This window comes from Chloroflexota bacterium (genome assembly GCA_011322445.1).
In the GTDB taxonomy this organism is placed as follows: domain Bacteria; phylum Chloroflexota; class Anaerolineae; order Anaerolineales; family DRMV01; genus DRMV01.
The window spans coordinates 1-48665 of record DRMV01000052.1; the positions used below are offsets into that span (position 1 = coordinate 1).

Here is a 48665-nt window from a genome sequence, read left to right on the forward strand (position 1 = left end):
ACCCACAGGTGGAAGATAAGAAGATGGTTATCTAAGTAGCAAGTCTCCCCCCGCCGCATCCCCCTTACCATCAATAGCAAAGTGCCGCTGAACCAAGCCGCCTCGGGCCGCACGCCGCAGCCGGGACCGACAAGGCCCGATGGCTCTTTCGACCCCCATCGCGGCCGCGGGCTGTGGGGCAACAAGCACGGCCCCGTGACGCCCACGCCTGCCGACGAAGCATTCGATGCTGAGGTGGGGGATGGACAAGCGGAGTTCGACATTGCCCAAATTTTGGTCGACCAGGAAAACGCAACCCAACGGCAACGTTTGGGGATGCTCAACTGGGGCCTGGCACACCCCTTAGGCAATGTGCCTCCAAAGAAATCTCACGTCAACACCCTTCTCAAGGGAAACGAAATTCGTTGGTCTCGCGACTATTCGCCCGAAGAATGGGCTCGTTTCCACCAACACCAGACCGGCAACGACGACTGCAACGCCTTTGCCTTGGCAATGGCCCATAATCTGGTCTACGCCGATGACCCTACCAAGCCCTACTTTACAGGCGATGAAGTGCAAAAGCGCTTAGAACGGCATTTGGGGCTTGTGCCTTCCTCACCGCGCACATTGTTGCGTTGGCAAATGAAATATGGGCGTCTGCTGCCCTTTGGGCCTGTGCTGGCCCCAAACAAAGTGCCTCGTTTGGGCATACCAACATGGCAGTTTGACAACGCCATAAAGCAGATCTTGCCAGATGCCCATGTCGAGCACTACCAAGGGGCTAAAACAAGTGACCTGAAACAAGCCATCAGCCAGGGCAAGGTTGTGATCGTGGCCGTGGGGTGGGAGAGTAATGGGAAAATCATAACTGAGACCACCCGGGCTGTGAAAGAGAGGATTGCCTACAAACTACATCTACGAACAGAAGAGCCGAAAAGTCCTTTCCCTGCAATAGGGCATTATATGGTGGCGGTGGGTTATGATGCAAAAAATGTGTATCTCCTGAACCCTGTTCTTGTCCCTGATGCCGTTCAACCTATGAATTGGAATAACTTCTTACAGCACTGGAGCCAAGGGAATTTCGCCATCGAACCCAACAGTATGTGGACGATAGACAAGGAGAAATAATTCATGATACGGCAACGGCTCCTTTTGTCTTTGTCCATTCTCCTGGTTGTGATTGGCTGCAGTCTGCCTATTGGCATCGATGTATCCGGTCCCCATCTGTCCCCTATTCCAAAACGAGATATCGTGTTTCAAGTTTACACTTCTTGGAAAGATGAGCGCTCAGGGGAACTGGGCTTTGTCAACCAGGACGGCTCCGGGAAAACAATAATTTCTCCCGCTCGAGAAGGGTACTACAAAGGGTATATTGTACGTGCCCCCTTCTTTATAAATGGGATCTTTGGTTTTTTGGTCAATAATGTTCCTTATGTAAGGTATGGAGGGCTTTTAACTATGTTCTATCAAGGGGAAGTTTTGCCTTGCAATTTCACCTTGGCCTGGCAACCCACTCCAGTGGGAAACAATGGCCTTTTTATGGGGAAGTACCTCTGGGACAAAGATGGAGGCGTTGTGCTTTTTCGACCACTTGAGTCAGGATGCCCTTCGCAAAATCTCTGGAGCGCGGAAGAGATTCAAGAAATGAAAGTCATTCACATTACTGGTTTCCATACTCGCGAGGCTCTCTTGCTTACGGGACGACAAGCCTACGTTTGGGATATAAGCGAACGCCGTTTTCAACACTTGGCTTGGTTGCCCAAAGGATGCGTTGGAGAGTTGAGCCCCGATGACCGACGTTTGGCTTGTCTCATCAAAAAGCCCTCTGAGAGTACATTTACTACGAATATACTTGTCCAAGTATGGGATATGGAAAACCACCAGATGCAACGTTATCATTTTATCCCAGCCGCGTTAATTCCAAATTACACTTATCCAATAAGCGTCTCTTGGTCACCAAACAGCGATGCCTTGGTTTATCATCGTTGTATCAAACCCAATATGGAAAACCCCCTCGCTTGTGAAGAAAAAGGCTACGATAATCTTGGTATCTACATTTGGGACTTGGAGACAAACGAAGAGCGCTTGGTAACGACGGGCGGCGTATTCCCTTACTGGATTAACTGGGGAAGTTCTCCCTAAGAGAAAGGCTGGCCGGCTAAACGTTTCTTTCACGAGCAACTACCCAAGGTGCACGATGTGCCCACCGCGCCCGCGCCGCTGAATGGCGGTGCGGTGGTTGTGGACAACACAGAACAACGCACCACCTCGCCACAGCCGAAGAAGCCGACGACGGTCGCTGGGAAGTTCTTACCCTCGCCCCCAACGGCCAGTGGTCCAAAGATACCGGCGTGCTGACCAACGGCCTCCACACGCTCACCCGGGGCAGTACCCCATCGCCATCACCGTATGGGATTCGTGGGGGCGCTCGTCGGGTGTGCGCGGCGTGATCATCGTCTCTACTCCACCCACAGCCACCCCCACACCCACCCCCACGGCTACGCCTTTGCCCACGGCTACACCCCTTGGGGGGCCGGTGGTGGTGCCCGACCTGCCCACCCCAACCCCCACGTCGCCGCCGGCGACCCCCTCGGCCACGGCCACCCCTCTGCCGCCGCTGCCGCTGAGCGGGCCGGTGATGATCCCCACGTCCATGCCCACCGCTACGCCTACGCCCTTCACCATCCTCAGCGGCCCGCCGCAAGCGCCCGCGCCGCTGAATGGCGGTGCGGTGGTTGTGGACGACACAGAACAACGCACCACCTCACCGGCAGAGGCCCCCAATTGGGCACCTGCCCCTGTGGGGGGCGCGGCTGCCTTTCTGGCAGCCTGGGCGGCGTATGCCCGGCGCAAACGGCTGCAACATGCGATAGAAGAAGCCCGTGAACGCGCCGCACGGGCGGCCTGGCTGGCCGCCCAGCGGATGAAAGCCGCCGCGCTGATGGCCGCAGTGGCGCGCGGCTTGGCAAAGCAGAGGCAAGGCAAGAGCGAAGATGAAACCCCGCCCCGCCACCGCCGCCTCCCCCTCACCATCGACGGCGAAGCGCCCTTAGACCAAGCCGCCTCGGGCCGCACGCCCCAGCCGGGGCCGCCCAGACCCGATGGCTCTTACACCCCGCATGGACTGCGAGACGGCTATGCTCACTCGCAATCCGTTGACCTCGCCGCGTGGAAACAGGCCGACTATGGGCAGATGGCCTTCCACGCTTGTGCTTTTCCCTCTAATCCTGCGCAAGCCACAACATGGTTGCTCTACCGTATGAACCACAACTGCGAATCTGTAGTGACGCAACTCAAGGTCTCCAACGCTTTGGCGTCAGACTTAGCCAAAATGTCGTATCTTGGCCTTGGGCCATTGGCAGCATCTCTCGCGGTTAACCTCTTTGAAGGGAATCTTCTCCGGTGGTTTCAGTTGGTAAAAGGTGGGGCGCCTTTGGATTTCAAAGGCCCTGAGTTGGAAGTGTGGAAATGGAAAGACAACCCGGACCGCCACATCCTTTACATAGCCAATGTCCCTCTCCGTTGGGATGACTTGGCCAATCTCTATTATGGCTACGCTGGACGCAAAGGGGGATTCCCTCGGCTGGTCTTGGAGGCAGGAGCAGGGTTATACAATGGATGGCAATACTACCAAAGACACAAAACATGGCCTTGGTTCTGGTGGAGAACTTGGTTCGATGACCCAAGGGACAATAGGGCTATACGGGCAGGTATGGATGTGTATGAGATGGCTCAAGAAAACGGCACCCCCGTTGATGTACTTATGCTTCAAAAAATCCTGCAGGGTTATTCCCTTCAGTACAACCCAAAAGAGGAGTCAAAATGAATAAATGGCCAAATTACTTATGGGTGAAGCTAAGCTATATGCCCTACGGATTGATACTTGGAGGGCTATTGGTCGCTTTGGCTGCTCTATGGATAGTAGGTACTTGGCGCGTAGGGTATTTTTTGAATAAACGCTCAGAATGGTGCTGTACGTGGGTGCTGGGTATAGGGGGATGGTTAGTATTGACGGCTGGGATATACTTTTTGTTTATTATAATAGATGGCGCTTTCCCTTACCCCCCTTCTCCCAAGCGTCCGGCGTTCACTTGCGACAACTTGGTACTGTCTCAAGAGGAAATACAACGGTTCCTCCCTAATTGGGATATCGTGTTTGGCTTTACTAGCACCGAGCATAATAGGGATTACTACGGCACAATCTGGCAGTGTTCACGTTTCTTCGCTAAGGATCAGGACAAAGTCGACTCTCTGGAACAAATTGAGGCCTTGCGGCGTGTAAAGCCTGTGATTGTGGTGACAATATATCGCTTTAGCGATATTTTTGGCCCTCGAGTGCCTTGGTTAGCGCTAAAAAGCCCCGCTGACGAAGCACCGGAGTTGGAGCGTTCTTTTCATTCCACTTATGCTCGTGTATGGCGACTAAGAAAGATTGAATCGGACTATGTCTTTGAGGCAGTTTACGATGAATTTTATCTTTTTATCGACTTTGAAACTCCCTTACATAGTAGTCCTTCAAGTCAACCCTTCACTTTGAAAGATATTTTGGATTTTGCACAGCGAGAAGATAGGAAAATTGGCGAATTTGTAGAACTGGATTTTTGATAGTATCCAGCTGTTTCTGTAAAAAGGGCAAAAGACGGCGCCTCCCGCGAGCGGGTCTGGCGCTGGGGTGCCCTCGCCCACGCCCACGGCGACGGCGGCGCCGCACACGGGCAGCAACGCCCCGCCGCAGGCACCGGAAGCCCCGCGGCGGCCCTTGGGGCACCTGCCCCTGTGGGGCGGGGCGGCAGCGGCGTTTCTGGCAGCCTGGGCGGCCAGCCGACGCAAAGTGCAACCACGTCATATTGTGATTGCAGCCCTCACGGGAGGTCTTGTGGGGGCTTTGATAGGCGCGTTGGAGGGCGAGGCCTCAGAACTCTTTCGGGTTGCCGAGCACCCCCCCTCGTCGCTTTGCTGCGCCCTCGCAGGAGCTTGATGATCCCTATGTCGTGCCTTTTGTAGATGCCCGCGGTCGGTATGGCTTCCAGCCGGTTTGGGTCTGTCCCGATGATTATGACCCTGCCTGCGCGGCCAATGATGTAGCCTTGGCCGAATTCCTAATTGGCACAGGATCGCACAAGCAGGAATACGGCGTTGTGTTCTCCGATGCGCCTGCACGGCCCTTTACATGGCAGGAAAAGGTGGTATTGATGACGGGCACCATTGATGTGGGCGAATACCTGGAAGGGATCACAGGCGTGGATGGAGCCAAAGCCTTTCGAAGGCTTTATGGCGTATCGGCCGAGAACCCGCTGATTTATCACAAATGCAAACTTCCGCGAAAAGGAGACAACAAGAAAGAAGTGGATCCCTTCTGCCGCTTCGGTCAAGAAAGCATCACCACAGGCATGATTACCCAAAATTCGCATCGCATCGGCATTGCTACCATGTGGCCGAGTTGGGAAGGGTCGGATTGGTTTCTCTTCACGCGAAACAATCTTGTGCATGAATTGGGCCATGCCTTGGACTGGCGCTTGGACGATCCGCATGATCCCAAGGCCACAGGGCGCGACCTGTTGGACAAATGGGTTGGGCGGCAGAACAAACACCGTTCAACACCCCTGCAAAGAGGGAGAGCCCTCTTGTGAGCAGCGGTGGCCTTATGGACGTAGGAGATGTCTGCTTTCCGGAAAACTCTATCCCTACTGCGGTTTTGCCGCTGTGGGGCCGGAGAGCCCCACTAAGCCAACCAGGCGGTACTGGCTTGCCTGGCAGCAGCATCCTGCGCCTACACCCGGAGAACTGTTCGCCGATATGTTCCTCAACGACGTGTATCAGGCCTGGCCGGATCCAAATGAAAACGAAATATCATGGCAGCGATCACAATTTATGAAACAAACAATTCATCCCCTTATTCGAAAAAGTATAGGACATCCAAGCCGTCCTGTTCCGGAAACCCACAAAAGAGAAAGCAGAGAGTTTCCTGTCTTACGATGCAAGCAGGAGGTGGTGCCAAAATGAGGAAACAAACATTTTTGCGGTTTAGCGTTGTGGTCATACTGTTTTTGAGTTTGAGCGCATGCCAGGGGTCAACTCCCCGAGGAACAATGCCTATCCCAACGTCCCAGCCCACGTTCACAGTCACACCCATGCCAAAGCCCACGGCCACCTTGGGCCCCTGGCCCACACGGCGGCCCATAGCCACCTCGACGCCCATACCGCTCTTCCCATTGGAGTACGAGCATGTTCCTGTGACGCCGCTGTCGCCGGAAGCGGTGGCCCGTCGAGCCCGAGACCTGGCCTGTGAGCCGCCCTGTTGGTTCGGCCTGGAACCCGGTGTGAGCACCTTGCAAGACTTGCGGGATTTGTGGGAATCGTGGAGTAAGATCCGTTGGGGTTGGAATGAACAAAAAGAAGCTATTACCGGTCACTTCATCAATCCAGCTTTCTACATGGCTTTTGAAGCTAACCGCCAAGGTCGGTTGGTATTTATGAGAATTGAACCTTTTGGGTTGCCGGAGTATTCTCCTTCAGTTTATTTTCGGGACCTGGGCCAGCCACCTTGGACGGCTCTGTCGGCGGTGTGGAGTTATCCGAGCGAGGGCGAGCAATGGGCACCAAAGGACAGCTTTATTTCGGTTTCCCTATACTTGGGTTATCCCGAAAAATTCGTCGCCGCAGATTTATATATAGGGGATACGCCGGATTTAGGCCTAGAATTACCTCCCCGTTTGCAAGCGTGTATTCCCCACCCCAGGCCCTACATCACTTTCTTCGCTTTTCCAAAGGAAAACTTCACCGCTGCGTGGATTTGGCAATACCAAGATGAAGCAGATCCTCCAGCACGTTTTCTGACTTCCAGAGAAGAAATCTGGCAGCAGATTCTGGAGGAAAAGGACCCTTTTTGTATAACACTGGAATTTGAGGAATGAACCCGACAAAGCAAGGTGTGAATTTTTTTCTGGTCAGCCCTGGCCCAACAAGAGCGCGCTGAAAGGGGGCAGCCGTCCGAGGCCGAAGCAGGCGAAGGTGCAGGGTTGGTGTAAGTTGAGGCGGCCCGGCTGGCCGCCCAGCGCGCCCGCGCGGCCGCGCTCATCGCCGCGGTGGCGCTTGACCAGGCCCGCCGGCGGCTCACCCACCCCGCCCCGGCCGAAGAAACCGACGACGAAGCACCACCCCTGCCGCGCGAAACCGCCCTGCTCGTTGACGGCGAAGTGCCCTTAGACCAAGCCGCCTCGGGCCGCACGCCGCAGCCGGGGCCGCCCAGGCCCGATGGCTCTTGCACCCCGCATGGGTTGCGGGATGGGTATGCCCACTCGCAACCGGTGGACATCGCCTTGTGGAAACAAGCCGATTATGGGCAGATGGGTCACGCACGGGAAGTAACGGAGCAATGGCAAGGGGCTAAGGAAGCCAGTGAGGTTTTTGGTGCAGAAAGAACATTCGCGTTGCCCCAAGAAAAGCATTGAAGCAATTCATTAAACGTGAAAGTGCGCACAACAGTAGAGCACTATATATGGAAGCATTTTTCCCCAAAAATTCCTCACTGTCCTCTAGACGTCCAGGAATAGGCAGAGGTCTTGGAGTACTCTTTACGGCACTCCTCACAAAAGTTGCTGTTTCCCATGCCTGTATTCAAAGCCTACTTACAATGTGCTGAATGGCGTGGGCACAGTATTGGTAGCAACGGGAATTGGCGGGGAAGCCGGGGCAGTCCTTTTGGGTATAAATGGAGCATTACAACTTGCCCAAGTAGCTCGCCTTGTTAAAAAGAAAAAATCTGTGGATCGGGGATGTTTTCGTTACTTATTGTTGGTTAACTTTTTAGATGTGATACCGGGGTTAGGAGTCTTATCAGGATTGTTCAATGCCATTCACTCATGCATTGGGGTATGGGCGTTTCGGTACGTACATAAACTGTGTGAATATCCGTGAAAGGTGTACAACGATGTTGCTGACCCTAATAACCGTGTGCCATTTGATAAAATGTGCTCGAGACACAGAGCGGTCCACACGCATAGTCAAGGTGTCTTTTTGGTTAATGGCAGAAGTGTTAATGTTTTCGTGGATAGGTACCGTTGTATTTATTCTCTCTTTGAGAGAATGCCTTTTCCTAACATCTTCGTTACAATGGTGGGGGGGAATCACGATATTGGCGAGTATGGGACAATGGGGGTTGTACGTTTTAGAGAGGTTTTATCGGAGATTCTTAGAAAGAAAGGGAAAGAAGCAATGAAGAACTGGCAAGTTTTTCTCGTGGGTGAGGCAGCCATTGACGCTTTGATAGGGTGGTATTTTCTTCTCTGGCGTCGTGGTCGGGGATTGTGTTTTTGGCCCATGTTAGCAAGTTTTGGGTTGGTAGGTTGGGGAGTTTTCCTGTTGGCCGCCTTTTTGACCCATCCGAGGTGTATATTAAGCTGGAAATTGTGGCTCACTACGGGAGGGGTTGCCTGGTTTTCCGGGCCCACACTGGTGCTTTGGTGGCTTTACGGGGCGCATCGCTGGCGCTCAGGAGGTCTCATCGCCCAGATTTTTCAAAAAATTTTTGGAAATTGTGGACGACTTTGAGATATGCTTCTTGTCATTACGGATTGTTTTTGCATGTTTGTCTCGGTGGCGGTGGGTGTGGCGGTCGCGACCGTGGTAGCCGGGGTGGTAGCAGTGTTCGCTTCCACATTTCCTTTTCTTGCATTGCCCACGGTTGCTATTGGCCTCACTACGTTGGTGGGTATAGGAATGAGGGCACTCATAGAAGCCACTGGCTTTCCGGGATGGGCTAAAGCTCAGCTCAATCGATTGTTTTCAGGATATTGAGGAGGTAGGTGATGCGCAGACCCTCTTATGTGTCTTGGCCTCTTTGGAAAACCTTGTCCCTGGGGTTGTTTGTGGGTGGCTCAATTAGTTTGATGAGTTGGTTATTCAAATTCCTTTGGGAAGCCGGGCGCTATGCGGGCTTCAATAGCACTCCCCCACATTCCCTCCTTTTACTGTGTGGGATTTGCTCGCAGGGAGTGGGTTCTTGGTGTATCCTTTGTGGAATCGCTTCGCTTGGCAACTCAAGCGAAAAAATGCAGGCTTCTACCGCTGGTTTGGAGATCTATTAGGCGGTGTCTACCTTTTCATGGGGGGCACAGGGGGAGTGCTTTTTGGAATGTATGCAGCCCGACAAAGAGAATATAAATTGGCGCTGTCGGTAATGGGCATTCTGGCTTTGGTGGTGATGATGACCGTTCTGTTAGTAGCCGAGCAGATCTGGCACTATGTCCCTGGGCGAAAGGAGCGGTTGGATGGATTTGGTTGGTATTATTGGAGCATGGATAGGCATGTGGTTGCGGCGCAGGCGGCATTGGGAACAAGAGACCAAGGGGGTCAGAATGGGCTGGTTTCGCAAGACGGCAAAAGATTACCTGGAAGAAGGCACCCAGCACTCCATGCGCGGGGAGTATGGGCGCGCCATCAAGGCTCTGAGCAAAGCGCTGGAAGTCGATCCCCAAAACGCGGTGGCTTACATGCATCGCGGGATTGCATTTCTGAATAGCGGCCAGGCGGAAAAGGCCCTTCAGGATTTTGGGGCAAGCCTGCGTTTGGAGCAGAATGCGCTATGTTACTACAATGCTCATGGTAGTGCCAGCTTTCCAATCCTTTCGAGGTAGCCCTGCCAGATGAGCGGGAGCGTGATGACGCTCCACGCCGGCGACGGTGTCTCTCGCAAAGTCAGCAAACGCCCGCTGACCGGCATCCGATGGGCAGGCTTTTGACAACCGCAGCCAGCGTTTTTATGGTAAGATGGGTTACAGACATGGCCTCTTCTTCTGGGTAAGGTTGAGCAATTCCACTTTACCACAAGTTGAGGCCATGTCCACTTATTGAGCCAACCAAAAAATGGTTAGTACCTTCGCAGTGCAGCACTCTCGCTTTCCCCCGCGGGTGCTTTGACAAAACTTCAGTTTGCCTTGCCAGGTCATTGTGGCCAAAGTCGACCAAACTTGTCGCCGCCGAAAGGGCTGTTTCAGCCTTGGCGTTTCTCCTTTTGGCGTTTATGTCCGCGCCCCTTCCTGGGCTGCGTTCAGCCTCAAACTTGCCTGCAAAAACAATCTCGGTTTGCATCTCAGTGGGGCAACTGCCTCACCGACGCTGAACTATCGTGGGGCTCCAGATCGTACCTTTCTTCCTGACGATTTTTGAGGGGCTCAATATTTGAGTGTTCCCCTTTGAACTTGCCTTGGAGGTGTTGTCGTGAACTGGTGGCGAGACAAAATGTTCCCGCGTTTTGCGCTGTACGGCTTTTTGAAGAATCTCCGCTTTTTCGATCCCTTTCTCATTTTGTTTTTGCGTGATGCGGGGCTGAGTTTTACCCTCATTGGCACGCTCTATGCGATCCGTGATACGGCTACCTATTTGCTGGAAGTGCCAACCGGCGTGTTTGCCGATGCCATTGGCCGCCGGAAGGCCATGCTGATGGCCTTTGGCGGCTATTTGGTGGCGTTTGGCGCTTTCTATGTTGGGCACGATTTTTGGTGGTTTGCCCTGGCGATGGTGCTGTTTGCTGTCGGTGAAGCCTTCCGCTCGGGCACGCATAAGGCTTTGATTCTCGAATACCTCAAGCAGAATAATTTGACGCATTTGAAAGTGGCCTACTACGGCCGGACGCGCTCGGCTTCTCAGTTTGGTTCGGCGATCAATGCTTTGATTGCTGCGGCGTTGGCGTTTTACACCGGCAGCTATCGCATTATGTTCCTCGCGGCGGCGGTGCCGTATGTGCTGGATTTCATCAATCTGGCCACTTATCCCCCTGAGCTGGATGGCGAACTCTCGCGGGTGGAATGGCACGCTATGGGCGATCAGGCGAAGCAGACGCTGGCGGCTTTCAAAAGCATGTTTACCGACCGCAGTGCTTGGAAGGCCATTCTCAACAGTGCGAGTTTCATGGCGTTGTTCAAGGCCAGCAAAGACTACCTGCAGCCCATTTTGGAGCAATGGGCACTGGCGTTGCCCATTTTCCTGGCCTACACGGGCAAACAGCGCAGCGCGGTGGTCATTGGTGTGGTGTACTTTTTGATTTACCAGAGCACCAGTTATGCTGCGCGCCATGCTGATCGCTTCAGCCAGCGGTTTCGTGATCTGGAACGGGCAATTAATCTCTCGTTCCTCGGCGGCGTGGGCTTGCTTTTCTTCGCCGGGTTGATGACCTGGGTCGGTTGGGATGTGGTGGCGGTGATTTCCTTCCTGGGTTTTTACATTTTGCACAACCTGCGCCGCCCGATGAATGTGGCTTACATCAGCGATCAAATCGAAAGCCGGGTGATGGCTTCCGGCCTTTCGGTCGAGTCGGTCGTCCGCACGATTTTGGCTTCTGGCATGGCACTGTTGCTGGGCTGGTGGGCCGATATGTTCGGTGTGGGGCTGGCTTTGGCTTTGCTGGCGCTGACGCTGGCTGTGGCATTCCCCTTTGTGCAGGTGAGCGCTGAGAAGAAAGCCCCTGCTGATTAGCCGTTGCGCCGGGCTTGCGCTGTGTTTTTAGCGCAAGCCCGGCTTTCCCTCGCATCTTACCGCGAAACGCTGACCTTGAGCACTTTGCCGTGGGGGTCCATTGCGACGCGCATGAAATGCCGGTGCGTCATGCCGCCGACGGCAATGCGTTTGCTGACGACGGCTACTTTGCAGGCCACGCGCTTGTTCCCGCGCTGGCCTTTGGCGGCGGTTTCCACCGTTTCTTCGGCCAGCAGCATGTCGATGCCTTCGTGCCCCGGCAGGTAAGCCTCGACCATTGCTTTGATGCGTTTGCTCATGCGGGGCGGCAAGGTCTCGGAGACGGTGGCGCGCTCTTCGGCCAGCGGCGCTTTGAGCGGCTCTTTGGGGCGTAGAACGCCTTTGCCCCACAGGCGTTGCCTTCCAAAGGGGTGATAGAGGGGGTCACCGTAGAGCACGAAAGAGATCAGGGTTTTTTGGTCTTCACCATCCAGGAACCCAAAGCGTTGGTGCATTTGGCGGGCGTAAAGATATTTGGCTTGCCGCAGGGCTTCCCCGGCAGGAAGGCCGAGTTTGAGGCGTTGCCAGAAGAGCGCCCCCAGCAGGTCGGCAGCCGAAAGCGGGGTGGTCACTGCGCCGTAGGCCGTGACGGTAGACCCTACGAAGGCCTGGCTGCCCGCGTAGAGGAAGCGCAGGCACATGGCGTTGTTGGGGGTTTTGTCTTTCAGATAGGCGCCGTAGCAGGCTTCAGAAAAGACCACTCGCGGGGCGTGTTCCCTGGGTGGAAGGTCTTCAGGACGCAGCGCTACGGGGTAATCGGGGGCGCCGGGCAAAGCGCGCGTGGGGTCCCGTTGGCCGTACCAGGGGGCTGCGTCGGCCAGGCCGTGCAGGTTGAAGTAGGCCAGCGTGGTGCGCGGCAGCACGCCCAGGGCTTCGGTGTGCAGCGGCGGTGAGGCCAACAGGGTGCGCGGCGCGCCAATTTCTTTGAACACGGCACGGGCGGCTTTTTCCCACACTTCGGCGGTATAGCCCAGGCTGGCCAGGCGGTGGCGGCGCAGGAAGGGCAGGTGTGCGCGCAGAGCCTGCCACCAGCGCCGGTACCACGCTACGGCGCGCTGACGGTTGCGGTGCTCGGCGGTCATGCGGCGCAAAGCCCCCAACAACAGCGTGGCGTCGCCATCGGCGCTGCCCGGCAGCCGCCCTACCGGCCACGTGGGCGCGAGGTAGTTTTCGTCGATAGCGCCATAAGGGTTGTCGGAAGGTACAATATCGTCTTCGTCTTCCAGGGGGTTAGGCAGATGATGGAAGGGCACGACCTCCGGGCCTCCGACGATGAGTAGCGCGCCAATCATGCTGCCTTTTCGCCCCAGTGCCACGTCAAGCGAGGCCAGTTGCTTTTTTAGCGCCCAGGGGTCATCGGGGGTTACGGGTTTGATGCCGTGTTCGTGGGCCGAGGCGGCGTCATCGGCCAGGAGCACCGTGGCTTCCCAGTCGGGCGCGGTGCCGACGGCCTTAGCCAACGCGTGCATGTGGCGCAGGATGATTTTGGCGGTGTCTTGGCCGTAGTGCTTTTCCAGCCCGCTGCGGGTGCTGAAAATGACATACACGGGGAAGCGCCCTTCGGTGTGAACGAGGTGAGCCATTTTCAACCGGCGGGCAGCCTGGGAAAGCACACGCTCGGCAGCCCGGGCGCTGCGATGGGAAGCCGCGGGGGAAACTGTGCTCGCCGGGCGGGGCGTGCCGGTGCCGCGCGTGGTGCGTGCCGACCGGTTGGAGGGCTCAGCCGACGTAGCCGGCTGTGCCGGGGCAGGAGCCTTGCTGGGCGCAGGGCTGGCCTGGCGCGGTGCGGGCGCGGCGGCTTCCTGCGCGGGCTGCGGCTTCTCGGTAGCCTTGGTGGCAGTCGAAGCAGCCTGCGGCGCGCTGTGGGAACGGGAAGGCTTGCTCTCCGGCAGGCGATTGCGCCCCAGCGCCGAGGCGACGGCAGCAGGCAGAGGAATATCCAGCGGCGCGGCCAGGTTTTTGGGCCAGAGCGCCCAATAAGGGTGGTGTTCCCCCAGCAGGCGGCGCAGCACCTGCCCTGCCGGGTCGGCGGCTGCAACCGCGTGCAGCATGGCAACGCTTTCGGTTTCCTGGCCGCTTTCGGCCAATTGATGGGCCAAAATCAGCCGGAAGGCCAGCACGTCGGGCCAACGCTGGTGATAGGTGCGCGCCAGGTGCAGCGTGGCTGCCCAGTCGTTCTGTGCCCATACCAGCCGCAAGTGCGCTACGGCCAGCAAGGGAATATGCCCGTTGCCCGGTAGCGCAGGGAAAAGGGCCGCCTGGGCGGCTTCCAGGTCGTGTTGTTGCAAGGCGGTGTAAGCCTGTTGGAGGGCAATGCTCCACGCGGGCGGCGTGGCATTGGTAGGAGGATGCCCTAACGCGGCCAGCGCGCCGATAATTTCGGTGCGAGTTTCGGATGGCGCGGTGAGCGGCAAAGCCCGCAAACGCACCGCGTGGGCGGCGGCGTCTTCAGGGTCGGTCAGGGCTACCGCCGAAGCAAGTTGGAAAGCGCGCCCGCGGTCGCCTAACCCCAACAGGGCTTCGGCTTGCAGGCATTGCACTTCCAGGTCGTGGGGAATGGTGTGAAGGTAGCGGTCGGCGGCCTGGCGGACGAAATCCCAGGCGTGCACGTCGATGCCGGTGCGTAACAGGATGAGCCATTGTTGGCGTGGGAGAGGGTTGGGGAAGTCGCTCATAAAAGCCTCGGAGGGTGATGAATTGACGATTGACGATTAGCGTTTTGCGGCTTTAGCCATCCAGAATATTCTTAGGAAGGGATGAGGTTGATCACCGACACGGTTGCCAGCTGGCGGCGGATGCGGAAATCGCCGGGGGCGAGCTGGGCGGCTTTGCGGAACATGTCTTCCGCGTTTTCGTAGTCGCGGACGGCTTTGTAGATCATGCCGGCGTAGTAATAAGGGCGGCTGTCTTGTGGGTCGAGACGCTGGGCGGCCTCTAAGGTTTGCAGGGCAGCAGCGTATTCGCGGCGGTCGCTTTGCACTTGCGCCAGTTTGAGCAACGCTTCTATGTGCTTGGGCGCCAGCCGGACGGCTTCGCTGAAATGATAGAGTGCCTGGTCCAATTGCCCTGCCTCTTTGGCAAGGTTGCCCAACAGCATGTGCAGCCGGACGCGGCTTTCGGGGGGCAGGGTGTCCATGCCACGCAGGGCTTTGCGACCGGCTGCCCGGGCGGCATCCAACTGGCGGCTGGCAGCCAGGGCTTCGGCCAGCCCCAGCCACAGGGTGGGCACATTGGGGCGGGAAGCCAGCAGCCCGCGCCAGATTTCCACTGCTGCCTTGGGGCCGCCGATCTGGCGGTGCAGTTCGGCGCGCAGGATGTTGAGTTCCATATCGTCGGGCGCGTGCGGTAGCGTTTCTTCGAGAAGGCGCAGGGCTTCCTCGGCTTCGCCCAATGCCAGCAGGGCATTGACGGCGTAGCGCGTGGCTTCGGGGTCGAAGGGGTGGCTTTGCAGCCAGCGGCGGGCGTGCTGGAGGGCGATTTCGGGGGCTTGCTGAGCCAGCGCGATCTGAATGCGGAGCATCACCGGTTCGGCGGCGTGGCGCTCGGCGCGGGCGGCGGTTTCGGCGTGCTGGGCAGCCTCGTCCAGCCGACCCAGCCGGAAGAGCACCTGGGCCAGCAGTAAATGCGGCCGCGCGTGTTCGGGGTGGTGGCGCAAGGCCGTGGTCAGCGCGCTGTGGGCGGCTTCCAGGTCGCCACGTGCCATTTCGGCCTCGGCCAACGCCAGGTGGTGGGACAGGTGCTGCGGTTCCAGGCGGACGGCTTCTTGCAGGTGATGGAGGGCTTGTTCCTCGTGGCGCAGGTCGGTGTGGATGGCGGCAGCCAGGGCGTGCCAGCAGGGTTCATCGGGCGCGAGGCGCAGTGCGGCGGTGATGGCCTCTTCCGCAGTGGGCAGATCGCTCAGGCGGTTGGCAAGGCGGGCGACCAAAAAATGGGCTGCAGCCCATTGGGGGCGCTGGTCGCGCGCGTGTTGGGCGGCTTGCAGCGCGATTTGCAGGTCGCCGGTGGGCAGGCTTTCCAGCAGCAAGGCGTGGTGAAATTGCACCATCGGGTCGTTCTGGAAAGCCGGAAGCGCGTTTTGCATGGGCATGCCGCGGCGACGCAGGGCGTCTAACCCCGCGGCGAGGTCGCTGGGGGCGGGTGGCGTTTGCAAGAGCAGCACGTTCAATCGCCCCTGGAACGCGGCCATGCCGCGCGCATACCAGCGGTGCAGCGCCGGGTGTTGGTGGTAGCCTTCGGGGGTAGCCTCGGCACCCAACCGCTGGGCTGCGGTTTCGAGGGCGGTTTGCCATGCCTCTTGTGCCGTGGCGCCCAAGACCTGGGCGTCGGGCAGGGCGGCCACGGCCTCGACCGCCCGGCAGCGGTGGTAACTCTCGGCTTGCAGCGTGAGCAAGCGTGCTTTGCGCAGCGCGGCTGCCGGGCTGTGGGGGCAGGCCTCGGTGACATGGTCGGTGAAAAGGTGGGCAATGTGCCAGCGCCGCAGTTCGGCCGCGGCATCGGCAATGGCTGCCCAGGCCGTCAACGTTGCCGTGGGCGGCAGGGCTTCGCCGGTAGGGGCGGGAGCGTGCTCGACGGCAGCATCCAGCAAGTGTTGCCCTTCGGCGAGATCGACGCGCCGGGCTGTGAGGCGCGCCTGGAGCGCCAGCAGGTGCGGTGATTCGGGCGCGTATTCCAGCCCTTGGGCGATGGCTTCGGCTGCTGCCACTTCGGCCCCCTGATCTAAGGCGGCTTCGGCCTGCGCTGCCAGCCACTCGGCCAGGTGCTCGGCGGTGGCAACGGTGGGAGAGGCTTGTAACAGGTGCTGAGCGCGCTCGGCTTGTAACAGCACCCGGGCCAGCGCGAGGGCTTCCAGCCGCAGGGGCAGATCTTCGGGGTGCAGCACCAGGGCTTCTTCGGCGGCTTGCAGGGCTTTGGGCAGGTTGCCGATGGCGCGCCATAGCCCTACGGCGGCTTTCAGCAGCGAGAATGCCCGTGGATAGGCTTCCAGCGCGCGGCTCAGGGCCTGGGCTGCACGCTGAGGGCGCCCTTGGGCCAGATCATTTTGTACAATGGCGAGATGAAGCGCGATGCGGGCTTCTGTTTCGCCTTCGTCGGCTTCGGGGGCGTGCTGGCCTTCGGTTTGCTTAAGGGCGTGCAGCGCGGCCTGGGTGGCGGCTTCAAAGGCATCTTGATCTTGCAGCGCGCGCACGAGCGCCAGATGCCACTGGGCGGGAGCGTCTTTGTCGTGGGTGGCGCGTTGCAGGCAGCGCACCGCGGCTTCGGTTTGCCCCAGCGCCAGCAGTTGCGTGCCTGCTTCGGCACACCATGCTGGTGTGGTGTGGTCGAGGTCTTGCAAAAAGGGCTGAAGTGCGGATATGGCTTCCTGGGCTTGTCCCAGGGCATGGTGAATTTTCGCCAGTAGCAGGGCAATTTCGGGGTTATGAGGTTGGAGGGCAGTGTTGCTTTCGAGGACGTCGGCGGCGCGAGGGGCTTCCCCGAGGTCTAACAGCAGGCGAGCGTACCAGTGGGCGATTTCCGGGTCGTGGCGGCTGAGCCGCAGGGCGTCGGAACCGGCGTCGATAGCCTGATCGCGGAAATTCAGTTGGCGGTAGGCTTCGGCCTGCAGTTGCCGCAGGCGGGGGGTGGGGCCGTGTTGGAGGGCGTCTTCTATGGCCGCCAGGCCGATTTCTGCCCGCCGAAGCCGCAGCGCCGTTTCTGCCAACCCAATGGCGATAGCCCGTTGCCGATGGGGATGCTCGCCGGGCAGCGCCTGCAAGGCCTGGCGGTAGGCTTCCAGTGCTTCGTCAAGATTTTGTTGCTGGCGATGTGCCTGGGCGAGGGCTGTCAGGATGTCGGCGCGTAACAGCGCGTCTTCGGGTACGGTGGTTTCCTGGGGCAGGCGGCTAAGCGCGAGTTGCAAGGCGTGGGCAGCGCGCTCGGGGTCGGTTTGTGCGGCCAGGAGGGCCTGGGCGTAGAGGTAAAGGTCGTGCGGCGTGGCATCGGGCTGCTGCGAAAAGGGCGCCAGCAGGGCCGCGGCGGCGTGCGGGTCGTCGGCGGCCAGATGTGCCTGGGCCAGCAAGCGCGCGGTTTTGGGCGTGGGCGTGTCGCGGTGGTAGCGGTGCAACAGGTCGCGGGCCGCGGTGGGTTCACCAAGCGCCAGGTAGGTGGCGGCTAAGGTGGCGGCAATGTCGGCGCGTTGAGGGGCCAGATGATGGGCGGTTTCCAGGACGGTGCGGGCGTGGCCGGGGCGGTTTTGGGACAGCAGGTATTGCCCCAGGCGGTAATGAATTTCGGCGTCGTGAGGGAGGGCGTGGGTGGCCGTTTGGAGCACGTCCAGTACGGCGGCTTCTCCCTCGGTTTGGGCTACCACGTCAGCCAGCGCGAGGTAGGGACTGGCGTCGGTGGGGTGGTGAGCAATGGCCTCTTCCAGGTGGCGGCGGGCGGCCTCGAGATGGCCTTCTTGGGCCAGCACTTTCCCCACAATGGTCAGCGCCTGAGGGTGTTCGGGCGCGTGTTCCAGCACAGTTTCGGCAGCGCGACGGGCTTCTTCGGGCTGGTCGGCGCGCAGGGCGAGGCTGGCCAGCGCAAGGTGGTCTTCAGGGGTGGCTTCGGGGTCTTCGGCCAGCAGGCGGTGGTTTTGGAGGGCTTCGTGAAGCAGGCCGGCGGCTTCCTGTGCTTCGGCCAGGCGGCGAAGGCGGGCTGTGGTGGGGGCAAGCCGATGGGCGAGGAAGGCCGCTTCGGCGGCTTCGGCCGGGTGCTGCGCTTGAAGGGCGGTCTCGGCAGCAAGGTCGAGCGCCTGCACGTCGGCGGGATGGGCGGCAGCCAGGCGCAAGGCGGCCCGCGCGGCGGCCGCGGATTCTCCCAGAGCCGTTAAGGTTTCGGCCAGGGTGTGCAGCAGGTCGGCGGGCAGGTCGCTGAGGTGGGCCAGAGCCTCTAAGGCATAGGCGCGGGCGGTTTCGGGGTGACTGTTTTGCAGCAGGTGCGCGGCGGCGACCTGCAAGGCCGGGTGGTGCGGCGTTTCGGGAAGCAGCGCACGGGCTTCGTCGGTGTGGCGGGCACGGTGGCGTGCAAGGGCACGGCGCGCCAGCACCTCGGGGTGGGAAGGCAGGTGAGTTGCGGCCTGTTCCCACGCTGTGAGCGCTGTGGGTAAATCGCCCTGGGAGGCAGCCAGTTGAGCCTGATGGGTGGCTAACAGGCCGCTGAGGCGGCGCAGGTTTTCCCATGCGTCGGCGAGGGCGGCTTGTGCCTCGTCTGGCTGGCCTGTGGCGGCGGCGTGAAGGGCGCGCTGCCATCCGTCGTAAGGGGCTGGAAGGGGCTGAGTGGTGATTTGCGCGGCTACGGCGCGGGCCAGTGCGGGACGGCAGCGTTGGAGATCCCAGGCCGTGGACAGGCGGGGTTCGGGCGGGAGCCGCCGCAGGAATTCAGCCAGGCGCACGGCTTGAATTTCCGGTGGCGTAGGCTGGCACAGCAAGGCGTGCAGCGCCAGGGCAGGGCCGTGAGGCAAAGCAGCGATGGCTTCGAGCAACGCGGGGGCGTCGTCGGCCCACGAAAGCGCACAGGCCAGCGGCGTGCGCCAGGCCGTGGACGGGCCTTCCAGAAATTCGGCCAGGCCTTTCCAACTGCCATTATCCTTGCGGAAGGCCTGCAGCGTCAGCGCCAGGCGGGCGGCGTCGGCCAGGGTCCTCGGCGGCAGGGGAGGGTTTTCGGAGGGGGTGTTCTCTTGTTGGGGAGCGTGTTCCAGCGCCAACCGCGCCAGGGCGCCTGGATGCCAGGCGGTAGGCGTGGCTCCCAGGCTTTCCAACGCGTGTTCCCCCACGCCGCTGTGGAGCGCTTCCCACACTAAGGGGTCGTGCATCAAGGCGGCGACGACCCAGGGGAAGGCATCGGGCGGCAGTTGTTGTTGGAGGGTGAAAAGAAAGGGCTTGGTTGGCATGGGAAACCTCGCAGGATGCGGACGCGAAGCGGGTTAGTGAAGGGGCAAAATATACTGGTAAGGGAAGTACATCAGCGCCAGACCGAGCACGATGAGAAAGATGCCGACGCCAGCGGTGGTTTGCACCAGCCTGGTGAGGGCGCTCACCAGCGCCGAGGCGTTGCCGACCAGGCCAGAGGCATCTTCGACCAGGCCCTTTTGGGCCAGACGGGCAGTGTGCGCTGCCACGCGCTGAATGTCGCGGTTCATCGCGCGGGCAACGAGCACAAACACGCCCATCACGAAGGTGGCCATGCCGAGCAGGAACACCAGACCACCGAGCCACATGCGCAGATCTTGCGGTGTAAGAGAGGTGTGCATGACGAACTCCTTGAGATGGAATGACAGGCGCTCTCGAAGGTGCAAGAGGTGTGCCAGCGGCAGCGGCGGCCCCGCGCGTTGGAGGGGCTGCGGCGCTGAACCGCGGTATAATGAGACCCCCGCGGGCATGTGGCGGAATTGGCAGACGCGACAGACTTAGGATCTGTTGCCGCGAGGCGTGTGGGTTCGAGTCCCACCATGCCCATTGGAAGGCTGCTGGCCTTGCTGGTACGGCGCTGCTGGCGAGGAGGGCTGTGAGGTTGCAAAAACCGCCGCGAGCGCCCGGCCAGACAGGCAGGCGCTCGTTGGGCAATCAATGGAGGCAAAACCGGTGGCTGGGAAGGCCACCGGTGATATAATTGCGCCGCGTATCCCGGATTCTTTTTGTGAGGTAGAGCCTTGAAAGTTACAACCACCATCCGCGAAGACCATCAAGCCGAATTGACGCTGGTGTTGGACAGCCAGGAACTGGAACGCGCCAAGCGCCGTGTGGCGCGTGAATATGCCCGCCGGATGAAAATTCCCGGCTTTCGCCCCGGCAAAGCGCCTTATGAACTCGTCGCCCGGCGTGTTGGCGAGGAAGCCATTCGTGAGGAGGCTTTGGAGCGCCTGCTGGATGAGTATTACCCCAAAGCGCTGAAAGAAGCCGAAATCGAACCTTACGGCCCCGGCAAACTGGAAGAAATCGTTTCGGAAGACCCGCCGACCTTCAAATTGTTGGTGCCGCTGGCCGTTGACGTTGAACTGGGCGATTACCGCAGCGTGCGGCTGCCTTACGAGCCGCCCGAACTCGACGAAGAAGAGGTGGACAAGGTCATCGAGGCTTATCGCCAGATGTTCGCCGTCCTGGAACCGGTTGACCGCCCCGCCGAAGTGGGCGATGTGGTGTATGTCAACGTCCAGGCTTATGAAGAAGGCCAGGAAGACGGCGAACCGCTCTTTGCCGACCAGAACCACCCTGTGCTCATCGAGAAAGAGCCGCACGATGGGGAATGGCCTTACCCGGGCTTCCCTGAAGAGTTTGTCGGCGCCAAAGCGGGCGATACCAAAACCTTGACTTACACTTACCCCGACGACGAAGAAGACGAAACATTGTGGGGGAAGACGGTGGTCGTCAAAGCTGAGGTGGTGGAAGTCAAGGGCCGCAGCGTGCCCGAACTGGACGACGACTTTGCGCAGCAACTGGGCGCGCAGGATGCCGAGGACTTGCGGAAAGGCGTACGCGAATCGCTGGCGCAGCAGAAGCAGCAAACTTACGATGTGGAATACCTGACCTCGGTACTGGATGAAATTATTGCCCAGGCCACCCTCAAATATCCGCCGCAAGTGGTGGAAGACGAGGTGGTAAATCGCTTGAACGAATATCTGCAAGAGGCTCAGCAGCGCGGTCTTTCTTGGGAAGACTACCTCAAAGAGCGCGGCACCGATGAAGAGGCATTGAAAGCGGAGATTCGGGAGGAGGCTGAGCCCTTTGTGCGCCGTCGGCTGGTATTGGAAGCCATCGCGCGCGAGGAAAACCTGGAAGTTGACACCGACAAGGTGCTGGATGCAGCCCGTAACTATCTGGTGCAGATGGCCTCTTCAATGGAGCCTAAGGAAGCGCGCAAGTTGGGGCGCGACAAGGCCTTCATTCAAGACCTGGTGGCGGCGGCTGCCCATGACGAGTTGATAGGGCAGGCCGAGGCTTTTGTGATTTCCCTTGCGAAGGGCGAATTGGAAGCCAGGGAAGCCGCGGAAGAGGATGAAGACAGCGACGAGGAAGGCGAGAAAGCCGAAGTGGCAGCCGCACCCGAGGCGCAGGAAGGCGAAACCGGGGCCGTTGAAGCCGAGGCCGCCCCGGCCGACGAAGAGGCTGCTGAGGCGGCTTCCACCGACGAGCCGGAAGCGTAAGGAGGCCAACATGATGGACCCGCGGGCGGTAATCCCAATGGTAATTGAAAGCTCTGGGCGCGGCGAGCGGGCTTACGATATCTTTTCGCTGTTGCTCAAAGAGCGGATTGTGTTCGTGGGCACGCCAATCAACGATCAGGTGGCTAACCTGATTGTGGCGCAACTGTTGTACCTCAATCGCGAAGACCCTGAAGCGCCTATTCAGATGTACATCAACTCGCCGGGCGGTCAGATTTATGCCGGGCTGGCGATTTACGATACCATGCAGATGATTACCAACCCTATCAGCACGGTAGCGGTTGGCCTGACGGCTTCGTTTGGCACGGTGCTGTTGACGGCAGGTACCAAGGGCCAGCGGTACGCTTTGCCGCATGCGACCATTCACATGCACCAGCCACTGGGTGGGGCGCAAGGGCAGGCTTCGGATATCGAGATCCAGGCTAAAGAGATTTTGCGCTTGCGGGAGCGCCTGAACGAAATTCTGGCGCACCACACCGGCCAGCCGCTGGAAGCCATTGAGCGTGATACCGAGCGCGATTACTACATGAGCGCGCAAGAAGCGGCGGAGTATGGCCTGGTAGACAAAGTGCTCGAGCCGCCGCCCAAAGCCGAATTGTAAAACGCATCATTGACCGCGTCGGGCTCGCCCCGACGCGGTGTTGTTTGGGAGTGCAGCATGCCGATTCGTGCCTTGATTTTGGACATGGACGGAGTAGTATGGCGTGGCAGCCAGCCCTTGGGTGACTTGCCGGCCTTGTTTACGCGCCTTGAGGCGCTGGGGATTTCGTCGGTTTTCGTGACCAACAATGCCACGCGCTCGGTGGAGCAGTACGTTGAGCGTCTGCGAGGGTTGGGGCTGGAAGTTTCTGCTGACCGTATTCTCAACTCGGCGCAAGCAGCGGCGCACGCGTTGGCCGAGCGGCTGCCCGCGGGCGCATGGGTGTATGTAATTGGAGAGGGCGGGCTGCGGGAAACCTTGAAAAACGCTGGATTTCGTATAGCCAATAAATGGCAAAAACAATGGCTCCAAAAACCTCACCCCAAAAACACACCCCAGGCCGTCGTTGTTGCCCTTGACCGCGAATGCACCTACCGCCAAATTCGCGCCGCCACTTTGCTCATTCGTCACGGGGCACTGTTCATCGCGACCAACCCCGATCGCACTTTTCCCACGCCGGAAGGGCTGGTGCCAGGAGCCGGGGCCATCATTGCAGCCGTTGAAGCCGCGACCGACCAACCCGCGCTCGTGGTGGGCAAACCCAAGCCACTGCTCTTCCAAATGGCGCTGGAGCGGCTGGGCACGCGCCCGGAGGAAACCCTTGTGGTAGGGGACCGGCTGGAGACCGACATTGCCGGCGGCCAAGCCGCCGGATGCCGCACAGCATTGGTGCTTTCCGGCGTCACCTCGGCCGAGCAGGCTGCCCGCTGGGAGCCGGTGCCCGACTTGATTGCACCCGACTTTACCGCGGTGGTGGACTTTCTGGAGCGGGAACGCCACTGGCAGGGGCAGCGCGTGGTCCAGGTGCCTTCCCCCAACAAAAATCCATGAGTAACCTGAGTACCCTGATTTACGACCTCGACCTCAATGATTTGCAGGCGTGGGTCCAGGCCCAGGGGCAAGCGGCCTATCGCGCCCGCCAGCTCTGGGAGGGGCTCTACCGGCATTTGTGGGCTTCCCCCAAAGACTTCACACCGCTGCCCAAAAGCCTGCGCGCGGCGCTGGGGCGCGATTTCACCTTCGAGGCCTTCCAGCCCGCGGCGACGTTGGTCTCTACGGATGGCGAAACCCACAAAACCCTCTTTCGCCTGCCCGATGGGGCGCAAATCGAAACCGTGCGGATGCGCTACGTACGCCGGCGTACCCTGTGCATTTCTACCCAGGCGGGATGCGCAATGGGGTGTGCTTTTTGCGCCACCGGCCAAATGGGGTTGCAACGCAACCTGAGCGCCGGCGAAATTGTGGCCCAGGTGCTTTACTACGCCCGCTGGCTCAGAGAACGCGGCGAACGCGTCACGCATATTGTCTTCATGGGCATGGGAGAACCTTTCCACAACTACGATGCCACGCTGAAGGCCATTGACATCCTCAACCACCCCCAAGGCTTTGCCCTGGGCGCCCGCCGCATGACGATTTCCACCGTGGGATTGGTGCCACAAATCCGGCGTTTTACCGCCGAAAAGCGCCAGGTCAACCTCGCCATCTCCCTTCATGCTGCTGACGACGAATTACGCTCCTCGCTGATTCCCATTAATCGCAAATACCCTCTCAATGCGCTCATGGACGCTGTGCGGGATTACACTACCACCACACATCGCCGCGTGACTTTCGAATGGGCACTGATTCGCGGCCTGAACGACACAAAAGCCCAGGCGCGCCGTCTGGCCGCCTTACTCAAAGGCATGTTAGCGCATGTCAATTTGATTCCGCTCAACCCCACACAAGGCTTTCAGGGAGAAGCCAGTTCCCACCAGCGCGCCCGTGAATTTTGCCAGGTGCTCACCGATGCTGGCATTCCCTGCACCGTGCGCTTGCGGCGCGGCATTGATATTCAAGCCGGTTGTGGACAACTGGCGGCTCGCGAAGGCGACAGCCTGGATTTTGTGCTAAAATCACCATAACAAGGCCGTTGCTCATGGAGGCAAGGAGGCTGCGATGAAAGAGACGCTTGTTCGGCTGGTGTATCCGCCCGACCTGCTGCGTGTGCCGGTGCTCAATCAGCTCATCCAGCGGTTCGACCTGACGGTGAATATTTTGCGCGCGCAGGTGGGCGCCGAAGCGGGGTGGATCGAACTTCAAATCGGTGGGGAAGACGCGACCGTTGACGACGCGCTGAACTGGCTTCGAGAACGGGGAATTTACGTCCAGTTCATTGAAGAAACGTAAATGCAGGAAGCCGCGCTCCTCGGCGCGGCTTTTTTGTCAAGGGTGTTGCCTTGCACATGTGTTGTGTTGCAACCTGGCTGCTGCAGGCTATCGCCGAAAAGGCCAGGGAAGGGGGTGCGGCGTGCATTGATCCAGACGATGCAGCAACGCGTGAAACTGAGCGCCAGTGAGAATGATAATATTCACCAGATAAAAATAGAGCATCAGCGCCACAACCACGGCCAGAGAACCGTAAATGAAGTTGAGCCGCTGAAAGGCGAGGGTCAAATACTGGCCAAAGCCCGCGTTGAGACCCAGCCAGAACGCACCAGTCACGCCACCTGCCAGCGCGCTGGCGCGGCGCGGCGGCCGCTCGCGGGCCATCAACCGGAAAAGGGCATAAAACGCCGCCGAGGCAATGCCCCACAACGTCAACCGGTGCGTAAACACCGCGACAAAGGGAGAATACCCAACCCACGGCAAGGAAGCCACCAATCGGGCGATAAAAGCCACCAGCGTCGCCGTCCCTAACAAACCAGGCACAAGCAAAGCCACCAGTCCTACGCTCCACAAATGCACCCACCAGCCGCCGCGCCGCCCGCGCCCATTGTGGATGACATCCAGAGCGGTCAACAAACCGCGTAGAAACCCCGCCGCCGACCACAGCAGCGTCAGGCCAGCAAGGTAGTTCGGCAACGCGTGAGCAAGCACGATTTCCTGCAACAGGCGGGTGAAGACATCGCTGCCGCGCGGCAGAAACTCCATCACCAATCCCCACCCCTGCCGCTGGAAAGCAGGGTCGCGCAAGAGCCAGCCCACGCCGCTGGTGACCAGTAAAAGCAAGGGGAACATCGAGAACACAGCATAATAGGTGAGCGCCGCAGCCCGCAGCGCCACCTCGTTCCGTTGCCAGCGGTCGTAAAAACACTGCAGAAAATGTTTCATCGCTGCAATTGTACCCGCTTTCTGCAAACATACCCCCTGAAGAATCCAAAACCGGCTTCCCATACCATCCGAGCCACCGCCGGAAGTCATCCGTCTGTCGGCCGGTTTGACAACGCGGGCCTTCACTGATAAAATCAACTTACCAACTGGTAAGTAAACCTCCTGGAGGTCCAACATGAAACGACGATGGTTCATCTGGGTGGGTGTGCTGCTCCTGCTGACAGCGGGAGGCGTGTGGTACGTTCAGGCGCGCACGCACCAGCAGACCAGCGAGGCCAGCCAGTGGCGCACCGTAGCCGTCAAACGGGGCACCCTGGAAGCCAGCATTGACGCCAGCGGCACCGTCCGCGCGGCGCAAAGCGCCACCCTGGTGTGGCAAATCAACGGCGTTGTAGGGAAAGTGGCCGTGGATTTGGGCGAAGCGGTGACGCGCGATGAAGTACTGGCGACATTGCGGCACGATTCCTGGCCCCAGGCCCTGCTGCAAGCCCAGGTTTCGCTGCTCAACGCCCAAAAGCAGTTACAAGACCTGGAAGACGCCGCCAGCCTGCAATACGCTGAAGCCCTGCAGCGGTTGGCCACGGCCAAGCGGCAGCGAGACCGCGCCCAGAACCATTACGATTGGCTGGTCAACTGGGATAAAGACAACGCTCAAAAAGAATACGACAAATGGCATAATCTGGTACAGTCGCTTCAACATGATGTCAACGACCCCAAACTCCCAAGGACGTTGCGCGATGCTGCTCGCGCCCAACTGGAAATGGCCAAGCGGCAGGAACAGGTTGCTAAAGCCAATCTGAATGGCCCCAGTGAACTGGATATGGAAGAGGCCGAAGCCAACCTCGCGCTGGCCAAGGCCCAGGTCGAGCAAGCGCAGCGCGACGTCGAGCATTGGAAGAACGGCGCGCCTGCCAACCAGGTTGCCATTTTGCGGGCCCAAATCGATGCTGCTCAGGCCACGCTTGATATGGCTTCCCTGAAAGCGCCGTTTTCGGGCACCATCAGCGACATTCACGTTCACGCCGGTGATGTCGTCGCCCCCGGCACTATCGCCTTCCGCATCGATGCGCTGCACGCCCTTTACGTTGACGTCGAACTTTCGGAACTGGACGTCGCACATGTGAGCACGGGGCAGCCAGCCATCCTCTCATTTGATGCGTTGCCGGGCCGTACATACCACGGCGAGGTCGAAGAAGTAGCCCTGGCAGGGGTGCCCGACCGCAGTGGCAACGTCAATTTCCGCGTCACCGTGCACATGACCGACGCAGACGAGCATGTCCGCCCCGGCATGACCGCTGCCGTCAACATTCAAACCACCAAAATCACCGATGCGTTGCTGGTGCCCAGCCGGGCGGTACGCGTCAAAGACGGCAAACCGGTGGTTTTCGTGCTCAAAGACGGCCAGCCCCAGCCGGTGCAAATCACCCTCGGCGCGACTTCCGGCACCATGGCACAAGTGCTCAAAGGCAACCTCAAGGAAGGCGACCTCGTCATTCTCAATCCCCCCGCGGAAACCTTCAACTTTTTCGGAGGCCAGTGATGACCCACCAGGTCATCCAGGTACGTGAAATCACCAAAATCTACCGCATGGGCGCGGTCGAAGTGCCTGCCTTGCGCGGCGTCTCTTTCGACGTCGCCCGAGGGGAACTCATTGCCATCATGGGGCCTTCCGGTTCTGGGAAATCGACCCTGATGAACATTCTCGGTTGCCTCGACCGGCCCACCGCGGGCGAATATCTGCTCGACGGGCAGTTGGTTTCCCAACTGAACGACGATCAACTGGCAGGCATCCGCAACCGCAAGGTGGGGTTTGTTTTCCAGAGCTTCAACCTGCTGCCACGCATGACAGCCTTAGCCAATGTCGAACTTCCCCTGCGTTATGCCGGCATGCTTAACGGCACCCGCGAGAAAGCCCAGGCTGCTTTGGAAGCCATCGGATTGGGCGACCGGCTGATGCACAAACCCAACGAACTTTCGGGCGGGCAACAGCAACGCGTGGCCATCGCGCGGGCGCTGGTCAATAACCCGGCCATCATCCTGGCCGATGAACCCACCGGCAACCTCGATACCCGCTCTGGGCAGGAAATCATGGGGCTACTGGTCACACTCAACCGCGACCAGGGCACGACCATCGTGCTGGTGACCCATGACCCCGAAATTGCGGCCTACGCCGAGCGGGTTATTCACATTCGCGACGGCCAAATCGAACGCATCACCACCGGCAAACGAGCGGAGGCGGCTTCATGATGGCAACGTTCTGGCTGGCATTGCGCGACGCGGTGCGCAGTTTGCTGGCAAACAAGATGCGCTCTTTGCTGACCGTGTTGGGCATCGTCATCGGCGTGGCAGCGGTCATTGCCATGTTAGCCATTGGGCGCGGGGCAGAAAACAGCATCACTTCCTCGATTGAAGGTATTGGCACCAATTTGCTCTTCGTCATGCCGGGGCGGATGCGCCCCGGCAGCAACCCCGCGGCGATTTCCCGCCACCTGACACTCACTGATGTTCGCGCTTTGGAAGACCCCCTGGCAGCGCCTGCCGTCGCACAGGTGGCTCCGCTGGTCATCAAAGATAGCGTAGTCACGGCTGCCGGGGAAAGCCATGTCACCTCGGTTGTGGGCGTGACCCCCAACTATGCCGCCGCCCGTAACTACCACACCACCGAAGGGCGCTTCATCAACGATACCGACCTGGCTGGGCGCGCCTCGGTGGCTTTGCTGGGCCCCGATGCGGCGCAGGCCCTCTTCGGTCGCACGGCTGGTCTCGTCGGCGCGACCGTGCGCATCGCTGGGCAGCCGTTCCGGGTCATTGGCGTGTTGGAAGCCAAAGGGGGTGGCGCGCTTTCCGGCAACCAGGACGACCGTGTTCTCATCCCGCTCACCACAGCCATGGCGCGCATCACCCACAAGCCCAACCGCGTCGACGTCATCATGGTCTCTGCCACCTCGGCCGATGAAGTCAACGAAGCCCGGCAGGAGGTGGAAGCCATCTTGCGGGAACGCCACCACCTGCGCCCCGACCAGGACGACGATTTCACCATCTTCACCCAGGAAGAGTTCCTTGGTACCTTCCGCACCATCACGCGCGTCCTGACCATCTTCCTGGGAGGCATTGCCGGCATTTCCCTGCTGGTCGGTGGCATTGGTATCATGAACATCATGCTGGTCAGCGTAACCGAGCGCACCCGCGAAATCGGGCTGCGGAAGGCGTTAGGGGCGCGCAAGCGCGACATCCTCATCCAGTTCCTCACCGAGGCCATCTTGCTCAGCCTGGTGGGAGGGCTCTTGGGCATTGTCGTGGGGTGGGGCATTGCCGTAGCCGTGGGCAAGATTGCCGCGGCCTCACATGCCGATATCGTGCCCCAGGTGGGGCTAAACGCCGTGCTGCTGGCAACGCTGTTTTCTGCTGCGGTGGGGGTGTTTTTTGGCCTTTACCCGGCCAATCGCGCCGCCGGCCTGGAGCCAGTGGAAGCCTTGCGGTACGAATAAATTGCGAAATGAGGAATTGCGAATTGCATTCCCGCCCCAACCCGACGACCCGACCAAACGACCACACGACTAAACGACCACACGACTAAACGACTAATCGACTTCCTTGTTTATCCATTCCAACTCGGCAGCGAAAATCTCCACCGGCGGGCGGGCTTCTGTCGCGCGACGCACGCAGCCGCCGGGGGTGTTGAGCAATTCCTCCGGATCGTCTAAGGTGATACGGCCTTCTTCGTCCAAATCCAGCGGGTGCAGCACACAATAAAACGGTTTCAGCGTCCACGGGTGCCAACCCTGGGCTTCTGCCGCGGCCTGCAGCGCACAGTGCCCCTCCGGCGGCAGCCAGAACACGCATGCCGTGCCCAAAGGGTGTTCAGGCCGGGCCAGCACCCGCGTGTGGCGCACCTGCCCCGAGGGGGTGTAGGGGTCATCTTCCTCTTCGTCGGTGAACCACGTCGCCGGGTCGGCCGCGTCTTCCGGCAACAGCGCGGCAATGCCCGCCGCGTGGCGTAAAATGGCTTCCACCTCGATGAGGTCAACCCACACGCCGTGTACGCAGCACGTCCCGCGGCAAGCGGGAAAATCGCAGCACGCGAGCGCCACGGGTTGGTACATGCTGGGAGCGAGAGGTGGGCGGAGAGTCATTTTGTCATTTAGTCAGGTAGTCAGGTAGCCGGTTGGTTGTCTGTGACACCGGGGATCAGGGCACGGGGCATCCTGACACCCCGACACCTGACACGCTGATATTCGACACCCCAAGCATCCGGGCATCACTTCTCGTACAACTCTACCAACACCCCAAACGCACTCTTGGGGTGCACAAACGCGTAGCGCACGCCGTTAGGCTTCGTGACCGGCTCGGGGTTGATGAGTTCCACGCCGCGGGCCTTCAGGCGCGCCAACATGCCGTCCAGGTCGTCCACTTCCAGGCAGATGTGGTGCATTCCGGGACCGCGCTTGGCGAGGTAGCGGGCGATGCCGCTTTCGTCGTCGGTGGGCTGCACCAGTTCAATTTCACCGTTTTCCAGCGGCAGGAAGGCGATGGCCGAGTGCTCCTGAGGCACAGCGGCAATTTCGGCCACCGGCAGCCCCAACGCGTCGCGCCAGAAGGTCAGGGCTTCGTCCAAATCGGCCACGACGACGGCCAGGTGGTCCATACGGCGAATTTTAGACATAGAAGGTCTCCGAGGGGGGATTAAGGTATTGGGAATTGGGGAGGATTGAGGGAGTTATACCGGGCATCAGGGCATCAGGGCATCACTGCACCCTTCGCACCCTTCGCACCCTTCACATCTCCGGCCGATATTCGCCCCACACCTTCCGTAGCACGCCGGTGATCTCGCCCAGGGTCACGTCGCGTTCCACGGCTTCGATGAACAAGGGCATCAGGTTTTCATCGCCTCGGGCGGCCTGTTCGATGCGTGCCAGAATTTCAGCCACTTTGGCGCTATCGCGGCGGGCGCGCAGGGCCTTCAGGCGCTCGCGTTGGGCCTCTTCGATAGCCGGGTCCACTTTGAGCTGTTCCAGGTCCGCGTGTTCTTCTTCAATCTGGAACGCGTTGACGCCCACCACGATTTGCTCGCCCTGCTCGATGGCCCGCTGGTAGCGGTAGGCGGCATCCTGAATTTCGTTTTGGATGTAGCCCCGCTCGATGGCAACCAGCGCGCCGCCCATTTCGTCGATTTTGGCGATGTAGGCTTCTGCACGGCGCTGGAGTTCGTCGGTGAGGTATTCCACGAAGTAGGAGCCCGCCAGCGGGTCAATGGTGTCGGCCACGCCCGATTCGTAGGCGATGATCTGCTGGGTGCGCAGCGCGATGCGCACGGATTTTTCGGTGGGCAGCCAGAGGGCTTCGTCCATGCTGTTGGTGTGCAGCGATTGCGTGCCGCCGAGCACCGCGGCAAGCGCCTGCAGCGCGACCCGCACGATGTTGTTTTCCGGCTGCTGCGCGGTGAGGGTGGAACCCGCGGTTTGGGTGTGGAAGCGCAAGCGCCACGATTTGGGGTTTTGCGCGCCGAAGTGGTCGCGCATGATGTTAGCCCACATGCGCCGCGCGGCGCGGAATTTAGCGATCTCCTCGAAGAAGTTGTTGTGGGCGTTGAAGAAGAAGGAAAGTTGCGGCGCGAACGTGTCCACATCCAGCCCCGCGTCCACCGCGGCTTGCACATAGGCAATCGCGTCGGCCAGGGTGAAGGCAAGTTCCTGCGCCGCGGTCGCGCCGGCTTCCCGAATGTGGTAGCCGCTGATGCTGATGGTGTTCCACTTGGGCACTTCGCGGGCGCAAAACTGGAAAATATCGGTAATCAGCCGCATGGAAGGCTTGGGCGGGAAGATGTAGGTACCGCGGGCAATGTATTCCTTGAGGATGTCGTTCTGAATGGTGCCGCGCAGTTTGCGGATGTCCGCGCCTTGCCTTTTGGCAACGGCAATGTACATCGCGAGCAAAATCGCCGCAGGCGCGTTGATGGTCATGCTGGTGGAAACCTTTTCCAGCGGAATGTCACGGAACAGGGTTTCCATATCTTCCAGCGAGGAAATGGAAACACCCACCTTGCCGACCTCGCCGATGGCCATGGGGTCGTCTGCGTCGTAGCCGATTTGGGTAGGCAGGTCGAAGGCCACCGAAAGGCCGGTTTGCCCCTGGGAAAGCAGGTAGCGGTAGCGTGCGTTGGATTCCTCCGCAGTGGCGTAGCCCGCGTACTGCCGCATGGTCCAGAAGCGCCCGCGGTACATGGTGGGCTGCACCCCGCGGGTGTAGGGGAAACTGCCGGGGAAGCCGAGTTGGTCGAGGTAATCCGGATCAGGGTCGGGCGGCAGCAGCAGTCGCGGCACGGGAATGCCCGAAGATGTGGTGAATTCCTCCTTGCGCTCTGGAAAGCGGCGCAGGGTAGGGGCTAAGGTTTCTTCCTCCCAGCGGGCTTGGGCTTTTTTCAGGTCATCGGTTGGCATGGCACACCTCGGTGATAAAGAATGAAGAGTTGCGCATTGCGAGGGAGAATTTTGGGGGGTAACCAGATTAAGTATACTCCAAGGGTAGGTATAATACTTTTGGGAAGACCCATCGCGAAGAATCTCACCCTTCCCGCCCTGAGCGGCGCACCTGAAAGGTGCGGAGTCGAAGGGTGGCTTCGTCGGCACGCCTTTCGCCCGCTTTTGGGCAAGGAGCACCCCTTGGCAAAATGGTCGGATTCCCGATATCGGCTGGCGACCTGCCCGCACGGCGGTGGGCGGGAGGTAGCCGCATGGGCGGAAACGGTAGCCTATCTGCGCCACCGGGTGGGAGAGCCATTGGTGTGGCGGCCATCGGTGGATTTTTTGCAGGTGGGTGAGGAAGCCTTGCTGCGGGCGGCGGTGGTGTATGCTGACCCCGCGCGGGCGCTAATGCTGGCCGACCAGCACGGTTTTGTGCCCGTGGTGGCCGCGACCGATGTGGACGGTGCGTTTCTGGTGGCTGCCCGCGGGGCAGCGGCAACAGTGGAAGCCGCGGAAGGCGCGCGGGTGGCGGTAGTGCCGGGGACGTTTGCCACCACGTTGGGGCTTTACACGCTTTACCAGCGTGGGTTAAGGCCCAAAGCAGTGCCCGCAGCGTCGTGGCAGCAGGCCATCCGCTGGGTGCTTTCCAGCGACTGTGCGTTGGGGTTGCTCTGCGAGGCAACATATCGGGCATTGGCATTGCGTACACTGCGCGCGCTGCGGGTGATCGCCGGGCCGTGGAACACCCCTGCCGCGCACGTCTGGTTGGTGCGGCGAGCTTATCCCGCGCTGGGGCAGCGGCTGGAAGAGGTGCTGCTGGCGATGAACGAGGATGCCCAGGGGCGCGCACTGCTAACTTCCCTGGGCGTAACCGGCTGGCGACGCTACGCGGGTGAACTCGAAACCGTACGGCACCTTGTAGCCTGGGTACGCACAGAAATTGTTTACAATAAATAAACACCAGCAGTGCAGTGAGCGGAAACAAGTGTGCTTGGGCGTTAACGACACAAAGGCACGCGGTATTTGTGTTTCAAGATACGCTCCTGGGAAGTGGGGTAGGGGAGCGCGTCTTACCAGTGGTCTTGCTGCATACCTTTGTATACAGAGGATAGGCATTGTCGCCGTAGTCGCGCCGATGCTTGGTGCTGACAGTAGCCAGCAGGCTCGCAAACAAAAGAGGGAGGGGGGCAGCAACGGCACCGCACGACCTTACCGCACAACCTTAGAAAAAAGAAACCATGTTTTTGATAACTATCATTATCGCAAGCAAAAGCGTGTTATACTTACGCCCGTTTCTGGGCATAAGTTGCCCGTAAACCTTGCCTTTGGAGCTACTTATGACGACCAAGATCGTGTACTACAAGTCTCTCCTGTGTCCCCGTTGCATTCCGACGAGCAAAATGCTGAAAGCCTTTCGGCAACGCTACCCCCACGTAGAAATCGAAGAGGTTGAAGTAATTGCTCACCCTTCACGCGCGCGTGAGGCTGGCGTCCGTCAGGTGCCGACAATTGTCGTAGGTTCACAGCGCATCAACAAAGCCATGCCCTTGGACAAATTCGCCCAGCTGGTATTCGCAGAAGAAAACCCCCAGTAATAGCAACAGAAAAGCCCCAGGCCCGATCTCTCAGCCTGGGGTTCTCGTGTGCGCTGGGCGGGAGTTGAACCCGCACGCCCTAAGGGGCACGTGGCCCTCAACCACGCCTGTCTGCCAGTTCCAGCACCAGCGCATTTGCAAGCGGGCGTTATTATATCCGCGCCCCTTCAAATGGTCAAGCACGCAGAGAAAATTCGTCTCCCCTCCCTTTCGCCTTCCCACCAACAAAACGGCAAGTTGCTCAGTGCAACTTGCCGTTTTGTTACTCTTTTGGTGCTTTTATATTTACAAATATGGCGAAAAGGGTATAATTAAAGTGGCATTAAAAACCCCGCTGAGCACTTCTCGGAAGGAGGTGAAATGAAGGTTAGCGGCAAAAAGATTCTTTACGTCATTGGCGGCTTGCTCGCTGTGTCAGTGCTTGCCGCAGTTGCATGGATGGTCGTCGATACGGGAATTGAGGCGACCGCCCACGCAGCGTTTTGCGGCACCTGTCATGTAATGCAGCCCATGGTGGCAGCATATCATGACTCAGTACACGGCGGCAACAATCCCTACGGCGTCGCAGCCCAATGCTCCGACTGCCACGTCAACCACTCCAACGCTTTTGCCTACCTGGTCTCCAAAAGTGAATCAGGAATCCACGACACCTGGATCGCTTTGGTGATGGACGAGTTTACCCTCGATTGGCAAGCCAATCGAGAACGACGGGCAGAATACGTTTACGATTCTGGTTGTCTGCAATGCCACACCAACCTGCAATCCATTGCGGCGGGCCACGACGCTCATGCCAAATACTTCGATGGGCTCATCGATGCCAAGTGTGTGGATTGCCACCCAGGCGTAGGCCACGAAAACCTCAACAAATACCTCTTGATCAGTAAATACCGTTAGCCGCTGCTTTTCGCAATGCTCAGACCCGACCAAAACCTAACAAGGAGGTTCTATGCATAGCAAGCGCAAACTTTTTGTGGTTTCCCTGTTCGTGCTGGGGTTGCTGATCCTCGGTGCGGGCGTATTGAGCGCCTGCAGTGCCAAGGCGCCGAAGGCAGCCCAACCCACTGTGAGCGTGAGTGCAGCTCCCAACGCCCAAGGTGTCACGGAAGAGGCCAAAGCGTGCATCGACTGCCACGCCAAGGAAACCCCCGGCATTGTGAGCGATTGGGACCACAGCGCTCACGCCCAAAAAGGCGTCACCTGCCTGGACTGCCACGAAACCACACCGGATTCCCCGATGCTGCTCAAAGACATCAAGGGGCATGAAGATGTGAAGGAATCCCTTTCCATGCTTGTGCCGCCTTCGACCTGCGCCAAATGCCACCCCGATGAAGTCAAAGAATTTGATGCCAGCGGCCATCATCGGGCTGCTTTGCAGGTGGAAGACAAAGAATCCATGCAAACTTTGATTCACCACCACGAAGGGCGCGACATCGAAGGGCTGAGCGGGGCCTCTGAAGAGACCGGTTGTATGCAATGCCACGGGAAACGCATCAAACTGGATGAGCACGGCGTTCCCACGGCAGACACCTACCCCACTTCGGGCATCGGCAACATCTACCCCAACGGCGAGGTCGGCAACTGCACAGTGTGCCATACCCGCCACAAGTTCAGCATCGAGGAAGCCCGCAAACCGGAAGCCTGCGCCTCGTGCCACCTGGGGCCAGACCATCCCGATATCGAAATCTACGAAAACACCAAACACGGGCAAATCTACGCCACCGAGGGCGAAACCTGGAAATGGGATAGCCCGCCTGGCGACTGGGAACCTGGTGACTACCGGGCCCCCACCTGCGCCACCTGCCACATGAGCGGCATCGGCGACCTCAAACCGACGCACAACGTCTCTGAGCGCCTGTACTGGAACGCGTGGGCCAAAGAATCTCAACCGCGCAATTCAGATGATCCCATGTCCGCGCTCACCGGCCATGCTGAACAGGGCCGTGCAGAGATGAAGCAAGTCTGCGCACAATGCCATACCAGCGCCATGATCGACGACTACTTTGCCAGCGCCGACAAAGCCGTCAAGCTCTACAACGAAGGCTACTACGCGCCGGCGAAGAAGATGCTGGACGATCTCCAGGCCAAAGGCTTGCTGAAAGACAACCCGTGGGCCGACGAGTTCCAGATCCTCTACTATCACCTCTGGCACCACGAAGGCCGGCGCGCTCGCCAGGGCGCCTTGATGGGCGGCCCCGACTGGGCCCACTGGCATGGTTTCTTCATCCTGCAACAGGATCTCTACAAGATGCAGGATATCTACAACTACCGCATCGAAACCGGTGAAATCGAGAAGCCGTAACGGTTTCCCGGGTTCGACCTGAAAGCCATCACCCCCCAGGCAGCAACGCTCTGGGGGGTGATATTTTGGGCTTTCGTGAGTTGAGGGACTTCCAATAGCCCACCCTCACAACTATACATGGGGCCATAACGCAAAACATCGAGTAAAATATCGAGCCCTTGCTGCGCTTAGCAAGGGCTCGGCTATCGTGCGTTCCCGGAATGTGCAAGAATTAGCCACCATTGGCAGGGGTTGGTGTAGGCGTCGGCGAGGGGCCGGTGGCCGCGCCGCTCCAACTAAAGACCCGCGATTCACTCTGGTCGCCCGCCGGCTTCCAGATGGGGTTGCCTTCGTCGTCGGTGCCCACCTGCCGGACGGTGACCACCCACCAGCGGAAGATGTGCGGCTTGGGTTCAGTAGGCCGGAACGAAGCCGGCACGACATACTTGGTATCGGTGACGTAAGCCACAATTTTGCGCCCGCGGTCAGCGGTCAGGTCTTCCACTGTTACCTGGTAAGCCTCATTGTTCCGCAGTTCGCCCACCGAGGCCCATTGCAGGGCTACCGTATCGTCGGCCAGGGTAAAGACTGCCCCGTTGACCGGAATCAGCAAGTTTGGTGCGGGGTAAGGCGGCGGCGGCGTGGGCGTGGCGGTAGGCCCTGGCGTGGGGTTCCGCATACACAGCGGGATGATGAGGGTTTGCCCGGCAAAAACGGTGTTGCTGACCAGGCCATTGTACTGACGGATGGCCTCAATGGGCACATTATAGTTGATGGCAATGCCGCTCAGGGTGTCGTTTTCCTGCACAGTGTAGGTAATTTTCTCGCACGCCTGGGCTGTGGCGTCGGCCGGGCTGAGTGTGGCTTTGGGCGTGGGTGTCGGTGTGGGCGTTGGCTGCGGAATGAGCAGTTTTTGACCCACGTAAAGGGTGCACGCCGAGGAAAGGTTGTTTTGCAAGATGATGCTTTGAATCGAAACGTTGAAAGCCAGCGCAATACTGCCGCAGGTATCGCCGTTTTTGACCACGTAGGCCAGGGGGGTTGGCGTAGGCAACGGCGTGTTGGTAGGTGTGGGCGGCAAGGGTGTGGGGGTCACGGTGGGTGTCAACGTCATGGTCGGCGAAGGCACCGGCGTGGGTTCCACGATGCGGTTCGACTGGCGGAGTGCCAGATACACCATCACAGCGCCTAAGGCCACGAAAAAGGCCAGCAACCCCAACGCTACCGGCAGCGTGAGTGTAATCTGCGGCATTCGGCTGCGGCGGGCAGTTTGCGGAGGCTTGGCTTTCCCTTCAGGGGTAAACGTCGTCCCGCAGATATGGCAACGCGTAGCGTTGGCGCTCAAACGCGTGCCACAGGTCGGGCAAATTTTAGTGGGAGTTTCGGGTTTCTCTGCCATAAGAGCACCTTTGAGCCAAATTCGGCGCGCCGATTATACCATGCCTGCCGGTGTTATACTTTCGAGCATGTACAGCCTTTACCTGCACATCCCTTTTTGCCGCCACCGGTGCAGTTATTGCGACTTCAACACTTATGCCGGGCAAGAGCACTTGCGGGCAGCCTATGTGGAAGCCCTCTGCCAGGAAATCAGGCTGGTGGCCCTGGCTGCTGGCAAGCCGTTGCCCGTACATACGGTCTATTTTGGGGGCGGTACCCCCTCGTTGCTCACCCCTGCACAAATCGGGCATGTTCTGGAAACCATCGCTCGCCGCTTTACACTGGCAGAAGGGGCCGAAATCTCTCTGGAAGCCAACCCCGGCACGATAGACAGGGCTTACCTGAAAGCGTTGCGGAAGGCAGGAGTCAACCGACTCAGTCTGGGAGTCCAGTCGGCCCATCCAGATGATTTGCGCCTTCTGGAACGCGAGCACGATTTTGTCGCGGTCATTCGCACTGTGGCCTGGGCACGCGCCGCCGGATTCGATAATCTCAACCTGGATTTGATTTTTGGCCTTCCCCATCAGCCGCTGGAACGATGGCAATGGTCTCTGGAACAGGCCACCGCTCTGCAGCCGGAACATTTTTCGCTCTATGCGCTGACGCTGGAACACGGCACACCGCTGGCGCACTGGGTGGCCCGCGGTTTGTTGCCTAACCCCGACCCAGACCTGGCTGCCGAAATGTATCTGTGGGCTGATGAATTTCTGCAAAAGAACGGCTATGCGCAATACGAAATCTCCAACTGGGCACGGCCAGGAATGGCCTGCCGTCACAATTTGCAGTATTGGCGGAATCAGCCCTATTTGGGGTTGGGCGCTGGCGCGCACGGGTATGCTGCGGGAGTGCGCACAGCCAACGTATTGACGCCCGCGGGCTACATTCGTCGTCTGGGCCCTGATGCACGGCCCTCTGTTTTTCCGCGTACACCCGCAACAGTCAACGTCCGCCTGCTCTCCCCCGCCGACGAGATGGCAGAAACGATGATGATGGGGCTCAGGCTCACCGAGGAAGGCGTTGCCCGGCGCGCCTTTGCACAACGTTTTGGGCAAGAGATGATGGCGGTGTATGGAGCGGCAATTCGGCGGCTGGTGACACAGGGTTTGTTGACATGGTCGGCCGATGGCGAGCGGCTGCACCTCACGGCGCGCGGACGGTTGTTGGGGAATCGGGTTTTTCGGGAATTTGTGTGAGTGTGTGGCTGGCTGGCTGGCTGGCTGGTTAATTGAATGGCTATACGAAATCTTTGCCCGCTTACGTTTTTGTGCATCCGCCTTTCTGGCCTGGGCGCAAACGGCGGCTGGCTATACGAAGTCGCCCTCGCCGAACCTTGACAACCCGCTATCCCTCCCGTATAATCTGGAGCACAACTTAAATACCCTACTTCCCTCTCGGAGGAGTAAGCAGCCCGCTGGCTGACAGAAAAGATGCGGTCACCGGCTGAAAGCCGCCACAGCCCAGCCCTGCCGAAGGTCGCCGAGAGCAGCAGGCCGAAGAAAGCCGCCTTGCGGTGAGTAGACCGGCCCGGGTGCGCCCGTTACCGCGCGGCCCCAATCGGCTGCCCGCCCGCTGGGGTAACGAGTGCGTCGCCGCCGTAAGGCGCGGCGAAGTGAGGTGGTACCGCGGATTTCCCCTTCCGTCCTCATGCGGAGGGGGTTCTTTGTTTAATTGCGAGTGATGATTTGCGATTTGCGGAAAGCCGCCGCCAACTGCCAACCGCTAATCGCCAATCGCTAATCGCCATCATCATTCACCGAGCACATCTTCACTTGACACCAGAACACCTGACACAGGCAACTTTCCTCTGGAGGCCACCATGACCGCATACGAACTCCCCCCTACTTTCAACTTCCGCGAACTGGAAGGTGAAATCTACCACCGTTGGGAAAGCAGCGGCTACTTTGCCCCTTCCAACGACCCCAACGACCCCGGCCACGACCCCCACAAGCAGCCCTTCGTGATTTCCATGCCGCCGCCCAACGTGACGGGCGAACTACACCTCGGCCACGCGATGTTCGTTTCCCTCGAAGACCTGATGACCCGCTACCACCGCATGAAGGGCGAACCGACCCTCTGGTTGCCCGGCACCGACCACGCGGGCATCGCCACCCAACTGATGGTGGAACGCGACCTGGCCGCCAAAGGCATCGACCGCAAAACCCTGGGGCGGGAAGGCTTCCTCAAACATGCCTGGGCTTGGAAGGAACGCTACCACGACCGCATTGTGGGGCAAATTCGCCGCTTAGGGGCCTCGTGCGACTGGTCGCGCGAGCGTTTCACCCTCGACCCCGGCCTCTCGCGTGCCGTGCGGGAAGCCTTCGTGCGCCTCTGGAAGAAGGGCCTGATTTACCGCGGCCCGCGCCTCATCAACTGGGACCCCAAACTCAAAACCGCGGTCTCTGACCTTGAGGTTGAATACCGCGAGCAGCAGGGCAAACTCTACTACTTCAAATACATGCTCGCCGACGGCAGCGGCTACATTCCCGTGGCGACCACCCGCCCCGAAACCATTTTGGGCGACACCGCCGTGGCCGTCCACCCCGAAGATGAGCGCTACAAGGCCTTCGTGGGCAAAGAGGTGGTGGTGCCCATGTTAGGCCGCCGCATTCCCGTGATTGCCGACGATTACGTCGACCCCGAATTCGGCACCGGCGCGCTCAAAATCACCCCCGGCCACGACCCCAACGACTACGAAATCGGCCAGCGCCACAACCTGCCCATCATCAACATCTTCACCGAAGACGCCACCATCAACGAGCACGGCGGCCCCTACGAAGGCCTTGACCGCTTCGAAGCCCGCAAGAAACTATGGGAAGACATGCGCGCCGCGGGGCTGGTGCTCAAAGAGGAAGATTACGTCCATCAGGTGCCGGTTTCCCAGCGCGGCGGCACTCTCATCGAGCCGATGATTTCCACCCAGTGGTTCGTGAAAATCAAGCCGCTGGCCGAAGCCGGCCTGAAAGCCGTGCGCGAAGGCCAGATCCGCATCATCCCCGAGCGCTTCGAGAAGGTGTACTTCCACTGGCTGGAAAACATCCGCGACTGGTGCATCAGCCGCCAGTTGTGGTGGGGGCACCGCATTCCGGCGTGGTACGGCCCCGATGGCGAGGTGTTCGTTGCCCACAACGAAGAGGAAGCCCACCAGCAGGCCGAAGCCCACTACGGCCACCCCGTGGAACTCACCCAAGACCCCGACGTGCTCGACACCTGGTTCTCTTCGGGGCTGTGGCCGTTTTCCACCTTGGGCTGGCCTGAAGAGACGCCCGATTACCGCTACTTCTACCCCACCAGCGTGATGGAAACCGGCTACGACATCCTCTTCTTCTGGGTCGCCCGCATGATCATGATGGGGCTGGAATTCACCGGCAAGCCGCCCTTCCACACGGTTTACCTGCACGGGCTGGTGCGCGACGAGCACGGGCAGAAAATGTCCAAAACCAAAGGCAATGTGATTGACCCCTTAGTGGTGATGGACGAACTGGGCACCGACGCGCTGCGCTTTACCCTGCTGGTGGGTTCCAGCCCGGGCAACGACATGAACCTCAGCCTGAAGAAGGTGGAAGCCAACCGCAACTTCGCCAACAAGGTGTGGAACGCCGGGCGCTTCGTGATTGGCGCGCTGGAAAAAGCCCCCGACCGGCGGCAGGGCGAAGCCGACTGGACTTTAGCCGACTCGTGGATTTGGGCGCGCCTGCAAGACCTCATCCGCCGCGTCAACCGCCTGTTCGAGGCCTACCAGTTCGGCGAAGCCGGGCGGCAGATTTACGACTTCTTCTGGAGTGAATTTGCCGACTGGTATCTGGAAATCGCCAAAACCCAACTGGCCGAGGGCGGCGACCGCGCCTTTACCACCGCGCAAACCCTGGTGAAGGTGCTCGACGCCACCCTACGGCTGCTGCACCCCTTTACCCCCTTCGTCACCGAAGCCCTGTGGGGGCACCTGAAAGCCGCGGTCATTCAGCGTTACGGCGAAGGCAACGCGGCCTTCACCCCCGCGGGTGGCTGGCCGGGAGCCCTCATCGTTGCCCCCTGGCCGGAAAGCCGCGACAAAGAGGGCTGGGAAGACGACAAAGTGGCGCAGTTTGCCGCCTTCCAGGAAGTGGTGCGCGCCATCCGCAACGTGCGCGCCGAAAAGAAGGTGAAACCGGCGGTGAAAATCGGCGCGACCATCGCCGCGGGCGAATACACCGCCGCGCTGCAAAGCCTGAGCAAGCCGCTGGCTGCCCTGGCGCGGCTTGACCCTGCCCATCTGACCATTGTGGAGCACCTCGCCGAGCGCCCCGAAAACAGCGTGGCGTTAGTGGCCGGGGGTGTGGAAATCTTCCTGCCCCTCGCTGACCTGATTGACCCCGCCGAAGAGCGGGCGCGGCTGGAAAAAGAACTCGCCGAAGTGGAAGGGCAGATTGCCCGGCTGGAAAAACTGCTCGCCAGCCCCTTCGCCGAAAAAGCCCCGCCGCCGGTGGTGCAAAAGGAACGCGACAAACTCGCTGCCGCCCAAACCCAGGCCGAAAAGTTACGCAGGCAACTGGCTGCCCTGAGTTGAAACCAAAGCAAAAGCCCGACAGGCTCCTGAATCCTGTCGGGCTTCGTTTTCGTTACGCCACAAGGCACAATTACGCCATCACCGCCTCTTCCACGGCAATGGGAGTGTCTTCCATGTGCCACCAGGCAATGGGTTCTTCTCGCTCGAAGAAGAACTTTTCCTCGCCAAAGGCAGGCTTGAGGTGCGTCAGCCAGGTGGCGTTGGGGTCGTATTGGGCAAAGAAAGGCCGCCCCACCCAATCGGGGTTGCGCGCCTGCAGGAATTCCAGCACCAGCACCTTCTCGCCGCGGATTTCCGCCGGGCCTACAATGCGCACCTTGCCCGGCCAGGCCGACATGGAAGGCCCTCGCACGGTACGCGCCAGCCCGCTCACCTGCTGATAAGCCGCGCGGAAGATTTCCTGCGCCCGCACCAACGGCACTTCAAAGTAATTCTTCGGGCCGGTATCGCGTTCCACGAACATATAGTAGGGAATCATCCCCAATTTGACGCCCTCGCGCCACATGGTCGCCCACACCTCCGGGTTGTCGTTGATCGGATGCACAATCGGCGCCTGCATCCGAATTTCTGCCCCGGTCGCGCGGATGCGGCGAATGGCTTCCTGCACAATGGGCGTGGACATCTCGCGCGGGTGGGTGAAATGCGCCATCACCGCCAGGTGCTTCCCGGCTCTGACAACCTGTTCGTACAGCCGCAAAATGTCATCGGCGTCCTCGTCGGTGACAAAACGTTGCGGCCAATAAGCAAGCGACTTGGTGCCAATGCGAATATCACGGATGTGTTCCAGTTCCGGCGCCAGCAGCGGCTCGATGTACCCCCGCAGGGCACGGGCTTTCATGACCATCGGGTCGCCGCCAGTAAAGAGCACGTCGGTGACGGTCTTGTGCCGCTTGAGGTATTCCACAAAGCGTTCCGTCTGGCGAGATTCGAACTTGAGTTTCTGAACACCGACAAACTGCGCCCAACGGAAACAATAAGTGCAGTAAGCATGACACGTTTGCCCCTGCGCGGGAAAGAAGAGCACAGTTTCCCGATATTTGTGCTGCACTCCCGGCAGCGGTTCGCCATCCAGCAAAGGCACGTTGTGAGTCATTTGCCCCGCCGGGTGGGGGTTGAGTTTGGTCAGGCGAATTTCGTTGGCTTTGGCAAGCACCGCCGCAGGCGAAGCCCCCTGCTTGAGCATATCCCGGACGGCGAGGAAATCTTCTTTATCCAGCATGCCCGGCTGGGGAAAAGTGAGTTGAAAAATAGGGTCTTCGGGCACGCGCTCCCAATCAATCAACGCTTCAATGACATACGCGTTGGAGCGGAAAGGCAGCACCCGCGCCGTGACTTCTATGGCCTCGCGCAGGTCAGGGCTGAGGCGCTGCCAAAGAGGGTGCTTGACGATATTGTGAATTGTGACAGGTTGATAACGGGAATCACGAGACTTTTTCCAATCAGACATACATTCCTCCTTGTCACTTAGGGTTTGGGCTGCGTACCGACAAAAACATTCCACGGGCGAAAAGCAGCAGGGAAGCAAGAGCCACCACAAGGCGTTAAACGCGCGAAGGCATTCACTGTGCGCGAAAAGTGAACGCCCGGTTTGCTTTTTAAGGCAAAACAGGTTGCCAGGAGCGGCTTGAGCCGATGGCCTCGCGGTGCGCTTTAACCCGCGTTTTGCGCGCGCGAAGAGAGCCTTGAGCTACTGTCGGCTTTCCCAAATTTGCACTGCGCGGCGCACCAGCGCCCGCACAGCCTCATCCGGGATACTTTCGATATGCTCATATCGCTTCAAGCCGACCAGAATATTGACGCCCCCTTTGAGTCCCCCCACCACCCGTACCGGTTCGGGCAGATCAGTTTCTGCCTGCAAACGCTGCACGATCTCGTCAATCTGTTCGATCATGCGCTGCGACGCCGCCCCCTCTCCGGCGCCATTCCCTTGCATGGGGGGAGCAGTCGTCGGCGTTGGCTTACGCTGGGGTGTGGCTGCAGTGACCATCTCGCGCGTGGATTTACCTTCCATCCACGCTCCCACCAGCCGCAAATAAGCCACCAACCGGCGGCGGCTATCGGCAGGCATGGTGGCGTAACGCCGATAAGCCACACCATCCAGCGTCACTTCCAGGCCATCCTCGCGACGGCGCAACATCAACCCCAGCGATGGCGGTGATGCTTTCGCTTCCGACGGCGCAACACTGGCCTCGGCAGCAGCGCGAGGCGGGGCACTGCGTTTGCCGAAAAACCAACCCACCAACAGTCCCAACACCCAACCACCTGCAAGTCCAAGGAGTAAAAACAGAATCAAAGCGCCATCCATCAGCGACCTCGCGAAAAAGCATCACCACCAGGGGGGATTTGTTGCCCCAATTATACCAAGACAACCGCAACGCGTCGTCGAGCACCGGGCGTACTTTTGTAACCTCAGTTTTGGATAAGCACGTGGAGCGGGAAATACGCTGCTCAACACTAAACCCTGAGATTTTGCCGCCTCGCCGCGCGAATTTACGGCCTCCACGTGCCGTAATTGCCCCGGCCCTCGCCGGCGAAAGATGATAGAATAAAGATGCCCCAACGGCTGCCTTCAGCCTTATCCGTGAGGAGAGAAGCATGTCCGACATGGTAGAAGTCGTCATCGACAGCATCCGCGTGAGCCTGGTATCGCAACAACAGGTCATTTTGCTGCGCGAACGCCACGCCAACCGCTATTTGCCGATCTGGATTGGCGCATTCGAAGCCAACGCCATCCAACTGGCCTTACACGAAGTGGAACTCGCCCGCCCCATGACCCACGACCTCATGCGCCGCATCCTCGATGTGCTCGGGGCACGGCTGGAACGGGTTGAAGTCACCTCGCTGAAAGAGAACACGTTCTACGGCAACCTGGTCGTCTCCCATCAGGGCCGCGTGTACAACATTGACGCCCGCCCTTCCGATGCCATCGCACTGGCCGTCCGCGCCCACGTGCCGATTTACGTCGCCCGCGAAGTGATGAAAGAGGCCGCCATCGTTCCCGACGAAGCCATGGAAGAAGGCGGCGAAGGCGAACCCACCCCACCACCTCCGGAAAGCACCCAGGCTCAGCCGCCGGCCGCAGCCCCCCCTTCGCCCCCGCCTGCCCCGCCGGGAAACGCAGCCCCTGACGCCGCCGACGAAGACCGCCTCTCCGTTTTCGCTGACTTCCTCGAAAAAATTGACCTCGACGACCTGGAAAAGCCCGATAGCGAGTCCGACCAACCGGAAGAAGACGACAAATCATGACCCTACCCGACGAAACACCCCCGCCCGACGAAGCCCCTCAGGCCATGCTCGCCCCCCACGACACCCAGGCCGAGGCTGCTTTGCTGGGGGCGGTGCTTATTTCGCCTGATATTTACCCCGAAGTGGCCCAGATCCTCAAAGGCGAAGATTTCTTCATCCTTCGCCACCGCTGGATCTGGGAAGCCATCGCGCGGCTGAGCGAGGAACGCCAACCGGTAGATATCCTCACTGTGATGGAAGAACTGGAACGGGCGGGGCACCTGGACGAAGTGGGCGGCCGGGCTTACCTGATCAAACTTACCACCGACGTCCCTTCTTCCCTCCACGCGCCTCACTACGCGCGCCTGGTAGAAGAGACCTCAGTGCGCCGCCGCATGTTAGCCGCCGCCGAGCGCATCGCCCAGTTGGCTCACCAGCGTGACCTCGGCGTAGAAGCCATCCTCGACGAGGCAGAAAAGACCCTCTTCAACGTCAGTGAGCGGCGCATCACTCGCGGCGTCAAGCCCTTCCGCGAGGTGCTGAGCGCCTACTACGACTACCTCGACCACTTACGCACCCACCAGGGTGAAGCCCTCGGCATTCCCACCGGTTTCATTGACCTGGACAAACTCCTCAGCGGCTTCCAGCCCTCTGACTTCATCATCGTAGCCGGCCGCCCCGGCATGGGCAAAACGGCTTTCCTGCTCAGCATTGCCAAAACCGCCGCCCAACGCCACCGCAAGCGGGTGGCTATCTTCTCGCTGGAAATGTCCAACGAGCAACTGGTGCAGCGCCTGCTGGCCCAGGAAACCGGCATCGACTCGCAACGGCTGCGCACCGGCGAAATCAGCGCCGCCGAGTGGGACAAAATCTCCCAGGCTGTCGACGCTTTCAGCCAGGCGCCCATTTTCCTGGACGACACCCCGGCCATCACCCCCATCCAATTGCGCACCAAATGCCGCCGCCTGCACATGGAATATGGTCTCGACCTCATCATGGTGGACTACCTGCAATTGATGAGCAGCGGCACCCGCTCGGAAAACCGCGTGCAGGAAGTCTCTCAAATTTCTCGCAACCTGAAAGCCCTGGCTCGCGAGTTGAATGTGCCGGTGCTGGCCGCGGCCCAGCTTTCCCGCGCGGTGGAACAACGCACCGACAAGCGCCCCATGCTCTCCGACCTGCGCGAATCGGGCTCGCTGGAACAAGATGCCGACGTCGTGATGTTCCTCTACCGCGAAGAAGTTTACGACGAAGAAACCGAAAAAGAGGGGATTGCCGAAGTCATCATCGCCAAACACCGCAATGGCCCCACGGGCAAGGTGGAACTGGTCTTCCAGAAAGAACTGGCGCGCTTTTTAGACGCCGCCCACCAACACATTGACCCCAGCGTGCTGATGCGCTAAACCCTCCGAGGTGCCGCCATGCCTTTTTCCGGCTTTCCCCCCGGCAAGGTGCTGCTGGTGCCCATCCCGGCGCCGTTTTTCACCCGCCTCTTGCCGGAGATTGACCACCTCGGCGAACTCAAAGTGGTGCTCTACGCCTTCTGGCGGCTGAGCCAGGCCGAGGGGCGCTATCGCTACCTGACACGGGCCGATTTCCTCGCCGACGAGCCTTTCATGGCCGGGCTGGAAAGCGAGGCCGCCCGGCGGGAAAGCACCCTCGACGACGCTCTTGCGCGAGCCGTGGCCCGGGGCGTCTTTCTGCAGGAAACCATCACCCTTGGGGATGAAACCGTAGCCCTGTATTTTCTCAACACCCCGCGGGGGCGCGCGGCTGCCGACGCCGTGCGAGCCGGACACTGGCGGCCTTCCCCCGACCCCGCCGCTCCGGTGCACCTCTACCTGGAACGCCCTAACATCTTCCGGCTCTACGAAGAACACATCGGCCCCATCACGCCTCTCCTCGCCGAACAACTCGAAGAGGCCGAGGCCACTTACCCCTACGAGTGGATCGAAGAAGCCTTCCGCCTCGCCGTTGCCCACAACGCCCGCAACTGGCGTTACGTGGAAGCCATCCTCACCCGCTGGCAAAAAGAGGGACGCCATGACCGAACCCTTGGAGGAGATCCTGAAGAGGATCGCCGCCGCTACCTCAACGACAAATTCGCCGACTTCTACGAATAAACCCCGCCACCTGCTTCCCGGCGACCCCAACTGCCAGGTATGTGGCGGCGTGGGGTATGTGCGTTTTGACGTACCTCCCGACCACCCCCTTTTTGGCAAAGTGGTGCCCTGCGTGTGCCGTTACGAATCGCTCGACGAGCGCCGCCGTAAGCGCCTCTTTGCCCTCAGCCACCTCGACGAACTCAGCCACCTCACTTTCGAGACCTTTCAGCCTCGCGGGCGCATCGGCATTGGCCCGGTGCAAGCCGCCTCGCTGGAACAGGCCTACAACACCGCGCGCCAGTTCGCCGAGCGTCCTGAAGGCTGGCTGTTGCTCATGGGCGGCTACGGCTGCGGCAAAACCCACCTCGCCGCCGCCATTGCCAACGACGTCGTCAGCCGAGGCACCCCCACCCTCTTCCTCACCGTGCCCGATCTGCTGGACTTCCTGCGCTTCGCGTATGGCAACCCCACAGATTCTTTCGAGGAGCGCTTCGAAGAAATTCGCCAGGTGCCGCTGCTGGTGCTGGACGACTTCGGCACCCAAAGCGCCACGCCGTGGGCGCAGGAAAAACTCTTCCAAATCCTCAACTTCCGCTACATCAACCACATGCCCACGGTCATCACCACCAACTTGCTGCTAAACGAAATCGAACCGCGCCTGCGTTCCCGCCTGCAAGACCCTGAACTGGTCACCCGGCTTCACATCCAGGCCCCCGATTACCGCCGCCCCACCGACGACACCGGCCACTCCGACCTCTCCACCCTGGCATTGATGAGCAAATACACTTTCGGCAATTTCAGCCTGCGGGAAGATGAACGGCTGCCCGCCCGCGACGCCGAAAGCCTGCGGAAAGCCTTCGAAGCCGCACGCACTTTTGCCGAAGCCCCCGAAGGGTGGCTGATTTTCACTGGCCCTTACGGGAACGGCAAAACCCACCTGGCAGCAGCCATTGCCAATTACCGCGCCGGCATGGGCTTTCCCCCGCTTTTCGTGGGGGTGCCCGACCTGCTCGACCACCTGCGGGCCACTTTCAACCCCAACAGCACGGTCACTTACGACCGCCGCTTCGAGGAAATTCGCAGCGCGCCGCTGCTCATTTTAGACGACCTGGGCACCCAGGCCACCACTCCTTGGGCACGCGAAAAACTCTACCAGTTGTTCAATTACCGCTACAACGCCGAACTCCCTACGGTGATCACCACCGCCCTGCCGCTGGAAGACATTGACGCTCGCCTGCGTTCCCGTATGTTAGACCCGCGCCTGAGCCGCATCTTCCTCATCAGTGCGCCGCCCTATTACACCGCCCCCGGTGGCCGTAAAAAACGACGCTGAAAGGCGCATTAAGGCATTCCCGCAGGAGAGCCCCCCCTTCCCCCTATGGGAAAGGCAGCAGAGTGAGAGCGGCATCTAAAAACCACCGCCGGGAGCACTCAAATGTTGTAGAAAAGGAGTCCTCTGGTATAACAGAGATAAACGCATCATCTATCTCTCACCAAAGGACTCCCAAATGAAGTCTACCACAGAACGCATCACCCAAATCAAAGACCTCATCGTTGCTGAACT

Annotated in this window: 38 protein-coding genes and 2 tRNA genes; 29 read left to right on the forward strand and 11 right to left on the reverse strand. The window is 59.9% G+C overall.

The genetic code is table 11. The features are described from left to right. Nucleotides 1–81: 81 nt before the first annotated feature. The 10 genes from ENJ54_11725 (at nucleotide 82) to ENJ54_11770 (ending at nucleotide 11451) form a co-directional block, all read left to right on the forward strand. Nucleotides 82–1107, forward strand: coding sequence for a hypothetical protein (locus ENJ54_11725; protein ID HFC10501.1), 1026 nt, complete (start codon nucleotides 82–84; stop codon nucleotides 1105–1107). Nucleotides 1108–1137: 30 nt separating this feature from the next. Then, nucleotides 1138–2121, forward strand: coding sequence for a hypothetical protein (locus tag ENJ54_11730; protein HFC10502.1), 984 nt, complete (start codon nucleotides 1138–1140; stop codon nucleotides 2119–2121). Between the two features lie 190 nt (nucleotides 2122–2311). After that, nucleotides 2312–3805, forward strand: coding sequence for a hypothetical protein (locus tag ENJ54_11735; GenBank protein ID HFC10503.1), 1494 nt, complete (start codon nucleotides 2312–2314; stop codon nucleotides 3803–3805). After that, complete coding sequence (locus ENJ54_11740; protein HFC10504.1) at nucleotides 3802–4584, forward strand: hypothetical protein; 783 nt, start codon at nucleotides 3802–3804, stop codon at nucleotides 4582–4584. Before ENJ54_11735 ends, ENJ54_11740 begins: the two co-directional genes overlap by 4 nt. A gap of 386 nt (nucleotides 4585–4970) precedes the next feature. Further along, a complete protein-coding gene (locus tag ENJ54_11745) occupies nucleotides 4971–5609 on the forward strand; it encodes a hypothetical protein (GenBank protein ID HFC10505.1) in 639 nt (212 codons plus the stop codon). 690 nt (nucleotides 5610–6299) lie between these two features. Then, nucleotides 6300–6893 carry a hypothetical protein gene (locus ENJ54_11750; GenBank protein HFC10506.1) on the forward strand — a complete coding sequence of 198 codons (594 nt, stop codon included), beginning with the start codon at nucleotides 6300–6302 and terminating at the stop codon, nucleotides 6891–6893. Nucleotides 6894–7064: 171 nt separating this feature from the next. Further along, a complete protein-coding gene (locus ENJ54_11755) occupies nucleotides 7065–7430 on the forward strand; it encodes a hypothetical protein (GenBank protein ID HFC10507.1) in 366 nt (121 codons plus the stop codon). A 1102-nt stretch (nucleotides 7431–8532) separates the two neighbouring features. Further along, nucleotides 8533–8775, forward strand: a complete 243-nt coding sequence (locus tag ENJ54_11760) for a hypothetical protein (GenBank protein HFC10508.1) — start codon at nucleotides 8533–8535, stop codon at nucleotides 8773–8775. 446 nt (nucleotides 8776–9221) lie between these two features. Then, complete coding sequence (locus tag ENJ54_11765) at nucleotides 9222–9614, forward strand: tetratricopeptide repeat protein (protein HFC10509.1); 393 nt, start codon at nucleotides 9222–9224, stop codon at nucleotides 9612–9614. A 583-nt stretch (nucleotides 9615–10197) separates the two neighbouring features. After that, on the forward strand, nucleotides 10198–11451 hold the full coding sequence (locus ENJ54_11770) for an MFS transporter (GenBank protein ID HFC10510.1): 1254 nt from the start codon (nucleotides 10198–10200) through the stop codon (nucleotides 11449–11451). A 56-nt stretch (nucleotides 11452–11507) separates the two neighbouring features. Here the strand turns inward: ENJ54_11770 and ENJ54_11775 are convergent, their stop codons facing one another. The 3 genes from ENJ54_11775 to ENJ54_11785 form a co-directional block, all read right to left on the reverse strand. Continuing rightward, nucleotides 11508–14165, reverse strand: coding sequence for a hypothetical protein (locus ENJ54_11775; protein HFC10511.1), 2658 nt, complete (start codon nucleotides 14163–14165; stop codon nucleotides 11508–11510). A 71-nt stretch (nucleotides 14166–14236) separates the two neighbouring features. Continuing rightward, nucleotides 14237–19399, reverse strand: coding sequence for a tetratricopeptide repeat protein (locus tag ENJ54_11780; GenBank protein HFC10512.1), 5163 nt, complete (start codon nucleotides 19397–19399; stop codon nucleotides 14237–14239). Nucleotides 19400–19432: 33 nt separating this feature from the next. After that, complete coding sequence (locus ENJ54_11785) at nucleotides 19433–19759, reverse strand: hypothetical protein (GenBank protein ID HFC10513.1); 327 nt, start codon at nucleotides 19757–19759, stop codon at nucleotides 19433–19435. A gap of 123 nt (nucleotides 19760–19882) precedes the next feature. On the opposite strand from ENJ54_11785, the gene ENJ54_11790 reads away from it, so the two are divergent. From ENJ54_11790 to ENJ54_11815, 6 genes are all read left to right on the forward strand, one after another. Beyond that, a tRNA-Leu gene (locus ENJ54_11790) sits at nucleotides 19883–19964 on the forward strand. A gap of 194 nt (nucleotides 19965–20158) precedes the next feature. Beyond that, nucleotides 20159–21649: a trigger factor gene (gene tig / locus ENJ54_11795; protein ID HFC10514.1), complete on the forward strand. Its 1491-nt coding sequence runs from the start codon at nucleotides 20159–20161 to the stop codon at nucleotides 21647–21649. Nucleotides 21650–21659: 10 nt separating this feature from the next. After that, nucleotides 21660–22268: an ATP-dependent Clp protease proteolytic subunit gene (locus tag ENJ54_11800; protein ID HFC10515.1), complete on the forward strand. Its 609-nt coding sequence runs from the start codon at nucleotides 21660–21662 to the stop codon at nucleotides 22266–22268. 57 nt (nucleotides 22269–22325) lie between these two features. Continuing rightward, nucleotides 22326–23198 carry an HAD-IIA family hydrolase gene (locus tag ENJ54_11805; GenBank protein ID HFC10516.1) on the forward strand — a complete coding sequence of 291 codons (873 nt, stop codon included), beginning with the start codon at nucleotides 22326–22328 and terminating at the stop codon, nucleotides 23196–23198. After that, nucleotides 23195–24268, forward strand: coding sequence for a 23S rRNA (adenine(2503)-C(2))-methyltransferase RlmN (rlmN, locus tag ENJ54_11810; GenBank protein HFC10517.1), 1074 nt, complete (start codon nucleotides 23195–23197; stop codon nucleotides 24266–24268). The genes ENJ54_11805 and rlmN overlap by 4 nt, the downstream gene beginning before the upstream one ends. A 34-nt stretch (nucleotides 24269–24302) precedes the next feature. After that, entirely contained in the window at nucleotides 24303–24533 is a 231-nt protein-coding gene (locus tag ENJ54_11815) for a FeS-binding protein (protein ID HFC10518.1), read from the forward strand. Nucleotides 24534–24620: 87 nt separating this feature from the next. On the opposite strand, the gene ENJ54_11820 is transcribed toward ENJ54_11815, so the two are convergent. Continuing rightward, nucleotides 24621–25652, reverse strand: a complete 1032-nt coding sequence (locus tag ENJ54_11820) for a YihY/virulence factor BrkB family protein (GenBank protein HFC10519.1) — start codon at nucleotides 25650–25652, stop codon at nucleotides 24621–24623. Between ENJ54_11820 and ENJ54_11825 the strand changes: the two genes are divergently transcribed. The 3 genes from ENJ54_11825 to ENJ54_11835 are packed head-to-tail and all read left to right on the forward strand — an operon-like array spanning nucleotide 25633 to nucleotide 28945. Next, nucleotides 25633–26997, forward strand: coding sequence for an efflux RND transporter periplasmic adaptor subunit (locus ENJ54_11825; protein ID HFC10520.1), 1365 nt, complete (start codon nucleotides 25633–25635; stop codon nucleotides 26995–26997). The genes ENJ54_11820 and ENJ54_11825 overlap by 20 nt on opposite strands. Continuing rightward, nucleotides 26997–27704, forward strand: coding sequence for an ABC transporter ATP-binding protein (locus ENJ54_11830; GenBank protein HFC10521.1), 708 nt, complete (start codon nucleotides 26997–26999; stop codon nucleotides 27702–27704). The genes ENJ54_11825 and ENJ54_11830 overlap by 1 nt, the downstream gene beginning before the upstream one ends. Beyond that, on the forward strand, nucleotides 27704–28945 hold the full coding sequence (locus ENJ54_11835; protein ID HFC10522.1) for an FtsX-like permease family protein: 1242 nt from the start codon (nucleotides 27704–27706) through the stop codon (nucleotides 28943–28945). Before ENJ54_11830 ends, ENJ54_11835 begins: the two co-directional genes overlap by 1 nt. 93 nt (nucleotides 28946–29038) lie before the next feature. Here the strand turns inward: ENJ54_11835 and ENJ54_11840 are convergent, their stop codons facing one another. The 3 genes from ENJ54_11840 to ENJ54_11850 form a co-directional block, all read right to left on the reverse strand. Beyond that, nucleotides 29039–29590 carry a DUF3109 family protein gene (locus ENJ54_11840; protein HFC10523.1) on the reverse strand — a complete coding sequence of 184 codons (552 nt, stop codon included), beginning with the start codon at nucleotides 29588–29590 and terminating at the stop codon, nucleotides 29039–29041. Nucleotides 29591–29715: 125 nt separating this feature from the next. Beyond that, complete coding sequence (gene mce / locus ENJ54_11845) at nucleotides 29716–30120, reverse strand: methylmalonyl-CoA epimerase (protein HFC10524.1); 405 nt, start codon at nucleotides 30118–30120, stop codon at nucleotides 29716–29718. A gap of 112 nt (nucleotides 30121–30232) precedes the next feature. Further along, entirely contained in the window at nucleotides 30233–31894 is a 1662-nt protein-coding gene (locus ENJ54_11850; protein ID HFC10525.1) for a methylmalonyl-CoA mutase, read from the reverse strand. Nucleotides 31895–31915: 21 nt separating this feature from the next. On the opposite strand from ENJ54_11850, the gene ENJ54_11855 reads away from it, so the two are divergent. Both ENJ54_11855 and ENJ54_11860 read left to right on the forward strand, forming a co-directional pair. Continuing rightward, entirely contained in the window at nucleotides 31916–32875 is a 960-nt protein-coding gene (locus ENJ54_11855; GenBank protein ID HFC10526.1) for a hypothetical protein, read from the forward strand. 380 nt (nucleotides 32876–33255) lie between these two features. After that, nucleotides 33256–33513, forward strand: coding sequence for a hypothetical protein (locus ENJ54_11860; protein HFC10527.1), 258 nt, complete (start codon nucleotides 33256–33258; stop codon nucleotides 33511–33513). Nucleotides 33514–33562: 49 nt separating this feature from the next. Here ENJ54_11860 and ENJ54_11865 read toward each other — a convergent pair. Then, nucleotides 33563–33646, reverse strand: a tRNA-Leu gene (locus tag ENJ54_11865). A gap of 227 nt (nucleotides 33647–33873) precedes the next feature. Here ENJ54_11865 and ENJ54_11870 point away from each other — a divergent pair. Together ENJ54_11870 and ENJ54_11875 are read left to right on the forward strand one after the other, a co-directional pair. Continuing rightward, a complete protein-coding gene (locus ENJ54_11870; GenBank protein HFC10528.1) occupies nucleotides 33874–34407 on the forward strand; it encodes a cytochrome C in 534 nt (177 codons plus the stop codon). A gap of 52 nt (nucleotides 34408–34459) precedes the next feature. Beyond that, complete coding sequence (locus ENJ54_11875) at nucleotides 34460–35812, forward strand: beta-ketoacyl-ACP synthase (protein ID HFC10529.1); 1353 nt, start codon at nucleotides 34460–34462, stop codon at nucleotides 35810–35812. A 211-nt stretch (nucleotides 35813–36023) separates the two neighbouring features. Here the strand turns inward: ENJ54_11875 and ENJ54_11880 are convergent, their stop codons facing one another. Beyond that, nucleotides 36024–37190 (reverse strand): LysM peptidoglycan-binding domain-containing protein, encoded by a 1167-nt coding sequence (locus ENJ54_11880; protein ID HFC10530.1) that lies wholly within the window; start codon nucleotides 37188–37190, stop codon nucleotides 36024–36026. Nucleotides 37191–37257: 67 nt separating this feature from the next. Here ENJ54_11880 and hemW point away from each other — a divergent pair, with 67 nt between their 5' ends. Together hemW and ENJ54_11890 are read left to right on the forward strand one after the other, a co-directional pair. Beyond that, a complete protein-coding gene (gene hemW, locus ENJ54_11885) occupies nucleotides 37258–38421 on the forward strand; it encodes a radical SAM family heme chaperone HemW (GenBank protein ID HFC10531.1) in 1164 nt (387 codons plus the stop codon). 623 nt (nucleotides 38422–39044) lie between these two features. Next, nucleotides 39045–41771 carry a valine--tRNA ligase gene (locus ENJ54_11890; protein ID HFC10532.1) on the forward strand — a complete coding sequence of 909 codons (2727 nt, stop codon included), beginning with the start codon at nucleotides 39045–39047 and terminating at the stop codon, nucleotides 41769–41771. A gap of 70 nt (nucleotides 41772–41841) precedes the next feature. Here ENJ54_11890 and ENJ54_11895 read toward each other — a convergent pair whose 3' ends face one another. Both ENJ54_11895 and ENJ54_11900 read right to left on the reverse strand, forming a co-directional pair. After that, nucleotides 41842–43170 (reverse strand): 4Fe-4S cluster-binding domain-containing protein, encoded by a 1329-nt coding sequence (locus tag ENJ54_11895; GenBank protein ID HFC10533.1) that lies wholly within the window; start codon nucleotides 43168–43170, stop codon nucleotides 41842–41844. 288 nt (nucleotides 43171–43458) lie between these two features. Next, a complete protein-coding gene (locus tag ENJ54_11900; GenBank protein HFC10534.1) occupies nucleotides 43459–44076 on the reverse strand; it encodes a hypothetical protein in 618 nt (205 codons plus the stop codon). A 290-nt stretch (nucleotides 44077–44366) separates the two neighbouring features. Between ENJ54_11900 and ENJ54_11905 the strand changes: the two genes are divergently transcribed. Genes ENJ54_11905 through ENJ54_11920 form a run of 4 tightly spaced genes read left to right on the forward strand, consistent with a single transcriptional unit; the run spans nucleotide 44367 to nucleotide 48434 of the window. Next, nucleotides 44367–45017 carry a bifunctional nuclease family protein gene (locus tag ENJ54_11905; protein ID HFC10535.1) on the forward strand — a complete coding sequence of 217 codons (651 nt, stop codon included), beginning with the start codon at nucleotides 44367–44369 and terminating at the stop codon, nucleotides 45015–45017. A 44-nt stretch (nucleotides 45018–45061) separates the two neighbouring features. Beyond that, entirely contained in the window at nucleotides 45062–46399 is a 1338-nt protein-coding gene (gene dnaB, locus ENJ54_11910) for a replicative DNA helicase (protein ID HFC10536.1), read from the forward strand. An 18-nt stretch (nucleotides 46400–46417) separates the two neighbouring features. Continuing rightward, a complete protein-coding gene (locus ENJ54_11915) occupies nucleotides 46418–47119 on the forward strand; it encodes a DnaD domain protein (protein ID HFC10537.1) in 702 nt (233 codons plus the stop codon). Beyond that, nucleotides 47040–48434 carry an AAA family ATPase gene (locus ENJ54_11920; protein HFC10538.1) on the forward strand — a complete coding sequence of 465 codons (1395 nt, stop codon included), beginning with the start codon at nucleotides 47040–47042 and terminating at the stop codon, nucleotides 48432–48434. The genes ENJ54_11915 and ENJ54_11920 overlap by 80 nt, the downstream gene beginning before the upstream one ends. Nucleotides 48435–48665: the final 231 nt, after the last annotated feature.

Excerpts from the sequence above, each read along its gene's own strand:
- dnaB (HFC10536.1), top strand. The coding sequence starts at position 45,062 with ATGCTCGCCCCCCACGACACCCAGGCCGAGGCTGCTTTGCTGGGGGCG.
- ENJ54_11900 (HFC10534.1), bottom strand. The coding sequence starts at position 44,076 with ATGGATGGCGCTTTGATTCTGTTTTTACTCCTTGGACTTGCAGGTGGT.
- ENJ54_11850 (HFC10525.1), bottom strand. The coding sequence starts at position 31,894 with ATGCCAACCGATGACCTGAAAAAAGCCCAAGCCCGCTGGGAGGAAGAA.
- ENJ54_11830 (HFC10521.1), top strand. The coding sequence starts at position 26,997 with ATGACCCACCAGGTCATCCAGGTACGTGAAATCACCAAAATCTACCGC.
- ENJ54_11820 (HFC10519.1), bottom strand. The coding sequence starts at position 25,652 with ATGAACCATCGTCGTTTCATGTTGGACCTCCAGGAGGTTTACTTACCA.
- ENJ54_11740 (HFC10504.1), top strand. The coding sequence starts at position 3,802 with ATGAATAAATGGCCAAATTACTTATGGGTGAAGCTAAGCTATATGCCC.
- hemW (HFC10531.1), top strand. The coding sequence starts at position 37,258 with ATGTACAGCCTTTACCTGCACATCCCTTTTTGCCGCCACCGGTGCAGT.
- ENJ54_11905 (HFC10535.1), top strand. The coding sequence starts at position 44,367 with ATGTCCGACATGGTAGAAGTCGTCATCGACAGCATCCGCGTGAGCCTG.
- ENJ54_11875 (HFC10529.1), top strand. The coding sequence starts at position 34,460 with ATGCATAGCAAGCGCAAACTTTTTGTGGTTTCCCTGTTCGTGCTGGGG.
- ENJ54_11880 (HFC10530.1), bottom strand. The coding sequence starts at position 37,190 with ATGGCAGAGAAACCCGAAACTCCCACTAAAATTTGCCCGACCTGTGGC.
- ENJ54_11855 (HFC10526.1), top strand. The coding sequence starts at position 31,916 with ATGAAGAGTTGCGCATTGCGAGGGAGAATTTTGGGGGGTAACCAGATT.
- ENJ54_11765 (HFC10509.1), top strand. The coding sequence starts at position 9,222 with ATGTCCCTGGGCGAAAGGAGCGGTTGGATGGATTTGGTTGGTATTATT.
- ENJ54_11915 (HFC10537.1), top strand. The coding sequence starts at position 46,418 with ATGCCTTTTTCCGGCTTTCCCCCCGGCAAGGTGCTGCTGGTGCCCATC.
- ENJ54_11825 (HFC10520.1), top strand. The coding sequence starts at position 25,633 with ATGAAACGACGATGGTTCATCTGGGTGGGTGTGCTGCTCCTGCTGACA.
- ENJ54_11760 (HFC10508.1), top strand. The coding sequence starts at position 8,533 with ATGCTTCTTGTCATTACGGATTGTTTTTGCATGTTTGTCTCGGTGGCG.
- ENJ54_11805 (HFC10516.1), top strand. The coding sequence starts at position 22,326 with ATGCCGATTCGTGCCTTGATTTTGGACATGGACGGAGTAGTATGGCGT.
- mce (HFC10524.1), bottom strand. The coding sequence starts at position 30,120 with ATGTCTAAAATTCGCCGTATGGACCACCTGGCCGTCGTCGTGGCCGAT.
- ENJ54_11785 (HFC10513.1), bottom strand. The coding sequence starts at position 19,759 with ATGCACACCTCTCTTACACCGCAAGATCTGCGCATGTGGCTCGGTGGT.
- ENJ54_11870 (HFC10528.1), top strand. The coding sequence starts at position 33,874 with ATGAAGGTTAGCGGCAAAAAGATTCTTTACGTCATTGGCGGCTTGCTC.
- rlmN (HFC10517.1), top strand. The coding sequence starts at position 23,195 with ATGAGTAACCTGAGTACCCTGATTTACGACCTCGACCTCAATGATTTG.
- ENJ54_11840 (HFC10523.1), bottom strand. The coding sequence starts at position 29,590 with ATGACTCTCCGCCCACCTCTCGCTCCCAGCATGTACCAACCCGTGGCG.
- ENJ54_11835 (HFC10522.1), top strand. The coding sequence starts at position 27,704 with ATGGCAACGTTCTGGCTGGCATTGCGCGACGCGGTGCGCAGTTTGCTG.
- ENJ54_11800 (HFC10515.1), top strand. The coding sequence starts at position 21,660 with ATGATGGACCCGCGGGCGGTAATCCCAATGGTAATTGAAAGCTCTGGG.
- ENJ54_11780 (HFC10512.1), bottom strand. The coding sequence starts at position 19,399 with ATGCCAACCAAGCCCTTTCTTTTCACCCTCCAACAACAACTGCCGCCC.
- ENJ54_11890 (HFC10532.1), top strand. The coding sequence starts at position 39,045 with ATGACCGCATACGAACTCCCCCCTACTTTCAACTTCCGCGAACTGGAA.
- ENJ54_11860 (HFC10527.1), top strand. The coding sequence starts at position 33,256 with ATGACGACCAAGATCGTGTACTACAAGTCTCTCCTGTGTCCCCGTTGC.
- ENJ54_11920 (HFC10538.1), top strand. The coding sequence starts at position 47,040 with ATGACCGAACCCTTGGAGGAGATCCTGAAGAGGATCGCCGCCGCTACC.
- ENJ54_11815 (HFC10518.1), top strand. The coding sequence starts at position 24,303 with ATGAAAGAGACGCTTGTTCGGCTGGTGTATCCGCCCGACCTGCTGCGT.
- ENJ54_11775 (HFC10511.1), bottom strand. The coding sequence starts at position 14,165 with ATGAGCGACTTCCCCAACCCTCTCCCACGCCAACAATGGCTCATCCTG.